This window comes from Mycobacterium asiaticum (assembly GCF_001673635.1).
Classification (GTDB): Bacteria; Actinomycetota; Actinomycetes; order Mycobacteriales; family Mycobacteriaceae; genus Mycobacterium; species Mycobacterium asiaticum_C.
In genome coordinates, this window is the sequence record NZ_LZMH01000082.1 from 54431 (window position 1) to 110789 (window position 56359).

At 64.7% G+C, this 56359-nt stretch carries 56 protein-coding genes and 2 pseudogenes (2 of these 58 cut by a window edge); 34 read left to right on the plus strand and 24 right to left on the minus strand.

Going from position 1 to position 56359, the window contains the following annotated elements; all coding sequences use genetic code 11:
• Nucleotides 1-158 carry the 5' end (the start) of a class I adenylate-forming enzyme family protein gene (locus A5645_RS24180; protein ID WP_065131324.1) on the minus strand. 1414 nt of this gene lie to the left of the window's left edge, so only the first 158 of its 1572 coding nucleotides appear in the window; the start codon lies at nucleotides 156-158; its stop codon lies off the left edge, out of view.
• 55 nt (nucleotides 159-213) lie between these two features.
• Between A5645_RS24180 and A5645_RS24185 the strand changes: the two genes are divergently transcribed.
• Complete coding sequence (locus tag A5645_RS24185; protein ID WP_065131325.1) at nucleotides 214-1080, plus strand: SDR family NAD(P)-dependent oxidoreductase; 867 nt, start codon at nucleotides 214-216, stop codon at nucleotides 1078-1080.
• Nucleotides 1081-1089: 9 nt separating this feature from the next.
• Here the strand turns inward: A5645_RS24185 and A5645_RS24190 are convergent, their stop codons facing one another.
• Nucleotides 1090-1896: an enoyl-CoA hydratase/isomerase family protein gene (locus A5645_RS24190; protein WP_065131326.1), complete on the minus strand. Its 807-nt coding sequence runs from the start codon at nucleotides 1894-1896 to the stop codon at nucleotides 1090-1092.
• Between the two features lie 111 nt (nucleotides 1897-2007).
• On the opposite strand from A5645_RS24190, the gene A5645_RS24195 reads away from it, so the two are divergent.
• Genes A5645_RS24195 through A5645_RS24220 form a run of 6 tightly spaced genes read left to right on the plus strand, consistent with a single transcriptional unit; the run spans nucleotide 2008 to nucleotide 8376 of the window.
• Nucleotides 2008-3258, plus strand: coding sequence for a hotdog family protein (locus A5645_RS24195; protein ID WP_065131327.1), 1251 nt, complete (start codon nucleotides 2008-2010; stop codon nucleotides 3256-3258).
• Between the two features lie 4 nt (nucleotides 3259-3262).
• Nucleotides 3263-4069, plus strand: a complete 807-nt coding sequence (locus A5645_RS24200; protein ID WP_065131328.1) for an enoyl-CoA hydratase/isomerase family protein — start codon at nucleotides 3263-3265, stop codon at nucleotides 4067-4069.
• Nucleotides 4066-5319, plus strand: a complete 1254-nt coding sequence (locus A5645_RS24205; RefSeq protein WP_065131329.1) for an acyl-CoA dehydrogenase family protein — start codon at nucleotides 4066-4068, stop codon at nucleotides 5317-5319. Before A5645_RS24200 ends, A5645_RS24205 begins: the two co-directional genes overlap by 4 nt.
• Nucleotides 5316-6131, plus strand: a complete 816-nt coding sequence (locus A5645_RS24210) for an enoyl-CoA hydratase/isomerase family protein (RefSeq protein ID WP_065131330.1) — start codon at nucleotides 5316-5318, stop codon at nucleotides 6129-6131. Before A5645_RS24205 ends, A5645_RS24210 begins: the two co-directional genes overlap by 4 nt.
• Nucleotides 6128-6928 (plus strand): enoyl-CoA hydratase/isomerase family protein, encoded by an 801-nt coding sequence (locus A5645_RS24215; RefSeq protein ID WP_065131331.1) that lies wholly within the window; start codon nucleotides 6128-6130, stop codon nucleotides 6926-6928. Before A5645_RS24210 ends, A5645_RS24215 begins: the two co-directional genes overlap by 4 nt.
• On the plus strand, nucleotides 6925-8376 hold the full coding sequence (locus A5645_RS24220; protein WP_065131332.1) for a class I adenylate-forming enzyme family protein: 1452 nt from the start codon (nucleotides 6925-6927) through the stop codon (nucleotides 8374-8376). The genes A5645_RS24215 and A5645_RS24220 overlap by 4 nt, the downstream gene beginning before the upstream one ends.
• Nucleotide 8377: 1 nt before the next feature.
• On the opposite strand, the gene A5645_RS24225 is transcribed toward A5645_RS24220, so the two are convergent.
• Complete coding sequence (locus A5645_RS24225; protein ID WP_065131333.1) at nucleotides 8378-9439, minus strand: NAD-dependent epimerase/dehydratase family protein; 1062 nt, start codon at nucleotides 9437-9439, stop codon at nucleotides 8378-8380.
• Between the two features lie 65 nt (nucleotides 9440-9504).
• Here A5645_RS24225 and A5645_RS29175 point away from each other — a divergent pair, with 65 nt between their 5' ends.
• From A5645_RS29175 to A5645_RS24250, 6 genes are all read left to right on the plus strand, one after another.
• On the plus strand, nucleotides 9505-9639 hold the full coding sequence (locus tag A5645_RS29175; protein ID WP_301337002.1) for a hypothetical protein: 135 nt from the start codon (nucleotides 9505-9507) through the stop codon (nucleotides 9637-9639).
• A 171-nt stretch (nucleotides 9640-9810) separates the two neighbouring features.
• The gene (locus A5645_RS24230; RefSeq protein ID WP_172830600.1) at nucleotides 9811-10494 is read left to right on the plus strand and encodes a hypothetical protein; all 684 of its coding nucleotides are present in this window, start codon (nucleotides 9811-9813) and stop codon (nucleotides 10492-10494) included.
• Nucleotides 10495-10595: 101 nt separating this feature from the next.
• Entirely contained in the window at nucleotides 10596-10949 is a 354-nt protein-coding gene (locus A5645_RS24235) for a hypothetical protein (RefSeq protein ID WP_155768152.1), read from the plus strand.
• Nucleotide 10950: 1 nt separating this feature from the next.
• The gene (locus tag A5645_RS24240; protein WP_065131335.1) at nucleotides 10951-11547 is read left to right on the plus strand and encodes an SDR family oxidoreductase; all 597 of its coding nucleotides are present in this window, start codon (nucleotides 10951-10953) and stop codon (nucleotides 11545-11547) included.
• On the plus strand, nucleotides 11544-12302 hold the full coding sequence (locus tag A5645_RS24245) for an SDR family NAD(P)-dependent oxidoreductase (RefSeq protein WP_065131336.1): 759 nt from the start codon (nucleotides 11544-11546) through the stop codon (nucleotides 12300-12302). The genes A5645_RS24240 and A5645_RS24245 overlap by 4 nt, the downstream gene beginning before the upstream one ends.
• A 118-nt stretch (nucleotides 12303-12420) precedes the next feature.
• Nucleotides 12421-13554 (plus strand): amidohydrolase family protein, encoded by a 1134-nt coding sequence (locus A5645_RS24250; RefSeq protein ID WP_065038160.1) that lies wholly within the window; start codon nucleotides 12421-12423, stop codon nucleotides 13552-13554.
• Nucleotides 13555-13570: 16 nt separating this feature from the next.
• Here A5645_RS24250 and A5645_RS24255 read toward each other — a convergent pair whose 3' ends face one another.
• The 4 genes from A5645_RS24255 to A5645_RS24270 are packed head-to-tail and all read right to left on the minus strand — an operon-like array spanning nucleotide 13571 to nucleotide 18481.
• Nucleotides 13571-15115 (minus strand): class I adenylate-forming enzyme family protein, encoded by a 1545-nt coding sequence (locus tag A5645_RS24255; RefSeq protein ID WP_065131337.1) that lies wholly within the window; start codon nucleotides 15113-15115, stop codon nucleotides 13571-13573.
• Nucleotides 15116-15117: 2 nt separating this feature from the next.
• Nucleotides 15118-16320: an acyl-CoA dehydrogenase family protein gene (locus tag A5645_RS24260; protein ID WP_065131338.1), complete on the minus strand. Its 1203-nt coding sequence runs from the start codon at nucleotides 16318-16320 to the stop codon at nucleotides 15118-15120.
• Nucleotides 16317-17279 carry an acyl-CoA dehydrogenase family protein gene (locus A5645_RS24265; protein ID WP_065131339.1) on the minus strand — a complete coding sequence of 321 codons (963 nt, stop codon included), beginning with the start codon at nucleotides 17277-17279 and terminating at the stop codon, nucleotides 16317-16319. Before A5645_RS24265 ends, A5645_RS24260 begins: the two co-directional genes overlap by 4 nt.
• An 8-nt stretch (nucleotides 17280-17287) precedes the next feature.
• Complete coding sequence (locus A5645_RS24270; protein WP_065131340.1) at nucleotides 17288-18481, minus strand: amidohydrolase family protein; 1194 nt, start codon at nucleotides 18479-18481, stop codon at nucleotides 17288-17290.
• Nucleotides 18482-18645: 164 nt separating this feature from the next.
• On the opposite strand from A5645_RS24270, the gene A5645_RS24275 reads away from it, so the two are divergent.
• The 5 genes and pseudogenes from A5645_RS24275 (at nucleotide 18646) to A5645_RS24295 (ending at nucleotide 23012) form a co-directional block, all read left to right on the plus strand.
• Nucleotides 18646-19743 carry an acyl-CoA dehydrogenase family protein gene (locus A5645_RS24275; protein ID WP_065131341.1) on the plus strand — a complete coding sequence of 366 codons (1098 nt, stop codon included), beginning with the start codon at nucleotides 18646-18648 and terminating at the stop codon, nucleotides 19741-19743.
• A gap of 10 nt (nucleotides 19744-19753) precedes the next feature.
• Nucleotides 19754-20660: pseudogene (locus A5645_RS24280) on the plus strand (TIGR03619 family F420-dependent LLM class oxidoreductase).
• A gap of 11 nt (nucleotides 20661-20671) precedes the next feature.
• Entirely contained in the window at nucleotides 20672-21298 is a 627-nt protein-coding gene (locus A5645_RS24285) for a cysteine hydrolase family protein (RefSeq protein ID WP_065038125.1), read from the plus strand.
• A 56-nt stretch (nucleotides 21299-21354) separates the two neighbouring features.
• Complete coding sequence (locus tag A5645_RS24290; protein ID WP_065131342.1) at nucleotides 21355-22548, plus strand: amidohydrolase family protein; 1194 nt, start codon at nucleotides 21355-21357, stop codon at nucleotides 22546-22548.
• A complete protein-coding gene (locus A5645_RS24295; protein ID WP_065131343.1) occupies nucleotides 22545-23012 on the plus strand; it encodes a MaoC family dehydratase in 468 nt (155 codons plus the stop codon). Before A5645_RS24290 ends, A5645_RS24295 begins: the two co-directional genes overlap by 4 nt.
• Here the strand turns inward: A5645_RS24295 and A5645_RS24300 are convergent.
• Genes A5645_RS24300 through A5645_RS24315 form a run of 4 tightly spaced genes read right to left on the minus strand, consistent with a single transcriptional unit; the run spans nucleotide 23009 to nucleotide 28481 of the window.
• Entirely contained in the window at nucleotides 23009-25402 is a 2394-nt protein-coding gene (locus A5645_RS24300; RefSeq protein ID WP_065131344.1) for a CaiB/BaiF CoA transferase family protein, read from the minus strand. The two genes, A5645_RS24295 and A5645_RS24300, sit on opposite strands and share 4 nt — an antisense overlap.
• 5 nt (nucleotides 25403-25407) lie before the next feature.
• Nucleotides 25408-26640, minus strand: coding sequence for a cytochrome P450 (locus A5645_RS24305; RefSeq protein WP_065131345.1), 1233 nt, complete (start codon nucleotides 26638-26640; stop codon nucleotides 25408-25410).
• Nucleotides 26637-27869, minus strand: a complete 1233-nt coding sequence (locus tag A5645_RS24310; RefSeq protein WP_065131346.1) for a CaiB/BaiF CoA transferase family protein — start codon at nucleotides 27867-27869, stop codon at nucleotides 26637-26639. Before A5645_RS24310 ends, A5645_RS24305 begins: the two co-directional genes overlap by 4 nt.
• Nucleotides 27870-27911: 42 nt before the next feature.
• Entirely contained in the window at nucleotides 27912-28481 is a 570-nt protein-coding gene (locus tag A5645_RS24315) for a nuclear transport factor 2 family protein (protein WP_081288540.1), read from the minus strand.
• A gap of 76 nt (nucleotides 28482-28557) precedes the next feature.
• On the opposite strand from A5645_RS24315, the gene A5645_RS24320 reads away from it, so the two are divergent.
• Entirely contained in the window at nucleotides 28558-30171 is a 1614-nt protein-coding gene (locus A5645_RS24320; protein WP_065131347.1) for a class I adenylate-forming enzyme family protein, read from the plus strand.
• A gap of 14 nt (nucleotides 30172-30185) precedes the next feature.
• Entirely contained in the window at nucleotides 30186-31265 is a 1080-nt protein-coding gene (locus A5645_RS24325; RefSeq protein ID WP_065131348.1) for an NAD(P)H-dependent amine dehydrogenase family protein, read from the plus strand.
• Here the strand turns inward: A5645_RS24325 and A5645_RS24330 are convergent.
• A complete protein-coding gene (locus A5645_RS24330; protein ID WP_196773103.1) occupies nucleotides 31262-32110 on the minus strand; it encodes an SDR family NAD(P)-dependent oxidoreductase in 849 nt (282 codons plus the stop codon). The two genes, A5645_RS24325 and A5645_RS24330, sit on opposite strands and share 4 nt — an antisense overlap.
• A gap of 33 nt (nucleotides 32111-32143) precedes the next feature.
• Between A5645_RS24330 and A5645_RS24335 the strand changes: the two genes are divergently transcribed.
• Nucleotides 32144-32956, plus strand: coding sequence for a mycofactocin-coupled SDR family oxidoreductase (locus tag A5645_RS24335; protein WP_065038116.1), 813 nt, complete (start codon nucleotides 32144-32146; stop codon nucleotides 32954-32956).
• On the opposite strand, the gene A5645_RS29180 is transcribed toward A5645_RS24335, so the two are convergent.
• Both A5645_RS29180 and A5645_RS24340 read right to left on the minus strand, forming a co-directional pair.
• A complete protein-coding gene (locus A5645_RS29180; RefSeq protein ID WP_301337003.1) occupies nucleotides 32953-33087 on the minus strand; it encodes a hypothetical protein in 135 nt (44 codons plus the stop codon). The genes A5645_RS24335 and A5645_RS29180 overlap by 4 nt on opposite strands.
• 50 nt (nucleotides 33088-33137) lie before the next feature.
• Nucleotides 33138-34202: a spirocyclase AveC family protein gene (locus A5645_RS24340; protein WP_081288541.1), complete on the minus strand. Its 1065-nt coding sequence runs from the start codon at nucleotides 34200-34202 to the stop codon at nucleotides 33138-33140.
• 222 nt (nucleotides 34203-34424) lie between these two features.
• On the opposite strand from A5645_RS24340, the gene A5645_RS24345 reads away from it, so the two are divergent.
• Together A5645_RS24345 and A5645_RS24350 are read left to right on the plus strand one after the other, a co-directional pair.
• Nucleotides 34425-35171 (plus strand): SDR family oxidoreductase, encoded by a 747-nt coding sequence (locus A5645_RS24345; RefSeq protein WP_065038115.1) that lies wholly within the window; start codon nucleotides 34425-34427, stop codon nucleotides 35169-35171.
• 92 nt (nucleotides 35172-35263) lie between these two features.
• A complete protein-coding gene (locus A5645_RS24350; protein WP_065131349.1) occupies nucleotides 35264-36352 on the plus strand; it encodes an NAD(P)H-dependent amine dehydrogenase family protein in 1089 nt (362 codons plus the stop codon).
• Nucleotides 36353-36369: 17 nt separating this feature from the next.
• Here the strand turns inward: A5645_RS24350 and A5645_RS24355 are convergent, their stop codons facing one another.
• Nucleotides 36370-37605, minus strand: coding sequence for a cytochrome P450 (locus A5645_RS24355; protein ID WP_065038113.1), 1236 nt, complete (start codon nucleotides 37603-37605; stop codon nucleotides 36370-36372).
• A 127-nt stretch (nucleotides 37606-37732) separates the two neighbouring features.
• On the opposite strand from A5645_RS24355, the gene A5645_RS24360 reads away from it, so the two are divergent.
• Nucleotides 37733-38812 carry a dihydrodipicolinate synthase gene (locus tag A5645_RS24360; protein ID WP_065038112.1) on the plus strand — a complete coding sequence of 360 codons (1080 nt, stop codon included), beginning with the start codon at nucleotides 37733-37735 and terminating at the stop codon, nucleotides 38810-38812.
• Here A5645_RS24360 and A5645_RS24365 read toward each other — a convergent pair.
• Entirely contained in the window at nucleotides 38783-39928 is a 1146-nt protein-coding gene (locus A5645_RS24365) for an ABC transporter substrate-binding protein (RefSeq protein ID WP_065131350.1), read from the minus strand. The two genes, A5645_RS24360 and A5645_RS24365, sit on opposite strands and share 30 nt — an antisense overlap.
• A 40-nt stretch (nucleotides 39929-39968) precedes the next feature.
• On the opposite strand from A5645_RS24365, the gene A5645_RS24370 reads away from it, so the two are divergent.
• The 3 genes from A5645_RS24370 (at nucleotide 39969) to A5645_RS24380 (ending at nucleotide 42712) form a co-directional block, all read left to right on the plus strand.
• The gene (locus A5645_RS24370; protein WP_065131351.1) at nucleotides 39969-40601 is read left to right on the plus strand and encodes a TetR/AcrR family transcriptional regulator; all 633 of its coding nucleotides are present in this window, start codon (nucleotides 39969-39971) and stop codon (nucleotides 40599-40601) included.
• 130 nt (nucleotides 40602-40731) lie between these two features.
• The gene (locus A5645_RS24375) at nucleotides 40732-41523 is read left to right on the plus strand and encodes an SDR family oxidoreductase (protein ID WP_065131352.1); all 792 of its coding nucleotides are present in this window, start codon (nucleotides 40732-40734) and stop codon (nucleotides 41521-41523) included.
• Nucleotides 41524-41548: 25 nt separating this feature from the next.
• A complete protein-coding gene (locus A5645_RS24380) occupies nucleotides 41549-42712 on the plus strand; it encodes an NDMA-dependent alcohol dehydrogenase (protein WP_065038108.1) in 1164 nt (387 codons plus the stop codon).
• On the opposite strand, the gene A5645_RS24385 is transcribed toward A5645_RS24380, so the two are convergent.
• Nucleotides 42713-43546, minus strand: coding sequence for an LLM class F420-dependent oxidoreductase (locus A5645_RS24385; RefSeq protein WP_065131353.1), 834 nt, complete (start codon nucleotides 43544-43546; stop codon nucleotides 42713-42715). It abuts the gene before it with no gap.
• A gap of 16 nt (nucleotides 43547-43562) precedes the next feature.
• Nucleotides 43563-43787, minus strand: a complete 225-nt coding sequence (locus tag A5645_RS24390; protein WP_065038106.1) for a hypothetical protein — start codon at nucleotides 43785-43787, stop codon at nucleotides 43563-43565.
• Between the two features lie 64 nt (nucleotides 43788-43851).
• On the opposite strand from A5645_RS24390, the gene A5645_RS24395 reads away from it, so the two are divergent.
• From A5645_RS24395 to A5645_RS24410, 4 genes are all read left to right on the plus strand, one after another.
• The gene (locus tag A5645_RS24395; protein WP_065131354.1) at nucleotides 43852-44709 is read left to right on the plus strand and encodes a phytanoyl-CoA dioxygenase family protein; all 858 of its coding nucleotides are present in this window, start codon (nucleotides 43852-43854) and stop codon (nucleotides 44707-44709) included.
• A 1-nt stretch (nucleotide 44710) separates the two neighbouring features.
• Nucleotides 44711-45595: a VOC family protein gene (locus tag A5645_RS24400; protein ID WP_253867127.1), complete on the plus strand. Its 885-nt coding sequence runs from the start codon at nucleotides 44711-44713 to the stop codon at nucleotides 45593-45595.
• A 30-nt stretch (nucleotides 45596-45625) separates the two neighbouring features.
• A complete protein-coding gene (locus tag A5645_RS24405) occupies nucleotides 45626-46156 on the plus strand; it encodes an SRPBCC family protein (RefSeq protein ID WP_065131355.1) in 531 nt (176 codons plus the stop codon).
• A gap of 100 nt (nucleotides 46157-46256) precedes the next feature.
• On the plus strand, nucleotides 46257-46958 hold the full coding sequence (locus tag A5645_RS24410) for a M15 family metallopeptidase (RefSeq protein WP_081288542.1): 702 nt from the start codon (nucleotides 46257-46259) through the stop codon (nucleotides 46956-46958).
• A gap of 5 nt (nucleotides 46959-46963) precedes the next feature.
• Here A5645_RS24410 and A5645_RS24415 read toward each other — a convergent pair whose 3' ends face one another.
• The 4 genes and pseudogenes from A5645_RS24415 to lipY (A5645_RS24425) form a co-directional block, all read right to left on the minus strand.
• On the minus strand, nucleotides 46964-48475 hold the full coding sequence (locus tag A5645_RS24415) for a serine hydrolase domain-containing protein (protein WP_081288543.1): 1512 nt from the start codon (nucleotides 48473-48475) through the stop codon (nucleotides 46964-46966).
• Complete coding sequence (locus A5645_RS29480; RefSeq protein ID WP_436405524.1) at nucleotides 48475-49374, minus strand: N-acetylmuramic acid 6-phosphate etherase; 900 nt, start codon at nucleotides 49372-49374, stop codon at nucleotides 48475-48477. Before A5645_RS29480 ends, A5645_RS24415 begins: the two co-directional genes overlap by 1 nt.
• A gap of 144 nt (nucleotides 49375-49518) precedes the next feature.
• Nucleotides 49519-50190: pseudogene (locus A5645_RS29485) on the minus strand (BadF/BadG/BcrA/BcrD ATPase family protein); the annotation flags it as partial.
• An 82-nt stretch (nucleotides 50191-50272) separates the two neighbouring features.
• Complete coding sequence (gene lipY / locus A5645_RS24425; RefSeq protein WP_172830605.1) at nucleotides 50273-51682, minus strand: triacylglycerol lipase LipY; 1410 nt, start codon at nucleotides 51680-51682, stop codon at nucleotides 50273-50275.
• Nucleotides 51683-51859: 177 nt separating this feature from the next.
• On the opposite strand from lipY (A5645_RS24425), the gene A5645_RS24430 reads away from it, so the two are divergent.
• Together A5645_RS24430 and A5645_RS24435 are read left to right on the plus strand one after the other, a co-directional pair.
• Nucleotides 51860-53668: a serine/threonine-protein kinase gene (locus A5645_RS24430; RefSeq protein WP_065131359.1), complete on the plus strand. Its 1809-nt coding sequence runs from the start codon at nucleotides 51860-51862 to the stop codon at nucleotides 53666-53668.
• Between the two features lie 75 nt (nucleotides 53669-53743).
• Nucleotides 53744-54196, plus strand: a complete 453-nt coding sequence (locus A5645_RS24435; RefSeq protein WP_216638339.1) for a PE family protein — start codon at nucleotides 53744-53746, stop codon at nucleotides 54194-54196.
• A gap of 11 nt (nucleotides 54197-54207) precedes the next feature.
• Here the strand turns inward: A5645_RS24435 and lipY (A5645_RS24440) are convergent, their stop codons facing one another.
• Together lipY (A5645_RS24440) and A5645_RS24445 are read right to left on the minus strand one after the other, a co-directional pair.
• A complete protein-coding gene (gene lipY / locus A5645_RS24440) occupies nucleotides 54208-55374 on the minus strand; it encodes a triacylglycerol lipase LipY (RefSeq protein WP_081288545.1) in 1167 nt (388 codons plus the stop codon).
• A 108-nt stretch (nucleotides 55375-55482) separates the two neighbouring features.
• Complete coding sequence (locus A5645_RS24445) at nucleotides 55483-56064, minus strand: TetR/AcrR family transcriptional regulator (RefSeq protein ID WP_065038097.1); 582 nt, start codon at nucleotides 56062-56064, stop codon at nucleotides 55483-55485.
• Nucleotides 56065-56166: 102 nt separating this feature from the next.
• On the opposite strand from A5645_RS24445, the gene A5645_RS24450 reads away from it, so the two are divergent.
• A protein-coding gene (locus tag A5645_RS24450; protein ID WP_065131362.1) for a DUF1772 domain-containing protein crosses the window boundary here: on the plus strand, nucleotides 56167-56359 show its beginning. 281 nt of this gene lie beyond the right edge of the window; the window shows 193 of its 474 coding nt (coding positions 1-193); it begins with the start codon at nucleotides 56167-56169; the stop codon falls past the right edge of the window.

Consider the following 56359-nt stretch of genomic DNA (forward strand, 5'->3'; position numbering starts at 1 on the left):
CCCCGAACCCGCACCGCGACCCTGCTCGGATACCGCTCCGCGGCGGACCGGACGGCGTCGAAGGGCTCCGCCGACCAGTAGCCGGCCGCCCGGTAGCGGGGCCGCAACGACTCGGCGCGGCGGCGGGCCTGCCGAAGCATCTCCGCCGGGCCGCTCATGAGCCCCTCCGATGCAAATGACTGTTCTCGATTGAGCAAATGTAACCTCTCATCCATGTCATCAATGACTTTCGACGATCAGGTCGCCATTGTCACCGGTGCCGGCGGCGGGCTGGGCCGCTGCCACGCTTTGGAACTGGCGCGCCGCGGCGCTCGGGTCGTGGTCAACGACCTGGGCAGCGCGGTGGACGGTACAGGGGCTTCGACCTCGGCGGCGCAAGCGGTCGTGGACGAAATCACCGCCGCCGGTGGCACCGCGATCGCCAACGGCGATTCGGTGGCCACCGAACAGGGCGGCGCCGCGGTCGTCGACGCGGCGATGCAGGCGTTCGGCCGGGTCGACGTACTGGTGAACAATGCCGGGATCCTGCGCGACGCGGCCTTCAAGAACATGACCGCCGATCAAGTCGATGCCGTCATCGCCGTGCACCTCACCGGCGCCTTCCATGTGACCCGAGCGGTGTGGCCGATCATGCGGGAGCAGAATTACGGCCGGATCGTGCAGACAACCTCGGGTACTGGGCTCTTCGGTAATTTCGGCCAGGCGAATTACGGTGCCGCCAAGATGGGTTTGGTCGGCATGATGCACGTACTCGCCATCGAGGGCGCCCGTAACGGCATCGCGGTCAATGCCATTGCGCCCATCGCCCGAACCCGCATGACGGAGAAGATCATGGGCGAGGCAGGCAAGGTCATGGATCCCGAACTCGTGACTCCGGTGGTGATCTACCTGGCGCACCGCCGTTGCGACCGCACCGCACACATCTACTCGGTGGGTGCGGGCAAGGTGTCTCGGGTGTTCATCGGAGTCACCAAGGGAATCGAGGACACCGCGCTTTCCGCGGAGAAGGTCGCCGAGGCTATCGACGACATCGACGACGCCGCGGACTTCACCATCCGCGGCGGCCCGGCGAGAGGTTGACGTACCGGGCTAGTGGCCGCGGAAGCGGGGCTTGCGGCGCTCGGCGAATGACGACAGTCCTTCCTGCAGGTCCGCGGTGCGCGACACGGCTTCCTGGGCCCAGGCCTCCTGCTCGAACGCCCGGTCGCGGCCGGACTCCGATGAAACAGCCAGCAGTCGCTTGGTCAGACCCAACATCACGGTCGGGCCCGCCGCCAGCCGCAAGGCCAATTCCTCGGCGACCGCGTCGGTTTCGTCGAGGCCGACCACCCGGTTCACCAGGCCGAGCCGCTCGCAGGACGCGGCGTCCACGGGTTCGCCCAGCATCAACAACTCCGTTGCCTTGCGCAGACCCACAATCCTGGTCAGCAGGTGTACCGCCCCGGAATCCGGCAGGATGCCGCGATGGACGAACGCCTCGACAAGTGTCGCTTCGGTGGACATGACGACCAGGTCACAGGCCAGCAGCAGGCTCCCGCCCGCCCCGGCGGCCACACCCTTGACCGCCGCCACCACGGGCTTGTCACAGTCCAGCACGGCGGCCACCAGGCGTTGCCAACCCTGCTGCAGCATCCGCGCCACGTCGCCGGGACGTTTCTCACGCGCGGGCGACTCCGGACCCGCCAGTCCCGCCCCGGCGCAGAAATGCCGGGTACCGGCGGCGGTGAGTAACACTGCGCGCACGGCTGGATCATCGTTTGCTCGCAGGAAGGCCTCGGTGAGGGCGTCGCGCGCCAACGGAGACAACGAGTTTCCGACCTCAGCACGATCAATCTTCACCCGCGCCACGGCATCGTCACCGATCGTCAACTCGATGTCGGAGCTTTCTTCAGCCATCTGCCTCTACCCCTGCGTTAACGGCGTTTCCGTTTTTCGGGTATCTTAATTTCCACTCGGTCTGGCTGCGAGTCCGGCTACCAAGTGGGCCAACACGAGGAGGCAATCGGAATGGCCGAGACCGGCCGGATCACCGATGAGGGATTGGCCAGATTGCGGGCCACCATCGGTATTGCCGTCCCACACCCGCAGCCGCCCCACTATTTTCGTCCCAATGAGGATGCGTTTCGCCATGTCGCCGAAAGCTATGGCGACGCCAATCCGCTTTGGTGCGATCCGGAATACGCGGCCAAGTCCGTCTGGGGCGAGGCGATCGCACCGCCGGCCCTGGTCGGCGGCGACACGCTGATCGGGGAAGACGAGGTCACAACGCTGTCCGAAAAGGATCGTGCCCTGACCAAGGGGGATCCGCTGCGTGGCGTGCATGCGTTCTATGCGTCATCGGCACGGGAGTGGTGGGCGCCGTTGCGCGCCAACCACCGGGTGTTTCGGCGAAACGCGTTGGTGGCCGCGCTGGACAAGCCCAGTGAGTTCGCCGACCGCGCCATCCACGAGTGGTCGGCACAGGTCTTCCGTGACGACGAGGGCACCATCCTGGGCGGGCAATACCGCAACATGATCCGCACCGAACGGAGCAAGGCGCGCGGTCGCAAGAAGTACGACGCCGTTGAGCCCAAGACGTGGACAGACGAGGAAATCGCCGAGCTTGACGAACGGTATGCGCGCGAGACGGTGCGCGGCGCGGACCCGCGCTGGTGGGAGGACGTCGAGGAGGGCGACGAGGTCGGTCCGCTGACCAAAGGGCCGCTCACGGTTACCGACATGGTCTGCTGGCACGTTGGTATGGGCATGGGACTGTACGGTGTTCGGCCTCTGCGCCTGGCGTGGCGCAACCGTCAGCGCATCCCACGCTTCTACACCCTGGACGAGCAGGGCGTGCCGGACGTCCAGCAGCGGGTGCATTGGGAACCGGGTGCGGCCCGAAACGCAGGAAACCCCAATACTTTTGACTACGGCCGCATGCGGGAAACCTGGTTGATCCACCTCTGCACCGACTGGATGGGTGACGACGCGTGGCTGTGGAAACTGGATTGCGAATTCCGCCTCTTCAATTACGTGGGCGACGTGCACACCATCACCGGAACGGTCGTGCGCAAATATCTCGCCGAGGGCGAGCGCCCCGCGGTCGATCTCGATCTCGCCGCCACCAATCACCGTGACCAGGTCACCACGCCGGGACACGCCACGATCCTGCTGCCGAGTCGCCGGCGCGGACCCGTCCGCCTGCCCGACCCACCCGGCGGCGCCACCGACCTGGCGGACCTGTTGGCCGCGGTATCAGCGCAATTCGCCGGGCGATGACCGCATGAAGTATCAAAGCGTACCCGGACTGCAAGCCGCACAACGCGGAGTTCTCCTGCGGCTGACGCTGGATCGTGCCGATCGTCGAAACGCCGTCGACGACACCATGCTCGACGCGATGATCGAGCACATTGCGGCTGCCGGGACCGACGAGTCGGTGCGGGTCATCCGCGTTGACACCGCGGGCCCCGACTTCTGCGCCGGCTCCGACCTGATCGCCAATAACTCGAAATCCGACCGTAAGCCGAGAGTGGGCAGCACCCAACGCCGGCTGCCGAACAAAGCCAACCGGCTGATCCCGGTGATGCTGGAAACCCAGGTGCCGATCGTGGCCGTAGTGCGCGGCTGGACGGCGGGCCTCGGCTTCCACATCGCCCTGGCCGCCGACTTCTGCGTCGCCGCCGCGGATGCCCGCTTCTGGGAGCCTTTCATGGCGCGCGGGTTTACGCCGGACAGCGGTGCGGCCTGGCTGCTGCCCCGGTTGATCGGCATGGTCCGCACCCGCCAATTGCTCATGCTAGGGCAGGAGATCTCCGGCGCGACCGCGGCGGACTGGGGCATCATTCACCGGGCAGTCCCGGAAGGCCAGTTGGAATGCGCTGCGGACGAACTCGTTTCACGGCTGGGTGACGCGCCCACCGTCGCTTTGGGACTGACCAAATGGCTCCTGCAGAGCGGCAACGGGCTCGACCTGGACCGCCATCTGCAGAACGAAGCCATGGCGCTCGAATTGTCCAGTCGCAGCGAGGACTTTCGCGAGGGCATGGCCGCCTTCCGAGAGAAACGCGACGCAAAGTTTCAGGGCCGATGACGCGGCTCCCGGTGACCCACGCCCACACCGTCGCCGAGGTCGTCACGGCCGTCGAGCGGTGGGTCGCAAACGAAGTGCCCGAGGCGTGGCGCACCGCGGCCGCCGCCGGACCCAGCGCCCTGAGGTCGGTCCGCAGCGCCGCGGAATATCGGCAGTGGTACCCGACTTTCGCACGATCGGGCCTGGTCGCTCCGACCTGGGCACCGGAATACGGTGGACTAGGCATCAGCGAGGCAGCGGCTCGAGCCATCGAAGACGTACTGCGCCCACTGCGCCTCAACCGGCTCAACCCGTTGGGCCTGAACAACACCGCTGCCGCGCTCTTCAGCCACGGCACCGAAGAGCAGCGGCGTCGATTCCTGCCGCCGATAGTCCGCAACGAGGAGAAGTGGTGCCAGCTGTTCAGCGAGCCCGGCGCAGGCTCCGATCTTGCCTCGCTGGCCACCCGAGCTGTGCCCGACGGTGCCGACTGGGTGATAACCGGACAGAAGGTCTGGACCACCTGGGCCGATGAGGCCGACTTCGCGATCTTGCTTGCCCGCACCGACCCGCAGCAGCCAAAACACAAGGGCCTCACCTACTTTCTGCTCGACATGCACCAAACCGGTGTGCAGGTGCGGCCCTTGCGGCAGATCACCGGCGAGAGCGAATTCAACGAGGTCTTCCTGGACGGTGCACGCGTTCCGGATGCGCACCGCGTGGGCGACCTCAACGACGGCTGGCGGGTCAGCGCGTCGACGCTTTCCAGTGAACGGCAGATGGTGTCGGGGTCGGGGTCAGGCTCGGGCGGCATGGGACGGCTCGGCGGCTCCAGCGCCGAACGTCTCATCACCCTGGCCAAGGAGACGGGCCGATGGGAGGATCCCGTCATCCGGGCCAAGATCATCCGCCTGTGGGCCCAAGAGCAGATCCGCGGCTGGACCAATGCCCGTGTGCGTTCCGCACTTTCGGCCGGCCAGTCCCCCGGCGCCGCCTCCTCGATCGGCAAGGTGCACCAAGCCACGCTCAACCAGCAGATCCAGGACGTGATGGTCGATTTGTTGGGTACGAACGCCGTCGCGTGGCCGGCCACCGATGATCCGGATGCATTGCCGCCCGAGGTGCACGGCATGCTGCGCAGCCTCGCCAACGCGACCGAAGGAGGCACTACCGACATCAACAAGAACATCCTCGGCGAACGCGTACTCGGTCTGCCCAGGGAGCCGGACCCGTGGAAGGGCCGACCGTGGAAGGATATTCCACGCTCGTGAGCACCTACCAGCGGCTGATAGTGGAAAAATCACACGGCATCGGATGGCTGATCTTGAATCGACCCGAGGCCGGCAACGCCTTCGATGCACTGATGCTCGATGAACTCGAGGCGGCATGGGCCGACCTCGATGCCGACCCCGCGGTCCGGGTGATCGTCAATACCGCCAACGGTAAGGCGTTCTGCACGGGCATGGACGTCGTCCAGGTTGCCCGGGACAAAACAGCGATGCGCCGGCATTCGCGGCGAACGAGGGACGCCACGCTGAAGATTTCGTCCTGGCACTGCCAGGTGTGGAAGCCGGTGATCGCGGCGGTCAACGGCGTGTGCGCCGGTGGCGGACTGCACCTGGTCGCCGACGCCGATATTGTCATCGCCACCGAGTCGGCGTCTTTCGTCGACCCGCATGTCTCGGTGGGTCAGGCGGTGGCTTACGAGGCAATCACCCTGTTGCGAAGGTCGCCGATGGAGGCGATTATCCGAATGGCACTGAGCGGTACCGGTGAGCGCATCTCGGCCCAGCGCGCCTACGAGTTGGGAATCCTGTCCGAAGTTGTCCCCGCCGACCAGTTGCGGAATGCAGCCGCGCGCTTGGCCGGGGTCGTCGCTTTGAATTCCCCTACAGCGATGCGCGCCACCAAGCAAGCGCTGTGGCGGTCTCTGGAAGTCGGCCTCACCCAGGCCCGCGGTGAGGCCGCCGAGGAGATCTGGCGATTGCGCAACCATCCCGACCATGCCGAGGGTGTCCGGGCGTTTCGCGACAAAAGGATTCCGCACTGGCACCCGGCCCCGGATGCACTGGAGGTCCTATGAATTTTCAACGGCTGATCGTCGAGCGGCGCGGACCGGTCGGCTGGATCATCAACAACCGGCCGGACCGGCTCAACGCGTACGACGCCGTGATGCGCAACGAATTCCCAAGGGCGTGGCGGCAACTGGACGCCGATCCCGAGGTCCGCGTGATCGTCCATACCGGCAACGGGCGCGCCTTTCAGGTCGGCGCGGACGTCGAGGAACTCGACGGCGAAGCGGTGCTGCAGTTCCAGGAGACCATGCGCACTCTCGATTTGAAACTCACCGCCTGGCACTGCAATGTCGGGAAACCCGTGATCACGGCGGTCAACGGCGTCTGTGCGGGCGGCGGCCTGCACTGGGTCGCCGACGCCGATGTGGTGATTGCCGCCGCGGATGCCACGTTCGTCGACCCGCACGTGTCCATCGGTCAGGTCTCTGCGCTGGAAACGATCGCCCTGATGCGCAAGATGCCGGCCGAGGCCGTGCTGCGGATGGCACTTGTCGGCAGCCATGAACGGTTGACCGCTCAGCGTGCGTATGAACTCGGCATGATCAGCGAGGTTGTCGACCCGCCCGAGCGGCTGCGCGACGCGGCGCAGGCCCTCGCCGAGAAGATCGCCAGGAATTCACCCGCGGCGATGCGGGCTACCAAACGGGCGTTGTGGGGTGCGCTGGAGTACGGCCTGACGGATGCCTGCCGCGCCGGTGCCAAGCATCTGACATCGATGTGGGGCCACCCGGACCAGAACGAGGGCCCACTGGCGTTTGCGGACAAGAGGCCGCCGGAATGGCAACCGTTGGTGAGTGATTCGTGAACCTGGCAGAGTTGCTCGACGGCCTTCCCGACATAGCGGTGCACACGTTGGCCACCGACGTGTCCGGCGTCGACCTGGCCACCAGCGCCGCACGGCTCGGTGAACTGCTGGCCGACTCTGGTTTGAGGCCCGGTCAGGTGGTCGCTGCCATGCTGCCCAACGACGCGATCACCGTCGCCGCCCTGTTCGGCACTTGGCGCGCCGGCGGGGTGTACACCCCGCTCAACCCGCGGGCCGCCGATGAGGAACTCACCGCCCAGCTGCGTACCCTGCGGCCGCGCGCCGTCATCACAACCCCCGAACTCACGCAACGCTTCTCGGGATCCGGCCTGACGCTGCTCACCGGCGCCGACTTTGGGTGGTCGGTGACCTGCACCGGCCGGCACCCGACCGATCTGCGCCAATACGACTCCGACGTCGCCCTGCTGCAGTTCACCTCCGGAACCACCGGTGCGCCGAAGCCGGTGCCGCTGCGGCACGGCACCGTACTCGACCTGATCGACCGCCTACTGGAGAAACTCCGCGGTGCCAGACCGTTGCCGGACCACGAAAGGCGGCCGCCGATGCCGAACCTGGTACCGCTGTCACTGTCTCTGTGGGCTGGGATCTACCAGGTGCTGTTCGCATTCCGGGCGGGTTCGGGTGTGGTGCTGATGGAACGGTTCGCCGCAACGGATTTCGCCGCAATGGTGAAGCGCTATCGGTTGCGCTCCACCGTGCTGCCGCCCGCAGCATTGACGATGGTGTTACATGACGACGAAGTCACCGACCTGTCCCCACTGAAGATCGTCCGGTCGATCACCGCCCCGCTATCACCCGCGCACGCTCGCCGCTTCCGCGACAAATTCGGCGTGACGGTGCTCAACTCCTACGGCCAAACCGAACTGGGCGGGGAAGTGGTCGGCTGGTCGGCGGCGGATGCGCGCGAATGGGGCGAAATCAAGCTGGGTTCCGTCGGGCGCCCACTGCCCGGCATAGACGTGACGGTCGCCGACGACGAGGTGCTGGTACGCACGCCGACCACCGCGGCCCGCCAGATCGATCCTGGCTTCCTCGACCGGTTGACCGACGACGGTTGGTTCCACACCGGCGACCTTGGCTGGTTTGACGACGACGGTTTCCTGTGGCTGGACGGCCGGGTGTCGGACATGATCAATCGCGGTGGGCTCAAGGTCTTTCCCGGTGCGGTAGAAGACGTGCTCGCCGGCGCGAATGGGGTGCGCGAGGCGGCTGTGGTCGGGGTTCCCGACGAACGGCTCGGCGAGGTGCCCTGGGCATTTGTGGTGCGTAACGACCCAGGACTCACCGAATCCGAACTCGTGGCTTGGTGCCGCGAACGATTGACGCCCTACCGCGTCCCGGTGCGCATAGTGTTCGTGGATCGATTGCCGCGCAACGATGTCGGCAAGGTGGTCAAGCGCGAGTTGGCGGTGCTGGCAACTCAGTGAGTCATGGCGCAATCTTGAGCTGAGCGCCGGGCCACCGCCGGAATGCCAGCGTCCAGGGGTCGGCGTACACACCGGGCAGGCCTCGGTAAGGCATCCGCCGTTTCAGTATCGGCCGGACGATAGGCCGCAGTGCCGCCAACACGAACCGCCATTTGCCGACGCCCGCACGGATTTCCTGCAGCGCGCTCGGCCAAGAATGGTTTTGAAAGCCAAGCACCTCCTGTGCCCGCGCGGTGTCCATCCAGTCGCAGACAAACCACGCGCGGTCGTCTTCCGGATCGCCCGGCCGGCCCGCCGGATAGCAGTTGGCCAGACCGATGGCGTCCGCCATCGCCGGCCCCATTTCGCCTTGCAAGTGCCGGTGGCTTGCATCGCCACCGATCATGAATATCTCCCCGCTGATGTCCGAGGTTGCGGCAGCCGCAAAGGCGCTGGCCGCATCACGCGAATCGACGGTGTTGATGCGGCCGTCCGAGGGTGCCGACCACTCCAGGAACAGCACGTCGCCGTTGATCGGCAGGGACTGCAACCGGGTACTGACGACCGCGCCGAGACGCAGTACCACCCAGTCCACTTGCGAGGCGCGCACCGACCGCTCCGCCTCGAGCTTTTGGGCGCCGTAGGACTCGACCGGCTGAAGCGGCGAGTCGGCGCGGAGCAATTCGTTCCGGTGCGGGTTGCGCGGACCATGGACCGCGACGCTTGACGCGTAGACGAAGCGCGGTCGGTGCGCCATCTGTTCGGCGGCCGTCAGCAGGGATCGCGTGGCATCGACGTTGACGCGCTGGGCCAGTGCAGAGTTCAAATAGCTCGCGGTGGGAATGACGGCGGCAAGATGAACGATCACTTGCGGCGCTACCGCTGTGAGCAGGGCCGCGACCTGTTCGCAGTCGGTGAGATCCGCCCAGCGCACATCGACGTCCCCCGGTAGGCGGCGCGCAGCCTTCTGATTGCCGGGCGTGCACAGATCGGTGGCCACTACGGCGACGCCCCGCTCGTGCAGTCGCGCTACCGTCTCGGTACCCACCAAGCCGAACGCACCGGTCACCAGAACCTTAACCACTCACCCACCGTGCCCTCTTGGTTGAGAACTATTACTCTCATTATCGAGAGTGATGTTATTCTCACATGGCAATCGGGCTTTCCACGCAGGAGGTGTCGATCATGTGGCAGGAGCTGGCCCGTATGGCAGTGACATGGGCGGTCATGTGCGGACTGGTCGCCTTCTTCTACTGGATGCTGGGGAACATCGGCACGTTTTGAACTATCTGCGACACAATCTCTTTCACCGATAATGAGGCCAGGGACATGGACGATCAAGATCGACGGCGCAGACGCGGTCTCATCGCCTTCCAGATTTTCATCTACGGCATGCTCATCGCGATGTTCGCCATCCAAGTCCAGATGTACCTGACCAGGGATTGGTAGTCGATCATGACGCTGAGTCCGTCGCCGGCCATTGACCAACACGAGGATCAGACCCGGCAGACGCAACGCCGAGCCGACCGATGGTTGATCGCGGGCACCGCTCTGATGGGCACGCTGGTCCTCGGCGCCATTGGCCTAATCGTGTTCAGCCGCGGACTTTTCTTGTTGCGGAAGGCACAGCGCGACGGACTTTCCGTTCGCCCGACGATGGTCACCCTTATCGGATACGTCGTCATTCTGGACGCCGCCCTCAACAGCATCGGATGGGCGCTGGACCTGTTCGCCAACCACGCCCTGATCACCCGAACCGTGTTCACCGCCTGGGGCAACCTGATCGATGCCGGATACTTCTGGCACTACAACGAACTTTGGATCGGCGGTGCCAGCGCACCCGGCGAGAAGGCTTGGGTCATGGTGTGCGTCCTGATCGCATTCCCGATGCGGATTGCCGCCGCCATCGCGTTTCTGCAGATGAAGCGCTGGGGACACCAGTGGCTGATCGTCACCTGCTGGTTCGGGATCGTCCTGTGGACCGGCTACATCTTCAACATGACGATGTACGCGGACGTCAGATATGCGGGCGTTGGCCTGCCCGTATTCGGCTGGTGGGCGTTCAACATCTTCTACATCACACCCTTCCTGGCCATCCCATACCTGCATACCGTCAACCGGGAGATCTTCACCGACTAGCCTCCGACCAACGAGGAAGGGCCGCTGTGCCTGAAAACACCTTGGAATCAACGGCTCCGGCCGCAACACTGCCGATCGGCACGACATCCACCTGGGCACGGATGCACAAGTGGCTCAGGCGAGGCTTGTATATCTGTCTCTTCGGATTGGTCATCGAAGGCTCGATGACGGTTCCGGTGATGGCTGTCTGGTACGGCTGGCCCACGCTGTCCCTGACCGAGATCTGCAGTGAGCTGCTGAAGGTACGCTTCTCCGACGACTCACTCGAATGCCACCAGCCCTACCCGATGGGTGGGCCCCCGTTCGGCGGCCCACCGGAAGCCGCCGGCCAACGAACAGCCCGCGACGAGTGGGGCGTACAGCCCAAACCGCGGTATCAGCGCATCGGTTTCCGGGAGTTGGTGAGAATCCACGACGAACGTGTCGCCAAACAGTCAGCAAATCCGCGCCCCTGACATGTCCGCCACAACGGTCGTCGTAACACCGCGAGGCGAACTTCCTGCGGCACTGGCCGCCAGCCTGCAGGGGTCCGTCGCAGACTCCAACCGGGAGCATCTGCCCCAGGCCGACGGGGTTGTCATAGTCGTCGGTGCGGATCCCGAGGCCGGGCTACTCACCACCCTCGGAACGGACGGCTGGGATCACATCGTCGATGCAACGATGTGGCACACGCTCACTACGCTGCAACAGGCCCGGCTGTCGGTGCGGCACGCCCGGGGGCGCATCGTCTTGGTGTTACCGACGATCGGCATTGCCGGCGCCACCCAACTGGTGGCTTACACGACCGCCATCGAGGGTATCCGCGCGATGGCGAAATCGGCGGCGCGCCAGTGGGCGTCGCAAGGTGTTGCCGTCAACGCCGTCGCGGCACCCCTGCACCTGTTCGCGCCCGAACTGGCCGGCGCCGCAAGCCACTTGTCCGCTCCCGCCGTCGTGAACGACTCCGTTCTGCGTTCGGTGGTAGAGGCGTTGAAGTTCCTGCTCCAGCCACACCTCGACCACCTCATCGGAGAAACGATCATCGTCGATGGCGGATCGATGATGCTGCCGTGACTCTCTCCGGCCTGACGGCCCTGGTGACCGGATCGGGCGGCGGTGTCGGCCGAGGCATCGCGTTGGCCTTGGCCTCGGAAGGTGCTCATGTGATCGTCGCCACCCGGTCTGAGACGGGACTCGCCACGGTTGAGCAGATTTCGGCCCGCGGACACACTGCGACCTGGGCTCGCTGCGACGTTACCGATGGTGCGGCGGTCACCGACGCTGTAGCTGCTGCGGTCGCCACGACCGGCCGCCTCGACGCCGTGGTGCACAACGCCACCAGCAATCTGTCCAGCCAGCCGCATCAGCTGGAGGAGGTCGACCGAACTTTTTGGGAGCAACACTTCGCCGTGTCGCTGCGCGGCGCGCAGCACTGCGCTACGTCGGCTTTCAAAGCCCTGCGAAAGCAAGGCGGAACCTTCCTGGTCATGACCTCGCCGGCCGGCATCGAGGGCAGCGCGACGCTTCCCCTTTACGCCACGATGAAGGGCGCGCTGCGCGGCTTCGCCAAAAGTCTCGCGCGGGAATGGGCTCCGCACCTCATCACCGTGAACGCCGTCTCTCCCCTGGCGTATTCACCCGCGCTGACGGCGGCGATCAGAGCCGAACCCGCAATGGAAGAACGGGTTTCGCGCCGGATTCCGCTGGGGCGAATCGGAGATCCAGAACATGACATCGGACCGGCGGTCGCCTTTCTGATTGGCCCCGCGGCGCGGTACATCACCGGTCAGACGCTGGGTGTCGACGGCGGTCACTACACCAGCCTCTGACCCACCGCCTGGAAATGTCGGTTCTCGTATTCGGATATAGTTATGTCCGTTGCACTGACCGGAGGAGTCGACCGTGGCGGATGAACAAGCACTCGAGGTCTGGGATGCCGACAACCATATGTACGAGACCATCGACGCCTACACCCGCTACCTCCCGGAGCAGTACTCCGAAGCGCTGAAGTTCGTTGAGGTCAAGGGGCGCACGAAGCTACAAATCCTCGGTGTGGTCACCGAGTGCATTCCGAACCCGACCTACGAGGTCATTCCCACCCCCGGCGCGTGGGCAGACTACTACCGGGGGATCAACCCGGAAGGCAAGACGCTGCGGGAACTCGCTGACCCGATCCGTTGCCCCGACGAGTTCCGGCGCCCTGACCTCCGGCTGGCGTTGATGGACCGCCAAGGCGTCGACGGTGCGGTGATGTTCCCTACGACAGCAGGCATGCTCGAGGAACGGACGAAATCGGACACCGAACTCACGCACGCCATCACCCATGCCTTCAACCGCTGGCTGCTCGATGACTGGACATTCAACTACCAGAACCGGATATTCGCCGTTCCCGCAATCTCTCTCAACGATCCGGCCAAGGGCGTCAAGGAGCTCGAATGGTGTCTGGACAACGGCGCCAAGACCGTGTTGATCAGACCCGCGCCGGTACCGCGTGAAGACGGCACCTCGCGCTCGCCCGCACTTCCCGAATTCGACGACTTCTGGCGTCTCGTCGAGGCCTCGGGCATCGCGGTGCAGATGCACAATTCCGACGCCGGTTACGACCGCTACCTGAATGACTGGGAAGGCGGTGATGAATTTCAGGGTTTCCAATTGACGAAGTTCCGCGGCTTCATCTACGAAGAGAGCCGCCACATCTTCGATACGCTCGCCGCGTTCATCGCGCACGGTGTGTTCGAGCGCTTCCCCGGTTTGCGTATCGGCGTCGTCGAGAACGGTGGTTCCTGGGCGCAGCGGCTGATGGAGGTCTTCGATCGGGTGTACCGCAAGAAACCGCGCGATTTCAGCGAGCATCCGTGTGACGTGTTCCGTAGGCATGTTTGGGTCAATCCCTTCCACGAAGAGGACATGTCCCACCTCATCGACATACTTGGCGCGGATCGGGTGATGTTCGGGTCCGACTACCCCCACCCGGAAGGTCTCGCCGAGCCCGCGGAATTCGTGCGAGAGCTCGAGGAGCTCCCGCCCGACACCACCGCACGGGTCATGGGAGGCAACCTGAAGGAACTCATCGGCGTATGACGAGATGCCGGCTCGGCTACGAGAAGCGCGAACGCAATTCGTTCTTCAAGACCTTGCCGGTCAGGTTGCGCGGCAATGCCGGCACGACCTCGAGTCGCTCCGGGAATTTGTGGTGACTCAACCCCTGAGCCTGACAATGCTCGGCCAGCACGCCGAGCGTGACGTCGCTGCCGGGCTGCGCGACCACGACGGCGCAAACCCGTTCTCCGGTGCGAGGATCGGGCACCCCGATCACTGCGACATCGGCGACCGCGGGATGGGTGGCCAACGCACCCTCGATTTCGAGGGCCGAGATGTTCTCGGCGTTGCGGATTATCGCGTCCTTGATCCGGCCGGTGATGATGACGTTGCCGTCGGCGTCGATGCGTCCCCGGTCTCCGCTGCGGAACCACCCGTCGGCATCGAATGCCGCGGCGTCCAGCGAGGCGTCGACATATCCGAGGAAACATTGGGGTCCCTTGAGGCGGAGTTCACCCTCCGCGCCGACGGCGACCTCGCTCCCGTTGTCATCGACGACCCGTACCGAGACGCCGGCAACGGGGCGCCCGACCGTGCGGTCGAGCAGGTCGGGGGCGGCCTCGGGTGTTTGCGATGTCGCGACCGGGAACTCGGTCAGGCCCCAAGAGTTGGCGACGCCGTTCACGCAGAACGTTTCACGCACCTGCCTGCCCAGCTCCGCGGTGATCGGCGCGCCCCCGCCTACGCAGCCGCGCAGATCGGGATAGAGCGGTTCGGCCCCGTGCGCCCGTTGCGCCGCCATGTAAGCGACGAAAAAGGGGGTCGCCGTGCCCAATAGCGTGGGGCGGTGCGCCGCCACCGCCTGCGGCGTGGACGCGGGGTCGAAGAAATCGAACAGCACCAATCGCATTCCGGTACGCAGGCTGGCCGCCAACATGGCGGCACCGCCGATATGAGAAATGGGAAAGGGAATCGGGTTGACATCGCTGCTGGACATCCCCACGATGCCGACCACCCCGGCAGAACCGGCGATCACCGAACGATCGCAGTGGCGAGCGCCTTTCGGCGCGGCCGTGGTACCCGAGGAGTAGTAGATCCAGCGCGGGTCTTCCGCGGAGGCAGGAGGGTCCGGGAGCGCGGCGGGGTCGCCGTCAGGTAACCGAAGCCGGCCGGTGGCCGGCGCGTCGTGGTCGATGACCACTACCGACATCGCCCGTCCGTCCGCTACCGCATGCGCGAGCGCGGTGTGGTCGAATCCGCGCCAGCGGCCGGGAACGATCAACACTTCGGTCGCGAGTTGTTCGGTGACGAACCGGACTTCGCTCTCACGCCAGATCGGGAGGATGGGGTTCTGCACTGCACCCAATCGCGCAAGCGCCACCATCACCATCATGGTTTCCAGCGTGGTCGGTAGCTGCCAGGACACCACGGTGCCTGCCCTCACCCCGGACTGCGCCAGCGCCGCGGCGGTCCGCAGCGCCTCGTCCCGGAGTTGGACGCAGGTGAGACTGCGACCGTAGTCGTCGCAGAGCACCACTCGGTGCGGATGTGTTTCGGCTACCGCATCGACGAGACCCCAGAACGTCTCGGCGGCTTCTGGCATGCTCACCCGCTCGGTAACAGCAGCCGGCGCTTCGCCAGGATATTACGCATCATCTCTGAGCTCCCGCCCGAGATCGTATAAGCCCGTGACCACAACCAGCATTCTCGCAGACGTTCTTTGGCTTGCTGGACGTGCGCGTCGTCCGAGCCCGAATCCCCTGCCGTGGCGGCCAGTTCGGCACCATACGCCGCGACGCGGTGGTACGTCTCGGCGAAGCTCAGTTTCGCGACCGAGCCGTCACCGGGCTGATCCGCACCCACGATCAGCCGTTCCACATGGTCGTCGATGAACGCCTTGGCCACTTCGACCTCGACAACCAGCCCGGCGACGGCTTGCCGGATGTCGGTGTGCTGCAGCGCCGGTACGCCGTCGAGCTCCGCATTGCTCGCCACCGTCACCAGGTCGTCGATCAACAGCTCGAGCAGGATGACGTTGCCGCCGATGCCGAATCGCTCGAAATCCAGGCCGGCCATGATGATCGACCAGCCCTGCCCGATTTCACCGATGAGGCTGTTCGCTTCAAGCACCACGCCGGTCAGGAAGACCTCGTTGACCTCGATCGCGCCGCCGACGGTGCGTATCGGCCGGACCTCTACTCCCGGCGTGGACAGCGGCACGGCGAAGATTGACAGGCCGTGGTGGCGCGACGAGGCCGGATCTGTACGAATCAGCGCCAGGCCCATGTCCGCCCAGTGTCCATCGGTGATCCACGTCTTCTGCCCGTCCAGGACCCAACTGCCGTCAGCCTGGCGGACGCCGCGACTGCGGACTCCGGCGATGTCGCTGCCGGCGTCGGGCTCGCTCAACAGCTGGCACCACACGTGCTCGCCCCGTCTGATCTTCGGCAGCAGCATGCGCTGCTGTTCCTGGGAGCCGAAGTGCAGCAATACATGAGCGGCGAGATTCACCTGCTCGACTGGGCGCGGTGCCCGGGCGCGCAGGATCTCCTCGCTGACGATGCGGTCATGCAGGGGATGATGATCCGGGCGGCCGCCATGCTCGACGGGCCAGTCCGCGCCGATGAAGCCGGCGTCGAACAACCCAGCGAACCAGGCGCGCAGGTGAGCCTCCTGCTCGGCATTCCCCGGTGCCCGATGCCCTTCGCGCGCTTCGAAGGGTGGCGCGTGCTCGGCGATGTGCGTCCTGACCCGATTCCTGAAGGCCGCCAACTCTTCTGTGCTCGGCCGGCCGGCGAAATCACTCACCAGCCCGACACCTCGGCGAGCCGCGCCCGGCTTGTGCGGGCCGTGCCGATCAGGCGGCCATTCGTGAAGACCCGTCGCAGTTCGTGATGCAGGGGGTACTCCCATGTGAAACCGATCCCGCCGGACAGCTGCATGCACTCGTCCACGGCCGCGGTCGCCTCGGCGGCAACGAAGGCGTGGGCCACGGTCGCCAACACGACGCCCTGGACGTCGCCGGCTGCCAAGGCGCGCGCGGCCTTCATGACCACAGCGCGAGCCTTGACTTCAAACACGAACAGCTCCACCAGCCGGTGTTGTATTGCCTGAAAGCTCGCAATCGGCGCGCCGAAGGCCTTGCGTTCCCTCAGATAGCAGATCAGCCGCGCGAGCGTCATGGAAACAGCGCCGACCGAGTCGGCTGTCACCAGTAGCCGCGCCACGGCCAATAGCTGGTCGGCTCGCTCGGGTGATCCGATCGGCACCCTGGCCGCCCCGGTGATGTCGACTCGCCCGACCGGGCGGCAGACGTCGAGGAGATCAGGGGCGGGATGACTGCGCACCGCCCTCGCGTCGAGCAGCTCAATTCCCTTGTAGCTCAACGCGACTATTACGTCCAGCGCGTCCGGTCGCACGGCTAGTGCGGACTCATCGGTCACGAGTCCCGCTGCGGCAGCACCGCTGAGCAGGGCGGGCAGCCACCGCCGTCTGGTCTCTTCTGGCGCCGAGGCGACTGCTGCGGCGGCCACGACGGTCCCCAACCATGCCGACCGGTCCTGGGCTCGGCCGAGTTCCTCGGCGACGACGCACGATTCGACCGGGCGCCAACCCGCCCCACCCATCGCGTCATCGACGAGCAGCCCGGTCCAGTCCAGGGCGGCCAGGTCCTTGACGGAATCCTTTTCGCCTCGCTCGGAAAGGAACTCCCGCGCCGACGCCCGCAGTAGGTCGAGGTCGATGTCGGCCGAGTCCTCCCGCTCCATTCCGCGGCTCAGCCCCGGCCGAGCAGCTGATCGGCGTTGTCGCGCATGATCCGCTTCTTGGCGGCGTCGTCGAGCGGGTCGAGCAGTTTGACGAAGTCGGCCGGTTCGGCCAGCCCCTCGGCGTGCGGGTAGTCCGACCCCATCAGCAGGCATTCGTCGTAGCCCAACCGATCGACGATGGCCGGAATGTCGTCCTCGGGGTAAGGAACCACGCCCACGTGGCGGCGGAAGATCTGCGATGGGCGCTCGGTGAGCTTGCCGCCGATCCAGGGCCCGTTGCGTCCCATCCCCCGACTCTTGTCCATGTGGACGACGAACTGGGGCACCCATTCCGCGCCGTGCTCGGCGACGAGAACGTTCAGGCCGGGGAAGCGCCCGAAGAGGTTGTCGAAGATGAGCGCGGACAGGGTGTCCTCGATCGGACGTTGTCCGTATATGTTCATCCACTGCCAGGCGGACATGTGCCACGCGGCGGGATCGGGATTGTGCCCCCAGTCGGGCGAGATAGCGTCGAAGTACCAGTACGGCTGGATGTGGAAGGTCAAGGTGCACCCGGCTTCCTGCAGCCGGGCGTAGATCGGGTCGAAATAGGGGTCACCCGGGGAACGCCCGTAGGCGGGCCCGGTCGGCAGCAGCACCAGTCGCGCGCCCTGCTCGATGATCGCTTCGGTCTCTTTGATGGCCGACTCGAGGTCACGCAGCGACAGCAGTGCGGTGGCGTAGAGGCGGTCCTGGTAGTTGAACCCCCATGTCTCGTCGAACCATCGATTGAACGAGCGCAGGTTGGCGTACAGGGCTTCCGTGTCGTCGACGTAGTGCTCGGCAGCCAGCGCCATCCCCGCCGGGAAGATCACCGCGCGTTCGACATTCTGCTGGGCCATTACCTCGAGCCTCGGCTCGCGCTGCAGGTACTCGGGCTGCATCGGCTGCGGCTCGTAGGTCTCGTCCGGGTTTCCCGATCCCATCTGCTTGAGCATTTCCTTGAGCGAGCCCGGTCGATACGCGAGGTCGAAGCCCAGCCCGGCCTCGCTGTTGAACGTCGCAATCCGGTGGCCGGCAAGGATGACTTCTTTTCCGTCGGCGGCGACGACGGGTGCGATGGCGCGGTCGTGAAGTTTCTTGGGCAGGTAGCGGGTGAACGCGTCGCGCGTCTCGTAGCAGTGAGTGTCGCAGTCAAAGATCCCGTAGTCGAGTTTCGTCACTCCGCCACCCCTTCTACCGAGAATGATTATTCTCTATTTTCAGAAAACATACTATCCTGGTCCGGCAACGCTTATCCCGGGCCTGTTCTGAACGAGATGCCCCGGAGCACGTGCTTCTGCAACGCCACTGGAAGGCAACGTGATCGGTGGGCAGGAGGTCATCTGTGCCGGCAACCGAGGTCGACGACCTCCGCCGCGTCGTGCGGGACTACTTGTCCGCGACGTCGACCACCGAGACCGTGCGCCGGCTGATGGAGACAGACAGCGGGTTCGACGAGACAGCATGGCGACAGATCGCCGGCGAGCTAGGGTTGACGGGCATCGCCGTTCCCGAGAAATGGGGCGGGGCCGGCGCCGGGATGGCGGAACTCGCCGTGGTTCTGGAGGAAATGGGGGCGGCGTTGCTGTGCTCACCCTTCTTCGCCACCGTCGCGCTGGCAACCCAGGCGGTCCTGGCCAGTGGCGATCAGCATGCGATTGAGCGGTTCGTCCCGCGGTTCCTAGACGGTTCAAGCACTGCCACGCTGATTCTCAACGGCGGGCTCGATGCGTGGGATCCGGCCGCCGTCACGCTGCGGGCCCACCGTGACGGCGCCGTTCACCGCATTCACGGCCAGGCACCGCTGGCGCTCGACGGTCACACGGCCCAGGTCATCCTGGTGGCCGCGCAAACCGCGGCCGGTATCTCACTGTTCGCCGTGCAGGGCCGGTCGGATGGTCTGCGCCGCACCCGACTTGACACACTCGACCGAACCCGCAAGGTCGCCCGGCTGGAATTCGACGGCGTTTCAGCCGAGTTGATCGGAGCCGACGGCGACGCCGCGGGGTTTCTGGGGCGCACCGCGAATCAAGCCGTCGTCGCATTGGCCGCCGAACAAGTCGGCGCGGCGCGACGCTGCCTGGACATGGCCGTCGACTACGCCAAACATCGCATCCAGTTCGGCAGGGCGATCGGCAGTTTTCAAGCCGTCAAGCACCGGTGCGCGGACATGCTGGTGCTGGTCGAAGGCGCTCGTTCGGCAGCAGTGCACGCCGCGGAGGTGGTCGGCACCGACGAGCTGGCGACCGCGGCGTCGGTCGCGAAGATGGTGTGTTCCGAGGCGTTCCTACAGGTCAGCCTGGACAACATGCGAATCCACGGCGGGATCGGCTTCACCTGGGAACACGATGCCCATCTGTACATCCGCCGCGCCAAGGCCAGTCAGCTGATCTTCGGGACACCGGATCACCACGCGCAGCGTCTGGCATCGCTCCTCTCCTGAAAGGACTCACGTGACCATCTCGTACTCCCTCGAATTGCCCACCCAGCGCGTCGAGGCAGTGGATGAGTTCGTTTGCGCGGAGGCCATAAACGACATCGCCAAAGCAGCCGAGGCAAGCGGATTCGCCGCGGTCCATGTCACCGACCATCCGGCGCCGGACGCGAAGTGGCTGGATCACGGTGGGCATCACGCCCTGGACCCGTTCGTCGCGCTGGCTTTCGCCGCCGCCGCCACCACCGATGTCAAGCTGCTGACGAACGTCTACATCGCGGCGTACCGCAACCCCTTCCTGGGCGCGAAGTCGATTCAAAGCCTTGCCGTGCTGTCCGGTGGGCGCCTCATCCTGGGCACCGCTGCGGGTTACCTGAAACCTGAATTCCGGGCATTGGGTGTCGATTTCGACAATCGTGGCGCTCTGCTCGACGAGGCGCTGGATGTGCTGAGCAAGGTTCTCACCGGTGACGACATCGCTTACGAGGGCACGTCATTCTCAGCTCGCGGTGTCCGGTTGCGCCCGCTACCGCAGACCCCTGCACCGGTATGGGTGGGCGGTAACAGCAAGGCCGCCATCCGGCGCGCCGTTGCACGCGCGCAAGGGTGGGCTCCGTTCAACACGTTCGGCTACGCCACGGCGTCCCGGACCGCGGAGATCTCGACCATTGAGGAGTTAAACGCTGCGATCAGCTGGGCCCGGGCAGTATGCGGCCGAGATCGGCCGCACCGCCCCGCTGGACATCTGCTTCTCGGCAGGAAACCTGTTGGACGACAGCAAATCGAGCGACGAACGCCACGACACCATCGATAAACTGGCCCGGGCCGGGGTCACCTGGCTGACCATCGCGCCACCGGGAGCGGACCGCGCCGAAGTCATCGAACGGGCGCAGGGCTTCGCCAAAGAGTTCATCGCGACACGATAACGTCAATTCTCATGCCTCAACCGAGCCTGCAAGAACTTCTCGATCCTGTCACCACCGCGCTGGTGACCCAGGAATGTCAGGGCGGCGTGATCGGCCCTCAAGCCGGTCTGCCGTTACTCGCGGAAGAAGCTCGACGCGAGGCCATTCCGAATATCGCCAGACTGCTTGCTGCCGCGAGGTCGGCCGAGGTGACCGTTGTGCACTGCCTCGTCCAGCGGCGCGCCGACGGCCGAGGTTCCAACACCAATGCCCGGCTGTTCGCGGCCGGCAAATCCTTCACGGTCGACCTCACCCCGGGCAGCCCGGGTGCGTCACTGTTGCCAGAGCTGGGTCCGGAGCCCAGCGACCTGGTCCTCACCCGCACGCACGGTGTCGGACCCATGTGCGGCACCGACCTAGACTCGGTACTGCGTAACTTGAATATCAAGACCATTGTAGGCGTTGGTGTTTCCGTCAACATTGCGATTCCGAACCTGGTGATGGACGCGGTCAATCGCGGGTATCAATTCGTGCTGCCACGGGACGCGGTCAGCGGGTATCCGCGGGAATACGCGGAGTCGATCATCGACAACAGCCTGGCACTGCTGGCCACCATCACGACCACCGCTGCCGTGGTCGACGCCTGGAACGGGAGATGATAACGTCATTTCCACTGAGCGTAAATGATCATATTCGCTGCTCCGGAGGAAGTGACATGCCTGCCCGTTCCCTGCCGTACCCGGTTTTCGACATCGACAACCACATGTACGAGACCACGGACGCGCTCACCAAATATCTGCCGAGGGCACACCGCGGCAAGGTCGGTTATGTCGAGGTCAACGGGCGCCCCAAGCTCGTCGTAAAGGATCACATCAGCCACATGATCCCCAACCCGACCTTCGCGCGGGTTGCCAAGCCCGGCAGCGCCGAGGATTACTTCCTGGGCAACAACCCGGAAGGCCTCACCTTCCGCGAATTCATCGGCGAGGCAATGGATGTCATTCCTGCCTACCAGTTTCCGGCGCCCCGCCTCGAACTGATGGATGAGCTGGGCATCGACCAGTGCGTCATGTATCCCACGCTCGCCAGTCTCATCGAGGAGCGCACCACCGACGATGTCATCCTGACCCACGCCATCATCCACGCCCTCAACGAGTGGATGCACGAGCACTGGACGTTCAATTACCACGACCGAATCTTCGCCACCCCGGTCATCTGCCTGCCGCTGGTGGACGAGGCGATCCGGGAATTTCATTGGGGCCTGGAACGCGGCATGAAGACCTTCCTGGTCCGCCCCGCGCCGGTACCGAGTCGCTTCGGCGGTTCCCGCTCGATGGGCCTGCCCGAGTTCGATCCGTTCTGGGAGGAGGTTGTCAAGGCCGGGATGCCCGTGACCATGCATGCCTCCGACAGCGGCTACCAAAAGCACCTCATGGAGTGGGAGGGCGGCGACGAATACCTGTCCTTCAAGCCCAGCGCGCTGCGTGAGGTGGTGATGGGGCATCGGGCGATCGAGGACACGCTGGCCGCGATGATCTGCCATGGTGCGCTCACGCGCTTCCCGGATTTGAAGATCCTGTGCGTCGAGAACGGCAGCGGCTGGGTGCGCAATCTGCTCGAACAGCTCAACACCGCCTACCGGATCATGCCCAAAGAGTTCGACGAACACCCCGTCGAGGTGTTCAAGCGCAACATCTACATCCACCCATTCCTGGAAGACGACCTCAAGGGGATCATCGACATCATGGGCGAGGACCACGTGATGTTCGGTTCGGACTTCCCGCATCCGGAGGGCATCGGTGACCCGCTGAGCTTTGTGGACAGGCTCGACGGCCTCTCCGAGTCGGTCAAGGCGAAGATCATGGGGGGCAACGCGATTGAGCAGCTCGGGCTGAAGGTCTCGGTATGAGCCCAGGCGTTGCGAAGGTTTACGACGGGATCGACGCCTTCGAAGCGCACGTCGGCCAACACCTGGGCCACAGCGACTGGCGTCGAGTCACCCAACAGGAGATCGACCTGTTCGCCGAAGCGACCGGTGACCGCCAATGGATCCATGTCGATCCGCAGAAGGCGGCAACCGGGCCCTACGGCAAGACGATCGCGCACGGCTACCTGACCCTGTCGTTGGTTCCGGTTCTGGTGCAACAGATCTATCGTGTGTCGGGACTGTCGATGCAGGTGAACTACGGATCCGACAAGCTACGGTTTCCCGCTCCCGTGCCGGTCGACTCGCGGATCAGAGCGGGGGCAGAGCTACTCAAGGTGGAGCGCAACGACAAGGGTAGCCGCGCCACCGTGCGGGTCACGGTCGAGGTGGAAGGCTCCGATCGCCCGGCCTGTGTCGTCGACACCATCGCCGCCATGGTGAGTTAGGCGTTCAGTACGCGCTCACCGATTACCTGTTGCTGGCGCAACGTCTCAATCTGATCAGCGGAAAGGCCCAGCGCCGCCAGGACCTGCGTGTTGTGCTGGCCGAGGGTTGGCGCCGCTGAGCGGTGATGTCTACCGGTACCCGGCGAGATTCGAAAAGGCCAGCCCGGGAAGCGATGTTGCCCCGTTATCGGATGCTCCAGGTCCTGGTAATAACCGCGCGCTTGGAGCTGATCGACGTCGTACATCCGGTCGGACGTGAGCAGTCGCGCCGCCGGCACGCCTCGCCGCACAAGCGCCGCTTCCAACTCATCAGGGCGTTGCGTGCGGGTCCAATGGGCGAGCGTCTCATCAAACGCGTCGTGGTTACTCAGCCGCGCTGTCGGTGTGGCGAAGCGCGGGTCTTTCTGCAGCGCACCTTGTCCCATGGCATCCAGGACCGCGTGCCAGTCGGCGTCGTCGCGCACCGACACGGCGACCCACTCGTCCTCGATGCTGGTCGGATAGACACCCTGGGCGTAGCTGCGGTGTCGGTTGCCCTCGCGCGGGCGGACCTTCCCGGTCAGCGAGTACTCGATAACAGGCTCGGCTGTCACCGCCGCGCCCGTCTCCACCTGTGCGACCTCGATAAGCTGGCCTTCGCCGGTGCGCCTTCGGTGCTCGAGCGCGGCGAGCAGCGCGACGGCAGCATGCACACCCGCAATGGGGTCCGCAGGGCCCTGCAAATTGCACGGCGGGCCGTCCGGATACCCGGTCGCGGCCGACATGCCGGACACCTGTTCGATGTTCAGCGCCCAGCCCACGTAATCGCGCCACGGCCCGGCCAATCCGAAACCGGGCATACGCACCATGATCACGTCCGGATTGAGCTGCGTAAGGGATGCGTAGTCTAAACCGAACTGCTCGACCACTCGCGGGGAGAAGTTCTCCACCACCACATCGGCTTCGGTCGCAAGGCGCAGTGCCAATTCGCGGCCGGTGGCCGAGGCGAGATCCAAAGTGATATCTCGTTTGTTCAGGTTGGTGCCCTGCCAGAGCGGGCCCCGCTCGTACCAGTCATCCCCTTGGCGCAACAGCGCGCCCGAGAAGCGGTGCCCGTCCGGGCGCTGGATGGACTCGACCTTGACCACATCCGCCCCGAAGGCACCTAAGTAGCACGTCAAGTACGCGCCCGCCCAGAACGTGCTCAGGTCGAAGACTTTCAGACCCGCAAACGGCAGGGATTCACGGGCATCGTCGGCAGGCTCCGACCGGACATCACGCTGCCGCCATTCCTGCGGCTTGCCGGGGGTCCGGGGAGGCGCCGGAAGTGGTGGTGCGACGGGCGTTTTGGATAGTCGAAATGCCGGTCCGGGACGTTTGAACCGCCACGTTTCACCACCCGCGTCGACGAAAAACCCCCGCTCCGCGTACTGCGGACACGCCATGACCGTGTCCCCCGCGCAGACTGGCGCCGCAGGGATCCGCATCGCCTGGCTGAGCTCCACCAGATCCGCGACCGTCATCGCATCAAAAAACGGTTGAGCCTTGGCGAAGAAGTCGTCACGCTCGGGGCCGCCCAGCATGACTGCGAGCTGCAGCTCGCCGAACTCGGGCAATCCGACCATCGCGCACACATCGAGCCAATGTTGGCCGGTGAGGCAGTTGATCCCGATCCAGCCATCAGCGGCCCGCACGATGCCCAGCATCGGTGCCGCCTTGGAATTGGTCGGCAGGCCAAGGCTTTTCAATCGGGCGGCCATCAGCATCGGGTATGGCAGCGTCGACAGCAGTGACTCGAACGTCGAGACATCGACCTCGACGACCCGGTTTGCCGTGGCGGCCATTCGCAACGCCGTCAATCCGCCCAGCGCCCCGTACGCTCCGGCGACGTATTCCGGGATCCGGGCACCCGCCTGCACGGGCGGCCGGCCCGGCTCACGGACGTTGACCCAGCCGGACGCGGCCTGCAGCGTCAGGGAAGTCATCTCCCGGTCCCGTAGCGGGCCGTCCTGCCCGAAGTTGGAGATCCGCACCACCACCAGGCCCGGGTTGGTGCGCAGCAACGAGTTCCGGTCCAGGCCGAAGCCTGCCCGCTCGGGCGCATCCGGCGGCAGGTTCTCGACCAGCATGTCCGCCCCCGCGATGATCTCCCGGACCGCGGCGGCATCGCTCTGCAGTGCGGCATCCACGGTGCAACCGCGCTTGCCGGCATTGAGGTATTCGAAGAGCCCGCTGCGTTCGGGATCCGGCGTGCCGGACGGGAATGGTCCCCATTGTCGCAGCGGGTCGCCCGGCGCCGGTTCGATTTTGCACACGTCGGCACCGAGGTCGACGAGCAGTTTCGTGCAATACGGACCGGCAATCTCGGTGGCTATCTCGACGACGCGCAAACCCGTAAGCGGCTGATTCATCCGAGTCAGCCCCGCCTGCGAATCGGTACGTTCGCCCAGCCGCAGACGTTCGACATCGCCACGCGTCGCAAACCGCTGCGATCGACTTCGTATTCCGGGACGAGATCCAATAACGCATTCAGCGCGATGCGACTCTCCATCCGCGCTAGAGCGGCACCCAGACAGCTGTGCACGCCGTACCCGAAAGCAAGGTTGAAACCCATCTTCCGCTCTCGGCCGATGTCAAGCCGGTCGGGATCGGCAAACATCCGCTCGTCGCGGGTGGCTGAACCGGTCACCAGCAGGACTGCGCTTCCTTCCGGGATTGTGATGCCGTGCAACGTTACGTCGCGTGTGGCGGTGCGAATCTGGTACTGGGACGGGGCCTCGTAGCGCAGCAACTCTTCGATCGCTGCGGGGATCTTGCTACGGTCGCCGCGCAGCTTTCGCCACTGATCGGGAAAATCGGCGAACGCGACCATGGCGTTGCCGATCAGTTTGGTGACCGTTTCGGCCCCAGCTCCTCCCAGCATGGTGGCAAATCCGGTGATGTCCACATCCGTGAGCTTCTCAATCTGACCATCGCGTTCTATCTCTGTCTCGATGAGCCGACTGATCATGTCGTCCTGTGGATCGGCGCGCCTTTTCTGAACAAGCTTGAAATAGTAGATCCCGGTGTTTACCGAGGCCTCGTAACCCGCTGCAGTCGTGGCGATTTCACCCGGATGGCGCTCCAGAAGAAGATCGAGCCACACCCGGATTTGGTCACGGTCCGGTTTGGGAACCCCCAGCATCGTCGTGATGACCTCGTTGGGAAATAGTGCCGAGAAGTCCGCAACCACATCGAAGGACCGGCGATTGAGTGCATCAATGCGTTCGTAAATCTTCTCGCGCACCATGTTTTCCAGCGACGCGATGGCACGCGGGGTGAATACGTTACTGACCAACCGCCGCATCTTCTGATGTTCGGGCGGATCCATCGAGATGATCACCTTGGGCACCGGGATTGCGTTGTCGTGTGCCTTCACCATGTCCAGCGTGGCGCCCTTGGCCGAGGAATAGGTTTCGTAATCCTTGGTGGCCGGCGCCACGTCGTCGTACCGCGTCAGAGCCCAGAAATCCCACTTGTCGTTGTAGTACACAGGTGCTTCATTCCGAAGGCGCCGATAGGTTTCGAATGCTCCGTTGAAGAAGTCATCAGAAAAAGGATCGAACTGCAGGCGTTCGTCGGGTACGGTGCCTGGCACTGTCGCGCTCACAGGATGGCCCCGGTGTCCTTGTACGCAAGGATCGTGTCCCAATCGAGGCCTGCGTCCATCAGCACCTCCTCGGTGTGCTGGCCATGTTCGGGCGCGCCAGGGGGTACCACGGGCTGTTCGTCGAACTGGACCGGATTGGTGGGAAGCGCGAATGGTGCGCCGTTCATCGTGGTGGTCTGTGCGACATAGCCGTTGGCAGTCACCGCCGGGTCCTGACACAACTCCCCCGGCGTCTGGACGACACCCCACGCGCCGGAGAGGTCAGCCAGTCGCGTACGCCACTCGGCAAGAGTATGACGCGCAAAAGCCTCGTCCATCAGCGAAATGAGCTCGCTGCGGTTGGCGAATCGCGAAGCGGGATCGGCGAATCTGGGGTCGTCGATCAACTCGGGCAGGCCGATGGCACGCATTGCCTCTGGATAGAACTTATCGAGTTGCAGCATCATCAACTGCACGTATCGGCCGTCACTGGTGCGATAGGTACCAACGAGCGGGTTCGGTGCATCGGCGTGGCCGAACTTCGGGATCGAGCTGCCGCCGTGCAGTTGGCTCACCGCGACATCGGGGCTGAGGTTCCAGGCCGCCAGGCCAAGCAGGGAGACGTCGACGATCGATCCCCGACCGGTGGTCGCCTTCTTGTACAACGCGGCGGCGATCCCGCCGGCAATCGTCATTCCTCCCAGCAGATCACCGAACGCGGGACGCGAGCGCACCAATTCCTCGGCGTCTTCGGTCAGGACGGTCGCGATACCACCACGCGCCCAGTATGAGACGCCGTCATAGCCTGGCGTGTCGGCATCAGGCCCCTTCGGACCGTGCCCCGAGCCACGCACGTAGACGATGTTGGGGCTGGCAGCCCGGATGTCATCGACATCGATGCCCAGCTTCTTGCGGCGGCTGGGCAGATAACTGGTCAGGAACACGTCACAGGTTGCGGCGAGGCGCCGGATGACCTCCTGACCGCCCGGCGTTCCCAGATCCACGCCAATGGATTTCTTGCCCCGGTTGGGGATTTCGATCATGTAGTTCACCGCACGGGTGCCCGCATCCACGATGCCCATGGTCACCAGACCACGCTGTGGATCACCGCCGTTGCGTGGCTCCACCTTGATGACCTCGGCGCCCCACTCGGCCAGCACCGCACCGGCCGAGGGCACGAATGTCCAAGCGGCAATTTCTAAGACCCGGACCCCGCTGAGTACCTTGTCGCCGGAAATGTCGACCTCCACTAATGAGAATGACAATTCTACGTGATCGTAGCGGGTGACCCCTCAGGGCCGCCGTGATAGCCGCTGTGGCTGGGCGGGGTCTCCGGCGGCCCAGAACGCGCGCCAAGTCGGCATCCGGTCGGGCATAGCCGCGCGCAGCTGAACATCGGCCGGCCAGCGGATGAACTCTGGCCCAGGGCGCTCGGTGACGTCGACCGAATACCAGGGATGCTCCCGCCGCCTGACGAAACACCACTGCTCGTCACGCCGTTCGTACACATCGTCGTAGCGCATGGTGATGACATACCATCCGTCGCCGTCCTCGTGTTCGGCTCGGCAGTAGACCGATCCGGTTGCGCGATCGGCACTGTCGAAAGCGAATTGGTGGCCGCAGACCAGGTGGATGCTCCGATAGAAACGCCTCAGGACGCCGTCATACCAGCGTTTGAGCGCATCCCTGCCTCGTCCTCCCGCGCCCGCGTCGACATCATCGACAAACAGCGCCACCAAGGCATCCAGATCACGCGCGTCCAAGGCCATCGCGTATCGGCTGGGCAGCTGACCGATAGCCAGGCTTGACTCGACCCGGTCGACTCGGTCGACGGCCGCGGGATTCCCTGATTGGGTCGACACCGGAATCAGTGTAGCCCGGCGTCGCAAAGCGAGAACCGGAGTTCTCGTATTGGGACAAGGCTACTATCCTGCGCCTATGCCCTTCCCGCAGATTGTGCCGACCATTCCCGAGTTGGTGAGGTCCAGCGCGGCACGCTTCGGGAACGAACCTTTCCTCATCGCGGGCGGGCAGGAGTTGACCTATACCGGTCTCGACCGGCGGTCGGCCAGATTGGCGGCCGCGCTGCTGAACGAAGGCATCGGTAAAGGTGACCACATTGGGATCCTGATGCCCAACAGCGTCGATTGGGCGCTGGCATGGTTTGCTGTCACCCGCATCGGCGCGGTCGCCGTGCCACTCAACACCTTTCACCAAGCTCCCGAGTTGGCCTGGACGGCCCGGCATGCCGACCTGCGAGCCGTCCTTACGTGGTCGAAGTTTCGCAACCACGACTTCCTGTCCAGGCTCGAAGAGGCCCTGCCGGGATTGGCCGGTCAGCACCGCCCGGGCCGTATCGCGGTGTCCCAAGCTCCCTACCTGCGCACCGTCGCCGTGTGGGGACAGTCCGACGGGGCATGGACGACGACATTGGCGACAGACGGCACATCGTCGGATAGCGAAGCGAGCTTCCTCTTGGAGGTGGAGTCATGTGTGACACCGGCGGATGAGGTGGCGATCATCTACACCTCGGGCAGTACCGGGGATCCGAAAGGTCCGGTCCACACCCACGGAGCCTTGGTCCGCCATACCTACAACCTCACTTTTACTTACGACGTCACCCGCGAAGACGTGATGTTCACCGCCATGCCGTTTTTTTGGGTGGGCGGCTTGATTACAGGCCTGCACGCGGTCATTCACCACGGTGCGACGCTCGTTACCCAACCGGCATTCGACGCAACCGAGGCACTGCAACTCATCGAGCGCTATCGCGCGACGATCACGCTGGGTTGGCCGCAGCAAGGCAAGACGCTCGCCGAACACCCTGAATTCGCCCGGCGCGACCTGACATCGGTACGCCGCACCAGCATGCCGGCAATGGTCCCGCCCGAGCGCCGCCCCCAGGGACCCAACGCGCTGGGCATGAGTGAGTTGTGCGGCAATCACATTGGGGTGGATCCGTACCCGCCGCAACCGCCCGAACGGGCAGAAACCGGCGGGTTTTCCGTTGAGGGGCTCAGCCATATTCTCGTTGATCCCACTACCGGGCGGCAGGTGCCTGACGGCACGCCGGGTGAGATCTGGGTTCGAGGTTTTTCGATGATGCAACGCCTGTATAAGCGGGAACGCGAAGATGTCTTCACTCCTGACGGTTACTACCGCACAGGCGATTGCGGCGTACGCCACGACGACGGCTGGATAACATTCACCGGCCGGCTCGGGGACCTGATCAAAACCGGGGGCGGCACCAACGTCACACCCGGCGAAGTCGAACTCGCACTGGCCGATTGCGCCGGCGTGCTGGAGGCATACGTCGTCGGCACCGAGGATGCTGCTGACGGAACGGTCGTCGCCGCGGCGGTGGTGCCACGAGGCGGGGCCTCGCTTGACGGGGAAGCGCTGCGATCGGAATTGCGCGCTCGGTTGTCCGCGTACAAGGTGCCGAAGTTCATCTGGGTCACGGCGAAGCAAGATCTTCCATTCACGGCGAGCGGGAAGGTCAAGAAGTCAGAACTGGCACAACAACTGAGTCGATTGCTGGCACGACGGTAAGGAGGAGCAACACGATGGAGGACACAGTGCTGCGAGTGGCAGTGGTTTCCACCGGCGGCGTGGGCAGCCTCGCGCTGCGTGCAATAGTCCGGCGCCGCCACCTGAAACTCGTCGGCGTGTGGGTGCACAGCGCCGAGAAGACGGGCCGGGATGTCGGGGAGATCGTCGGGCTCGGCCCCATTGGTGTGACGACCACCGCCGATTTGAACGAAATCATCGCGCTCAAGCCCGACTGTGTGGTGTACGCCGCGGCCAGCCCCGAGATGGACGCGGCCGCCGTTCGTGATTATGTTCGACTATTGGCAGCCGGCATCAACGTGGTCACCACCAATACCCCCGGAATGATGTTCCCCGACAGGTGGATCGCCCCTCTCGCCGACCAGGTTCGTGCTGCGGCACTGGCCGGCGCCGTCACCATTTACACCTCAGGCATCGAGCCGGGCTTCGCAGGCGACCAATTCGCCGTGCTGCTGTCGACTTTGTCCAACACCATTCGCTCCGTCCGCGCCCAGGAGATCTTCGACTACTCGGCCTATCCGAACGAGTACCTGATGTTCGACGCGATGGGCTTCGGCCGTCCCCTCGATTTCACACCGCTGCTTGAATTGGAAGGCGCGCAACAGTTCGCATGGGGACCGCCTATCGGCCTCGTTGCCCGGGCGCTCGGTGTCGAGCTCGAGAAGGTCACCGAAAGCTATGAACGCGTGATGACACCGCGGGACCTGCACGTTGCCTGCGGACTGATTCCGGCGGGTACCTGCGGAGCGGTGCGAGCCGAGACCACCGGAGTCGTCGACGGGCACCCAGTGATCACCATCGAACACATCAACCGCATGGCCCCAGATCTTGCGCCGGAGTGGGCGTCGGCACCGAATGGAACCTACCGCATCGTCATTGAGGGAAGTCCACACATTGCGTGCGACCTGCGCCTCGGTACCGATGACACCGCAGCGTCGGCCAATGACAATGCGATGGAGGCGACGGCGATGCGAGTCGTGAATGCCATCCCTTATGTGGTGGATGCGGCGCCAGGTATCGCCACATCGCTGGATTTGCCGATTACCGCGCCCCGCAACGCGATTGCGTTCGACTAAACGGTGAACATCGGACCGCGCGGAGCTCCCCGGACCTCGTTGCCCCCGTCGATCGCGAAGCTCTGGCCGGTGACCCAGCTTGATTCGGGGCCGGCCAAATACCGCACTCCGGGAGCGATGTCGTCCGATACGCCCAGCCGGCCCAGCGGCACCCGTTCCAAGAAGCTACTCGTCAATTCCTCTAAGTGAATGTAGCCCTGGGTGGTCGCCGCTGCGGTGAGTCCCGGGCGGACCGCGTTGACGCGGATGCCGCGCGAGCCGAGTTCAGACGCCGCCACCCGGATGAGCATCTCGAGCGCCGCTTTGCCCGCGGAGTAATGACCCAAGCCCTCCATCGGAATCTTCGCGGATGTCGATGAGATGAATACGATTGCGCCTCCGTTGTTCATCAGCGGCGCCGAGTAGCGCAGAGCAAGAAAGTTCGATCGCAGATTTCCCATGACGAAATCGGTGAATGTCGCGAGGTCCTGTTGGATTAGTGGACCGGTGCCTCCGGCGGCGACAGTGCCCACCACGATATCGAGCCGTTGGTTGACGTCATGGGCCGCCTGTGCAGCAGCTGCGACGGTCTCTTCATCCTCCGGATCGCCCTTCTGAAGCACGATTTCGGCGTTCGGAACGGCAGCCAAAATGCCGTCGCGCGTCACCTCTAGTCGCCGCATTGATCGGCCGAGCAGATAGAGCGACGCCCCGTCCGCCGCCAGTAGCCGTGCACTTGCCTGAGCAATGCCGGCGGATGCTCCGAGGATGAACGCGGTTTGCCCGTCAAGAACGCCCATGCACAAAGACGCTACCACCGGTAAAACAAACATTCTCATATAGCGGAAGGGCTCATTCTCACCCATAGTTGAATGGTGTAGCGTACGGCTGTGCCAAGTATGACCGGCAAAGTTGCACTTATCACCGGGGCCGCCCGCGGCCAGGGCCGCGCTCATGCCGCGAGATTGAGCGCCGAGGGTGCCGACATCATCCTCGTCGATATCGCCGGTCCGTTGCCGCCGAGTGTTCCATATGATTCGGCCACTCCCGCAGATCTTGCAGAGACTGCGGATCTGGTCACCGCGAACGGTCGGCGTGCCGTCACAGCGATCGTCGATACCCGCGACCACGATGGTCTTTGTGCGGCTGTCGAACAGGGGGTCGCCGAACTCGGACGGCTCGACGTGATCGTCGCCAACGCTGGCATTTGTTGCCCCGCGCCCTGGGACCAGGTGTCCCACCGCGCTTTCCAGGACACCGTCGACATAAATCTGGTCGGCACGTGGAACACCATCATGGCCGGCGCCAAGCACATCATCGCGGGTGAACGCGGCGGATCGATCATTCTCATCGGCTCGGCGGCGGGCGTGAAATGGGAGCCCTTCATGGTGGCCTACACCGCGAGCAAGCACGCGATCACCGGGCTCACCCGCTCGTTCGCCGCCGAGCTGGGCCGCTACAACATCCGCGTCAACAGCCTTCACCCGGGTTCTGTCGCGACACCGATGGGGACGGGCCGGATGATCGACGCTATGCAGCAGGCTGCGGAGTCGTATCCGCACCTGCAATTCGGTTTCGGTAAACAACTTCTCCCCAACGTGGTCACCATGCCGGAAGATGTCGCAGACGCGGTCGCATGGTTGGCGTCCGACCAATCCAAATACGTCACAGCGACGGCGATTTCGGTGGATGTGGGGGTCGCTCAGGCTTAGTAGGCGGATTCGAACACCTCAGCCAGCTCATTCGGCCGGGCGAAGAACGGTGAATGGCTGCCGTCGATTTCGACCACCTCGGCGTCGACCCTGGCGGCCTGGCGCCTCGCCCAGGATCCCCCCCACCGCACGGTCGTCCCGCATGAGGATGTAGGTCGACGGCGTATCAGCTACCTCTCACTCACCGGTAGAACGGCCCCGGCTTACCAGCCTGCTCGAGATGACCGTACGGGTCGTACACCTTGACATCGGGATAGGGATTCTGGTCGTAGGCCGGGCGCGACAGGCCCGCAGTGCGCAGCCCTGCCAGGACCGCCAACGGCGCAGCGAAAGACACCAGGCCCACCGAAACCGAGATCAGCAGTTGGCGGGTCAGCGTCACCTTGCTCCTGCCCCGGCGAGTCGGAAGCCGGTGGGCAATCCGGTTGATGAGCACCAGATCGCCCTCTTCATCACGGACACACATCACCGCGACCATCGCAAAGATCACCGAGTCATATATCGCCATGATAAGCGGGAAATGTATGTGTCCGACCCGCAACACGGGACCGACGGCTTCGGTATAGAAGAAGATTCCGAACCTCATCCAGGTGAACTGAACCAGTCCGTTGATCGGTATGGCGACAAGAAAGGCGCCCAGGAAAACTGCGACGAGCCGATGCCTCGCAAGCCAACTCGAATAGCGAAAGACCGGGGCGAGCAAGCGGTCGTGCAGTTGCAACATGCCCAAGCCGTTGAGCAGATAGTAGGCCGCGTAACCACCGAGGAATGCCAACGCCGGCTCGAGATTCGGCGAGATGTTCACATATGGCCAGGAAAACGGAAAATGCAACATGCGTGGATCGAAAATCGCGAATGTCGCCCAGTTGGCGAGCGGATCGAGCGCACCGGTGATCAGGCCGGCGAAAGCGATCACGACCGCCCAATGAACCTTGCGCTGGCGTACCGAAAGCCATACCAACGCCGCGACCAAACCGATCGCCATAGGGATAGAACTGAACGCGATAACCAGCGGCCAGTTGTCATAGCCCAGGAACGGCGGGTACGGTGCTGGGCCTGGATTCGGATTGGCGGTGCGGACATCGCCACGATTGCCGGATTCGATTGCCGCGACGGTAAAGAACGCGAATAGCAGATACGCGACGGTGAAAATTCCCCAGCCCACTCTGGCCGGCCACCGTGACCGACCCGGGCTCACGGCTGTCGCGAGTTCGGAATCCGCGCCGGGTTTGACGGTCTCCGTCATGTTTGGTCACCGGCCCGCGTCGCCCAATGGGCCGCCGGGGCGCATCCAATGAGCGCAACAGAACCGGTGACCAGAATCCGGTCGTTGAAGTGGAACACATCGCCTCCCTGCCCTCCGAGAATAGATGTTCTCACATCACAGAATGAGGGTCGCAATGCCGCGGCTGAACCCTCGGCGCGATACCGTGCAATCGACGACTGCGGCAGATAGGAAAACCAGGTTATGGCCGATCGGCATTCGAACATTGCAGGCACAAAGATGCTGATCGTCGGGGCATCCTCCGGCATTGGGCGGGCATTGGCCGAGGCAGCACATGCGAGGGGCGCCAGAGTCGCCCTCGCCGCCCGGCGAGTGGACCTGCTGTCGGCACTGGCCGAGCAACTCGACGGGTCCGCACATGAACTCGATGTATCCGACCCGCGCGCAATCGAATCCGTCGTTCGGGAGGTGGCCACAGCTTTTGGTGAACTCGATGCCGTGGTGTTCACCAGTGCCGCCGTGCCGTTCTCCTTGATCGAAGAAACCGACGTAGCGACCTGGATGCACACCTACGCCGTTAACGCCGTCGGCGCATCGCACGTGCTGCGCGCCGTGCTGCCGCACCTGGCCGAGAACGCGGTCGCGCTTGTCGCGTCAAGCCATGATGTGGGACGCCCGCGCGCCGGTGTGGCGGCTTACCACGCGAGCAAGGCTGCACTTGATGAGATCCTGCGCTCCTGGCGAGCCGAGCACCCAGATCTTGCCGTTATTCGCGTTAGCGTGGGTCCCACCGAAGACACCGAAATCCTGCGCGGCGCTGACCGTGACCTCTTAGCGGATCTGTACCGCGCCTGGCTGCAGGAAGGCCAGATTCCCTCCCGCATGTCCGCGCTCGACGATGTAGCCAACACAATGCTCTCTTTGATCGCCATCTCGCGCGCCAACCCCACGGTCGTGAGCGACATCGTCCACCTCGCGCCTCGGCACTGAACAAGACACATCGAGTCGGGTGAACAACGACGGGCGGATCAAGATCGGTCTGAGAATAGCGATTTTAGAGTTCGAGAACTAACGTTATCGCTATGGATACCGGCCCCCCGCTTCGGGTGATCCAGTGGGCAACCGGTGCGGTGGGATCCGAGATGGTCACCACGATCCTCGACCATCGTCCCGACATCGAATTGGTCGGCGCCCGCGTCTATTCCGACGACAAGCACGGTGTTGACGTCGGAACCTTGGTGGGCCGCGAGCCGATCGGCGTGACCGCGACGACAGATGTTGCACACATACTTGCCCTGGACGCCGACCTGGTGCTGTACGCGCCGTCGTTCAGCAACCTCGACGACGTCTGCGCGCTGCTGGCGAGCGGAAAGAACGTCGCCACCGTCTCGTTCCTTTTTCACCCGCAACGCCTTCCCGATGCCGACCGTGAGCGACTCCTGGCCGCCTGCCAGAAGGGCAATAGCACCATTCACGCGAGCGGGCTCAATCCCGGCAACCTTTCAGGTGTGTTGCCGCTCGCGCTCTCCGGCATGAGCCGCACCATCGACCGGTTCACGCTCCAGGAACGCGCGGATTGGTCATTGTGGGAGAGCACGGACATTACCTTCGACGGGATGTGGTTCGGCCGCCCCGTCGAAGACATCACCCCGACGGCCAATGACTTTCTGACGTTCAACACCGCTCTCTTTACCCAGCAGACCTGGTTTATCGCCGATACCCTGCACGCCGCGATTGACGACGTCGCGGTCAGCGTTGATGCGGTTCCGGCCAGCAAAGATTTTCAGATCTTCGATCATGTGGTTCAAGCCGGCACCACCGCAGGGCAGCGCTGGCAATTCGTCGGACACCGCAACGGCGAGCCAGTGATCGAGTTCGAGACGCTGTGGACGGTGGGGGGTGAGTATCCCCAACATTGGCCAAAGCCACAGGACGGTTGGACCCTCACGCTCGAAGGCGATCCATCGATGCGCGTGCACTACTTTTGTTTGGCCAGCTACTCGCGGCCGGCATCTATCGAGGAGCACGTCCGCGCCGGGCTGATTGCCGTGGCAATGCAGGTGGTCAACGCCATTGCTGCCGTTTGCGCTGCGCCACCGGGATTCGCGACGATGGCGGATCTCCCATTGATCCGCAGCTACACCGGTTTTGGCGACCCGCGCAGGATATGAGCGTTTTCCGCAGCTGCTCAGTCCCAGACCACGTCGAGGCGCGGCGGCGAACGGAACATGGTGCCGGTGACGTACGGGGGCGGCGCATCGGGATCGAGCCGCAGGCCCGGCAGTTCGTCGAATAATGCGTTGAAGATCTTGGTGCTTTCCAGCCTCGCCAGATGCATGCCAAGACAAACATGCGCACCGTGACCAAACCCGATGTGCGGCTTGCGATCCCGGAAGATGTTGAATGTTTCGGCATCGTCCCACCGGGTTTCATCGTGGTTAGCGCTGCCAAGACTCAGCATCATCGTTGCGCCCTTGGGGATACTCATTCCGAAGAACTCCAGGTCGCTGGTCACTTCACGCATGAAGTTCAGCAGTGGAGTCTCCCACCTGATGCCTTCTTCGATGGCCTGCGGGAGCAGGCTTCGGTCAGCCCGAACGGCGTCGAGTTGATCGGGGTGGGTCAACAGAGCCATCGCCAGGCTGGCGGTTGACCGCGACGTGGTTTCCGCTCCCGCGGGCAGCAGGTTGCGCATGAACCCGTAGATCTGCTCGTCCGACATCTTGACGCCGTCAATCTCGGCCTGCGACAGGATCGTCACCATGTCGTCCTTGGGCGACTTACGCCGGTCTGCAAGCACTCCGATGAAGTACTCCTTCATCTCGGCGGAGGCCTTCATCGCGGTCGCCATATCGCCGCGGAACCCCAGCAGGTCGATCGCCAACCGGTGGAATTCACCGATGTCGGCCTGCGGTAACCCGAGTAGGGCGGCGATCACCCGCACCGGAATCGGCATGAACACGGCGTCCACCAGATCGGCGTGGCTGTTGTCCCGGAACTTCGCGATGGTGCGGTCCACCAGTGGGCCAACGAGTTCAGCCTCCCAACGTTTCATTGAGGAGCGCGCGAAGGCGAACTCGTGCAGCCTGCGGTAGATGGCGTGCTCAGGCTCCTGCATTTCCAGGATCGTCGGCCCCTGTAGCGGCCGGACCACGTCTTCGTAGCACCGGGTGCTGAAGGTGATGTTGTCGGTGAATACCGCCTTGACGGCGTCGAAGGAGTACGCGGTGTAAGTCCTTTTTCCGTTTCCGAGATCCTCGGGTACGCCCATTTCCGGCCACCCTGGGTGAACGGCGCCCTTGGCGCGCAATTCACGCAGTAATGGGTAGGGCGTGGCGTCTCCGTCGGCTCCCATGCCGGCGTTGAACTTCAGCTGCGCTTCGCGGATGCGCTGATCGACGTCGGTGAGCGCCGGTTCCGCCACGTCACGCCTCCTACCGGGGTCAACCTACAGGACGTCGGTTGCAAACCTACATCATGTATGTTGGACCGACCAGAGCGAGCCGACACCCGAAACCGCAACCTGGAGCGTTCGATTGGCCATTCAAGTCGTGCAATGGGCGACCGGCGCGGTCGGCCGTGCCGCGCTGCAGGAGCTTATTGAGAATCCGGATTTCCAACTGGTCGGCGTGCTGGTGTACGACCCCGCCAAGGCGGGCATGGACGCCGGGGCATTGTGCGGTTTACCGCCCACGACCGGGGTGCGCGCGACGACCGATAAAGACCAGATCACCGCATTGGGCGCGGACGTCGTCGTCCATGCGGCAAGCAAGGCTCATGCTGTCGAGACCAACGCCGAGGACATCTGCCGACTGCTCGCGGGCGGCACCAACGTCATCACCACCACGTCCTACAACCACCTGCCCACCTACGGCGCCGATACCAAGGCGGCGTTCGTGCAGGCGTGCCAGCAGGGCGGGTCGCGATTCCACGCCGCCGGCGAGAATCCCGGCTTCATGTTCGAGCGACTCGTCGCGACCGTGACCGGATTGAGCAAGAGTATTGACCGCATCGATCTCTACGAGGCCACCGACGTCTCGGCCGTCCCCAGCCGGCCGATGCTCGTCGACTTGATGGGCATGGGACGCCCACCCGAAGACGTCAACATCGACTCACCGATCATCAAGAAGCTCGACTTGGCCTACCGTCAGGCACTCAACGCCACCGCTGACGTCCTTGGCATCACCCTCTCGCATATCGACATAGCGGTGGACGCCACCACACTGCCGCACGACATCGAGGTCACCGCCGGCCGGATAGCGGCGGGAACTGTTGTGGGACAGAGGTTTTCCTGGGTAGGCCACTGGTCGGGCCGGCCGCTGCTGGCCATCCACGAGGAATGGGTGCTGACCCGCGACCTCCCTCAGTGGGGTCTGACCCCACTGCGGCCCGGGGAGAAAGCACCGCTGATTCGCGCGGTAATCAAGGGTGTGCCGGGCTTCGAACTGCAACTGGACGTCGGCTGGGATGGGCAGTTGCCCACCGGCCAGCACGCCATGCCGGGTCATTTGATGATCGCGATGGGGGCGGTCCGCGCCATCCCCTATGTGCTGAGTGAACCGCCCGGCATCGTGACAGCGCCGGTGTTCGGCGCCATCCAATTAGCGGGCAGTCACACCGACAGCGCGTGAAATGTTCTCGCTCGGCGCCGCATGGAACACGTGGGCAGAGCCGTCCGGCAGTACCCGACGAGCGATCAGGTAATCCGAGCCCAGCCAACCCTGCCGAATGTATCGGCCGAACCTCAGAAAGGTGCCTGGCGCTCCGCTCGCCGACGGAATGAGCTTGACCTGTTCGATGCCGAGCTTGACCCCTTCGCCGGTCAGCGGGCGCGCCAGTGCCAGCCCGCGAGCGATGACGGTCGCGGCATCGTGGGACAGACCCGGCATCGAGTGGCCCGGTCGGCGTCCGTATCGCGCCTCGAATCGATCCAGAAACGCCTGTCCGACCGGGTTTCGCTCGTCATAGCTGTCCAGGCCGACCCAGCCCGAGAGGTGACCCATCCATTCGGCGTTGATGTGGGCCATCTCGAAAGCGGTTGTGGTGTACCGGGGCGGATCCCAGCCGGCTTCCCGCAGCGCGTCGGTGAAGCCCCACAACCCATGGCCGAACCCCACATGCACGAGGGCATCCGGATCGGCGACGCGTAACGCGGCCACCGCTGCGGCCTTGTCGGCTTCCACCTGCGGGATGGCAACCGTGGTGACAACATTCAATCCTGCTGTTGCGTAGGCTTTCTCGGCGAAGGCAAGATATTCCTTGCCGATCAGCGAAGCTTCGTAGGCGATTGCGATCCGGGATCGGCCGTCACCGATCATCACCGCGGCGAGCATCACCGGCTCCTCGGCCATCGAGCCGTTGTTCAGCGCGAAGCACCACTCCCCCAGCGCGCCTTCGGATCCCGACAGCGTGATGATCGGGACCTTGGCCGTCGCATCGACATGCGGACGCAGCGGCGCCACATTGTCGGAGACCCACGGACCGAAGATGGCCAGGCACCCCTCGTCCACCAGTTCATCGAAAGCGCGCTCCACCGCCTGGTAAGAGCCGTTCGGCAGTCCGACGACATTGCGTTGGATCAGCTCGACCGGCCGATCGATCAACCCTGAGGCATAAGCCTCCTCCATAACCAACTGCACTGCGGCAACGGTGTTGTTGTCGGTGTCGCCACTGGTCGGATAGTCGTTCAGCAATCCCACCTTCAGGGGCGCAACCGAGCCGTATGCGCGAACTCCGTCGTCAGCCATACCGGCAACCTACAGTACGAATGTTGCTAGTATCGTCGGCATGGCGCAGCGCGGCGGATCCAACGAAGATCTCCGCGCCCGCGGCGACCGAACCCGGCGCGACCTGATAGACGCGGGCCGCGAATTGTTCGTACAGCGCGGCTACTTCAACACCAGCATCGGCGATCTGGTCAACAAGTCGGGAGTGGGCACCCGTGGCGCCTTCTACCATCACTTCAAAGACAAAGCGGAGTTGTTCCGCGCCGTGTTCGAAGCGGTCGAGAACGACCTCACGTTGCGCTCCATCGCAGCTCCGCCCCAGGGCGCGGACCCGTGGCAGCGGCTCTCCCGCGGGCTGCACGGCTTCCTCGATGCGGCATTGGAACCGGAAGTCCAGCGCGTGATGCTGGTCGATGGTCCGGCCGTGCTCGGTTGGCGCGAACTCCGTGCCATTCAGGAGAACAACAGCATCGCGCTCATCAACGAGAAGGTCCGTGAGGCGATAGCCGACGGGATCATCGACGACCAACCGGTCGGAGAACTCACGCACATGATCGTCGCCGCTCTCGAGGAGGCGTCGAAATTGGTGGCACACGCCGCCAATCCCGCCCAGGCGCGCCGCAGAGCTGCCAAGATCCTCGACCGCCTGCTGTTGAGCTTCGCGGTCGAGCCGCGAAAAGTACTGCGCCGGTGATCTCGATGCTGAAGCCGCAACATTCCCATCGCCCAGACGGAAATGCTAATTTTCATAAATCACCTACAGATCCTCCGGCACCAGCTCCGTCTCGACTTCCGAATTAGGAGGCCCATGTCCACGAGAACCAATGCCTGACGCGCAACGGCCGCTGCGGGTCGCGGTCGTCGGTGCCTCAGCCGGTCTGGGCCGCTGCATCGGCACCGGGCTGGCCAGGCGGGGTGCACAGGTCGCGCTGCTGGCCCGCCGTTACGAACGATTGGTCGACGCCGCAGAAGAGGCCGGCAACGGCGCGGTCGCCGTCGCCTGTGACGTCACTGTTGCCCAGACCTGCCAACAGGCCATCGCTGAAGCGGCCGGCGCGCTGGGCGGATTGGACGCCCTGGTGTACACGACCGGGATGGGTGTGCTGGCGCCGCTCGCGGAGGTCACGGCCGACCAATGGGCAACGCTGTTCGCCACCAATGTCATTGGCGCTTCGCTGATAACGGCCGCTGCGGCACCACACCTGGCCGCAGCGAGCGGCTCGGCCGTCTATCTGTCGTCCTTGAGCGCCTCGTACACGACGCCGTGGCCGATGCTGGGGTCCTACGCGGTTACCAAGAGTGCGCTGGACAAGCTCGTTGAGGCGTGGCGCATCGAGCATCCGGAGATCGGCTTCACCCGGCTCGCCGTGGGAGACAGTCTCGGCGGAACCGGTGACTCGCAAACCGAGTTCAACAAAAACTGGGATCCGGATGTCTTGGAAAAGGCCATCAGATTCTGGATGGAGAACAAATACATGCTGGGCGGGCTGATCGACGCCGAACATCTGACCGACGTGGTCCATAACGTGATCCGTTGCGGGAGTAGTGGTTTCATTCCCTACCTCACGTTCGCTCCACGTGCCTCCAGTGCGGTGAAGGAACTGCGGAAATGGTGAGTCAGATCTTGCGAAGGAGCCGGCGATGAAGTCCAGGGCGGCGGTGTTGCGAGGAGTCGGTGTCGACTGGGAGGTAACCGAGGTCGAGCTCGACCCTCCGCACGCCGGCGAGGTCCTGGTGAAAATGGCCTACGCGGGGATCTGCCACTCCGACGAGCACTTCCACAGCGGCGACAGTGTGCCGACGCCGGACATGGAGGAGATGATGCGGACTGCCGGCCTTGCGGTGCCGGAGTGGTTCCCGATGCTGGGCGGTCACGAAGGTTCCGGCGTCGTCGAGGCGGTCGGACCCGAGGTGAAGACCTTGAAACCCGGTGATCACGTTGCCGTCTCGTTCTTTCCCGCCTGCGGCAACTGCCGGTGGTGCACGACGGGGCACACCTATTTGTGCGACGTCGGTGCCGACATCTACGACAAGGCGATGACCACCGACCACACCCGGCGGCGTCACCTCGACGGCGAAGACCTGATGGCGATGATGCAGGTCGGTACCTTCTCCGAATACGTGGTGGCCTCCGAACGTTCGCTCGTTCGGGTGCACGACTGGATTCCACTGGAGGCCGCTTCCCTGGTGTCCTGCGGTGTGACGACGGGGTTCGGCTCGGGTTCGGTTGCAGCCGGCACCGAGGCCGGTGACACCGTCGTGGTGATCGGCGTCGGAGGCATCGGCATGAACGCTGTCCAGGGCGCGAAAATCGCTGGCGCCAAACACATCGTCGCGGTCGATCCCAACGAGTTCAAACGTCAGATGGCACCCACCTTCGGAGCCACTCACACCGCTGTCGACACCGGCGCCGCCCTGGAACTGGTCAAGGAGATCACCTGGGGTGTCATGGCAGACCGGGTCGTCCTCACCCCGGGTGTCGTGCCGGTGGACATGGTGATGGTCGCGATGATGATGCTGCGCAAAGGGGGCACTTGCGTGTTGACCGGCATGCCCAAGATCACCGACCTGATGGTGCCCATGGTCTTGAGCGACATGGTCAGCTCGTGCAAAACCTTCAAGGGCGCACTCTACGGCGAGATGAATCCACGCGAGGCCATGCCGAAACTGCTTTCGATGTATGAAGCCGGCCTGATCAAACTTGACGAACTCGTTACGCAGAAATACAAACTCGACGACATCAACGAGGCAATGGTCGATCTTCGCGAGGGCAACAACATCCGCGGTGTCATCGCCTTCGATTGATCACCGGCCCTGGTAAGCCTCGACCTGGGCGGCCAACTCGTCGAGTAGTCGCAGCGACTCGTCGCGCGGCTCGGTGGGCAATCGCAGCGCCAATTGGCCGAATCCCAACTCGCTGGCCGTATCCCAATAGTGGGGTTTCGCCGGTGTGCCGAACATCGCCAACGGGACATCGCGTCCGCTGGCCTGACGCAGTTGGTCGACTCGGTGGCGCAGCCGCTCTCCCGGAAGGGGATTGGATATCCACCCGGCGTCGTGGCGGATCACCCGTTTCACCGTGGCATCGGAGTCACCGCCGATGAAGATGGGTGGATGTGGCCGTTGTACCGGCTTGGGGCGGCTGTAGGAGGCGTCGAAGTCGACGAACTTGCCGTGATACTCGGCCGGTTCGGTGGTCCACAGCGCCTTGATCGCCTCGATGCGCTCGTCGAGCAGCTTGCCGCGCGTCTTCGGGTCGGTGCCATGGTGACGCAACTCTTCGATGTTCCAGCCGGCGCCGACGCCGAAGACGAAACGTCCGTTGGAGATCAGGTCGATGCTGGCGGCTTCCTTCGCGGTGATGATCGGATCGCGTTGAATCAGTAGCGCGATCCCGGTGAACAACTCGATGGACGAGGTGACCGCTGCCGCCGCGGCCAGCGTGACGAACGGATCGAGGGTCCGGTAGTAGATTGCCAGTAGCTCGCCACCGGCCGGGTACGGGGTTTCCCGACTCGCCGGGATGTGCGTGTGTTCGGCGATGACAAGTGAGGCAAAGCCTCGTTCCTCGATCGCGCGGGCCAGCGATACCGTGTCGATGCTGTCGTCGTTGACGAATGTGGCGATCCCGAACTTCATCTCGATCCTTTCGTGGCTATCCGACGGCCGGCGGGGTTCCCCACGTTTCGACGACCTCACCGATGTGACGAAGCATCACGTAGCGGTAGTCCTGCTCGGTCGCCTTCGCCGTCGACTGCGCATACGCGGCGCGCGCACCACCTTCGTCACCTTCGTAAACGGTAGTGGGCACCGGAGGGATGCCTGGATTGGTGGGGTCTTCCGACTCGCCGATCTGGACGCTCCACGAATTGTCAGCCATGGATCCAGGCTACGGGCTTAGTGTGGTCGCTAAGACGAACCCGCGCTTCACGTAGGACTGACCAATGACCATCGACGACGAGTCCGTCACCACGCTGGAGGACCTTCGGGGTGACCTGGCGCAGCGCTACCGGTGGACACCCACCAGCGGCAATTCGGTCGACAGCGCCGTGGTCGACGCCGACATGGCGGCGCTCGACCGCGACGGATACGTCATCTGGGAAAACCTGCTCAGCGACGAGCAATGCCGGCGGATCCGTGACGAGGTACGGCCGTGGCTGGGGCATACCGGACGGAACTCGTTCGAGGGCCGGCGCACCCAGCGCATCTACAGCGTGCTGAGCAGAACAAGGGTGTGCGACCGGCTGGTCGACAATCCCCGCGTGCTGGCGGTGCTGGATCGCTTGCTGATGCCCAACTATCTGCTCTCGGCATTGCAGGCGATCAACATTCAGCCCGGCGAGTCCGCCCAGCTGCCGCACCACGACGACGGGTTCTACCCCGTTCCGCGGCCGCGGGCACCCCTGGCGGCGGCCACGATCTGGGCCATCGACGACTTCGCCGCCGACAACGGCGCGACGGTCCTCTATCCCGGCAGCCACCGCTGGGGCAAGCGCCGACCCGGTCCGGACGATGAGGCGATGCCTGTCGTGATGCCAGCCGGATCGTGCGTCTTCTTCGTGGGCACCCTGTGGCATGGCGGCGGCGCCAACACTTCGGCGAGTGATCGGCTGGCCGTCACCGCGCAATACTGCGAGCCGTGGTTGCGGCCGATGGAGGCCTTCAGCCTGTCGGTGTCACGTGACACCGCCCGATCGGTCTCCGACGACATTCGCCGCATGCTCGGCTACAGCATTCATCCGCCCTTTGTCGGTGCGGTCGACGGGCTGCATCCGCTGCGGTTGCTCGACACCGACCAGTAGCTTGGCTGAGTTGCTGTTCGATGCGCTCGACCACGTCATTCTCGCCGTACGTGACCTCGACGACGCCACGCGCCGCTACAGCACGCTGCTGTCCCGCCACCCGTCGTGGCGCGGTGCGCATCCGGGCTGGGGCACCGCGAATGCCCTGTTCCGGCTGTCCAACACCTACCTCGAGCTGATCAGCCCGCACGGCGACGGACCGCTCGGACACACGGTCGCGGCCCAACTGGACCGCCGAGGAGAGGGCCCGATCGGGCTTGCCTTCGCCACGTCCGACATCGAAGCCGCGCACGCGCAGCTCGAAGCCAATGGCCTTGCGCCGACACCGGTTTCGCCCGGGTTGGGCCGAGACACTGATACCGGGCGGGAGCGGCGGTGGCGCAGTGTGCTGTTGCCGGAAACGCACACCCGCCGCGTGCTGATCATCGCGATCCAACACGAGGACCCGGAGGCTCTCCCCGATGCCGAACCCATCGGATCCGCGGATGCGATTGTCACCGGCATCGACCACGCGGTGGTGCAGACCGCCGATGCGGATGCCGCGATCGCCCTGTACCGCGACGGACTCGGCCTGCGTCTCGCTCTCGACCGCAGCTTCCCGGACTGGGGCATGCGACTGGTGTTCCTGCGGGTTGGCCGGGTGACCGTGGAACTTGCCCAACCCCTGCGCAACACCGGCGGTGCGACCGACACCGATCTGCTTTGGGGGCTGTCATGGCGGGTGCCCGACGCCGAGGCCGCCCGGACCCGGCTCGCCGCCGCCGCCGGACTCGACGTCTCCGAGGTGCGCCCGGGCCGCAAGCCCGGCACGCGCGTACTCAGTGTCAAGGACGGGACCTGCGGCGTACCCACCCTGCTGATCGAGCCCGCGCCTCAGCAGCGATGACTTCTGTCCGCGCGGACGGTCAGTACAGCTATGACTCAAGAACGAATGTTCGCCACGACCTTTATCAACGCCCCGGCCGACGTGATCTTCGGTGTGCTCGCGGACCCCGGCACGCACGCGGCGATCGACGGCACCGGTTGGGTGCGCGAACCCCTCGATGCGGCACTCCTGACGGCGCCCGGGCAGATCTTCCGGATGGCGATGTACCACGATGACCACCCGGACAAGCACTACGAGATGGTCAACAGGATTGTCGTATTCGATCCGCCCAGCGCCATCGCCTGGGAGCCGGGACAAGACGCGGCCACGCCCGGCACAGTGCTGAAGTCGGCAAGCGGCGAGCGGCTCGTGTTCGGGGGCTGGATCTGGCGCTACGACCTGCGGCCGGTGGACCCGTCGACGACTGAGGTCGTGTTGAGCTACGACTGGTCGGCCGTGCCCCCGGAACACCGCGACATCGAGTTCCCGCCCTTCGAGCACGAGCATCTGGATAACTCGCTGCGCAACCTGGCCCGGCTGGCCGTACGGGTCGCGTCGGGTAGCGCCGTGCCCGCCTCGTAGCGACACCGTCGTTGCCGCAGGTCAGGGCGCACGGGTTCGCCGAGCCGAGCCACCCGCCGGCTTGCCGGTACGTTTGACGCTTGTGAGGCTGCGGGGTGCCATGATGACGGTCGGCCTGGCGGCGGCCGTCACGCTGGTGCAGTGCTCCCCCGCGACGCCACCTCACGCGGTGACGTCGCCGCCGCCGTCGTCGAGTGCGACCCCGTCGCCGAATCCGTCCCCATCGAGTTCCGTTGCAGCTCCGGCGCCGGCGGCGGCCGTGCAGCCGGTCACCGCCGCCGAACTCGGCACGACCTGGCAGCCGGGTTGTCCCGTCGAGCCGGATCAGCTGCGGCGCGTGGACATCGATTACGTCGGCTTCGACGGCCAAACTCACCGCGGCCGGTTGGTGGTGAACGAAGCCTTGGTTACCGATGTCATCGCGATCTTCGAGCAATTGCGCCGAATCGGCTATCCCGTCGACAAGATGCAGACGGTCGACCACTACTCGGACGCGGACGACGAGCTGTCCATGGAGGACAACAACACTTCTGCGTTCAACTGCCGACAGATCCCCGGAACCACCGAGTGGTCACCACACGCTTACGGCCGCGCTATCGATATCAACCCCTTCATCAATCCTTGCCTGTATGTCACCGGGTATTTCGAACCGCGCAACGCCGAGGCCTACCTGGACCGCAGCCGCACGGATCCCGGGCTCATCCACAGTGGCGACCCGGCCGAGCGCGTTTTCTCCGATCGGGGCTGGCAGTGGGGTGGGGACTGGAAGACCCCGGATTACCAGCATTTCGAGCGGATGTGAGCCCGCTACAGCCCCAGTGCCCGCGCCGTCACCGTCGCCACCTCGCCCCGCAGATCCGACATGGGTGGACTGCCGCGGGTGTGAATCGAGTTGGCCAGCAGGACGATATAGGTATCCGAGGCCGGGTCGATCCAGATCGAAGTTCCGGTGAAGCCGGTGTGACCGAAACCGCCGACGGGAAAGACCGCACCCCGTACCCCCGAGAGCGGGGTGTCGATGTCCCAGCCGAAGCCGCGCAGATTCTGGCCGGGGACCGCCGGATAGCGCGGCGCGAGTAGCGGATCCCGGGTATTCGGTCTCTTCGCGACGGCTTCCCTGCTCGCGTTGTTCGCCGCCTCAACCTGGGTAGCCGTGTGTCCAGGCTGCTGCGGAGTGGTCATCAGCTCCAACGTCGTTTGCAGCAACGGGAATTGACTCGGACGCCCGGCCAGCCGGTCCAACAGGGCTTGCGCGAAGATGCCGACATCCTGCGCCGTCGAGAACACGCCCGCATGCCCGGCCACGCCGCCCATCCGTCGCGCCGTCGTGTCATGGACGGTGCCCCACAGCAGATGGTCGAGGTCGGGGTTCTTGCCGGGATCGGCCCTGCCCTCTTCGTCACGTGCTGTCGGGGCGATGCGCGGTAACAGGTCGGTGTTCCAGGTGCCGGCGGGACAAGCCGATGGTGCGCCGCCGTTGGATGCCGGCGCCCAGCCGACCGCAGCGCCTCTAACCGTATGCGGCCCGCACGCTTTCGCTACCGGGAGATAACGGGTCTCGGTCATGCCGAGCGGTGCGAAGACGTGCTCGGCAACATAGACGTCTTCGGCTACGCCGGTGAGCTTCTCGACGAGCGCGCCGAGCAGGATGAAATTGATGTCGGAGTAGCGGAACACCTCGCCCGGACCCGACTCCAACGGCGTGGTGAGCGCCCGGTGAATGCCTTCGGCTTTGTCGGGCCGCTCCAGACCCCACGGATCCTTCAGTTCGACGTCCCCCGTCTCACCGGAGGTGTGGGTGAGCAGCATGCGAACGGTGACCTTGGCCCGGCGCGGATCGTTGGCCGGATTGAAGTCGGGCAGATACTGCTGCACCGGATCGTCGAATTGAACCATGCCTCGTTCGTAGAGCTGCATGACGGCAGTCGCCGTGCCGAGAATCTTTGTCAGAGAAGCCAAGTCGAAGATGGTGTCTTCGGTCATCGGGTCTGCCGGCGCGGACGAACCGTCCAGCCCGGGTTCACTGGCAAGCCGGCGTGCGCCGTAGGCGTGGTGGAACGCGATCTCGCCATGATGTCCGACCAACACCACCGCACCCGGCAGCTTGTTCGCCGCGATCGCATCGGTGATCAGTTTGCCGACCGGAGCGAACGCGGGTGGGGTGGGTTCTTCCGGCAGCTTGGAAATCGTTCCGGTGCTGGGACTTGCGGCGGGCGGGGGCTGGGACGTCTGGCTCACCGGCTGTGGTGGTTGATCGCGGTGGCCACAGGCCGCAACCATGGTGAGCAGCACCGTTGCCACGGCAACGCTTTTTCGCATCATCGCGAGCGCTCCACGACGGCTTCGCGAACCCGGCCGTTGGTCTCCTTCAGCCGTACCGCGGCCTGCTCGGCGTCGATGCCGGCCAGCAGCGCGACGATCGCGGTCTTGGCGTGACCGCCCGCGGCGGCAAGCGCGGCGGCCGCGGTCAGCTCGTCGACGCCGGCCACATCGCGGACGATGCGCACCGTGCGGCGGCGCAGCTTGACGTTGGTTGCCCGCACGTCGACCATCCGCGGTCCGTAGGCCTTGCCGAGTGCGACCATCACGCTCGTCGAGATCGCGTTCAGCACAACCTTTTGCGTGGTTCCCGCGGTCAGCCGGGTGGAACCGGCCAGCACCTCTGGACCGGTCAGGAGCTCGATCACCACGTCGGCCGCCGCCTTGCTGCCCGGGTTGTTGACGATCGCGACGGTCAGCGCGCCCGCCGCGCGCGCGTAGTCGAGCGCTCCCAGCACGTACGGTGTGCGTCCCGACGCGGTGATCCCAACGACCGCGTCGGCCTCGGTCAGGTCAGCCAGATCGGCGGGATCGAACACGTCCTCCGCTCCGTCGATCGCCTGAGTCAACGCCGGGGCCCCGCCGGCGATGACGCCGCGCACGATGTCGGTGTTGAACGTCGGCCCGCATTCGGCAGCGTCGAGCACGCCGAGCCGGCCGGGTGTGCCCGCACCGGCATAGATCAGTCGGCCGCCCCGCTCCAGCCGCGCGACGATCGCCTCGGCGGCCGCTGTGATGCTGGGCAATGCGGCCACCACCGCGCCGTGCGCCTGCCCCTCGGCGGCGACGAGTAAGGCGACCACTTCACCGATCGGGCGGGTGTCGAGGTCGTGCAATTCGGGCCGCACGGCCTCGGTGGGGAGTGCGTCGAGGCGGTTGTCAGTGGCCGTCGCCTGCACCCGGATCAAATGCGGCTCGTGGATCGCCCCCAGCCGCAGGGTGCCCTGGAGCGCATCGCCGACGGGCGGCACAACATCGATGTGCGTGCGCAACGCGGGCACGCCGGCAAGCCCGCCGACCACCGCCACCGGTTGATTGCTGACCGCCCGGGCGGTTGCGCCGAGTGCCTCGGCGGCGGCGCTCACGATCACCGATGCAACGGGATCAGCTTGTGCGGCAATCACTTCGGGTGCGAATGAGGCGAGGGTGGCCGCGTCGGCGAACTGACCCGGCCAGGTCTGCGGTGGGCCGAACCGGGCGCAGGCGGCATCCAGTAACGCGGTGGACGGTCCGCAGCCGTCATGGGCTCGCAGCGCCGCGCGCAAACCGGCCGCCCCGATCCACGCGCCGCCGCCGTCGTCGCCCAGCCAGGGTCCCCAGCCGTCGGCGGTGCGCAGCGCGCCGTCCGCGTCGATCGCGAGGGCGACGGCACCGGTGCCCACGATGAGCACGGCGCCCGGTTTCCCGTCCAGTGCGCCGGCGTGCGCGATGACGGCGTCACTGGTCACGGTGACCCGCTGCGCCCGCAGTGAACCGAGCAGCGCCTGCCCCAGCGCGCGCGCCGCGTCCGGCGCGGCCAAAGCCCCGGCGGCCCCTACGATCACGTCCTCCACTGGATCAAAGTCTTTGGTCGAAGCCAAGATTGCTGCTTCAGCGGCGCGGACTCCACCCGGCGTCGCGAGACCTGGCGCACCGGGGCCCTGTGCCCTGCGGCCGCCGGCCGCGACCCGACACGCGCTCTTACCGAGGTCGATGGAGAGGATCACCGCACCCATGGTTTCACGAGCCGTTCGCCGAGACTGAAGTTCTGCAGGCCTCTACTCGCACTTCCGCTGCAGATGTGCAGTCTCGACGCGATCAGGCCGCGATACCTAGTTCCTGGTTGATCTGGTGCCAATATGCGGGACCGTCCAAAGTGAGAATGAGCCAATCGTGGATCTGGCCGTTGGCCAATACGAAGCTGAACGGGGTCGTCGCGCCTACGGCAAGTTCCTTGAGGCGTATCGCGTCGGGCGAAAGTATGTCCAGGTTTCCGGTGTAGACCGTTGTCGGGGGGAGTCCATCGAGCGATCCATTTATCGGGCTTACCCAGGAATTATCGATGGGTAAGCCACCCGCCCACTGCTGGCCGAATATTTTCGCCAGCCCAACGGGCAACAACGGATCCTGAACGAAGGCGATATTCGGGTTGGTCATGGACAAGTCGAGCCACGGCGACAGCAGGACCATGCTCGATGGCATTTGCGCACCGTCGATCACCATCTGCTGAACGGCGGCCAGTGCGAGGTTGCCCCCCGCAGAGTCACCGATAACGCTGACATTCGGTGTGCCGTACAGCGCAGTCTGCGAGGCGACGAAGTTAGCCATCATCGGCACCACCAACCCGGCCGTGCCCCCTTCTTGAAGCAACGGATAAATCGGCACCTGGATGGTCGCACCGGTTTGGTAGGCCATCACCGAATAGTGAATCCAATGCAGGAAGGACGGCGGGAAGATGAACGCGCCCCCATGAATGGCGACGACCTGTTCACCGGTGGCATGCATGGGCGTGATTTGCACAACGTTCATCGTCCCGCCGGTCGGACTGTTATATGTGCTGTAGGAGACCGTCTCGCCAAGAAGCAGATTCAATAACGGTGGCGGGGAATTGCCGATGAACCAGGACAACGGCGGAATGTCGCTGGCCAGTAGTTGCAGGAGCGGGTTACCCGGCGTCGCGATATACCCATCCAGTCCCGACAAGCTCAACAGCGGCTTGACCGGGTAGAGCAAAGCTTCTTCGAACCTCGTGATCAACGACGGCGTGCCGGTGAAGGTCCCTGGCTGGCCCGCCGGAATGGGCGGTGCGGCCGGAGCACCAAAGATGGTGGTGAAGATCTCGTTGGCGATCCGGTTGAAGCCGGCGACCAACTCATTGGGAACTTGCGCAAGCTCTTGTTCGAAGAGGGCGACGGTCTCCTCAAAAGTCTGCAGCGGCGCGGCGCTGGCCGCCTCGGCGGCGGCATATGCCCCGCTCGCATTGGTCAGAGCCTGGACGAAGCGCTGGTTGAACGACGTGACCTGCGCGCTGAGCGCCTGGTAGCCCTCGCCGTGCGCGGAGAACAGGGCCGCGATGGCGGCAGACACCTCGTCTTCGGCCGCGGCAAGCAAGCCGGTCGTCGGGGCCGCCGCGGCGGAGTTCGCGGCACCGATCGCCGCAGCGACGTCCGCCGCGTCAGCAGCCACCGCGGTAACCCACTCCGGTACCACCATCAACGACATAGGAATTCTCCCCTCGATCACGTTTCCCCGTATGTCGTCCCCAGCGGGTGCCGAGGTCGCAGACCCTAACGAAATCTATCGCTGGCCCCCCTCGATCGTGAGCGGAATTACAGAAACCGCGGCCGCCCTTGCCTTCACCGGCGGATTCGCTACCAGGCCGTGCCGGTTTGTAGGCTTTCGGGCATGCCGTTGAACAACGGCGAGGTCTTCGCTGGCTACGTGATTCAGCGCTTACTCGGCACTGGCGGTATGAGCGAGGTCTATCTCGCCGAGCATCCGCGCCTGCCTCGTCAGGACGCGCTGAAAATTCTGTCCCTGGCCTCGGCTGAGGATCAGGAGTTTCGCGCACGGTTCATTCGCGAAGCCGAGCTGGCTGCGACGCTGTGGCATCCCCATATCGTCGGCGTCCTCGACCGTGGCGAGTTCAACGGCCGGCTGTGGATCTCGATGGAGTACGTGGACGGCGCCGACGCGGGCCGGTTGGTGCGAGAGCGGCACCCGCGCGGCCTGGCCGAACAGGACGTCTTCGAGATCGTGACCGCGGTAGCCGATGCGCTCGACTTCGGTCATGATCGCCGGCTGTTGCACCGAGACGTCAAGCCCGAGAACATCCTGGTCACCGCGGCCGATGGCCACCGGCGCCGGGTGTTGTTGACCGATTTCGGCATCGCCCGCAAGATCGACGACGTCAGCAACCTCACCGAGGCCAACGTCGCCGTCGGGACCATCAGCTATGTGGCGCCCGAGCAACTCCTCGGCAAATCGCTGGACGGCCGAGCCGACCAGTACGCGCTTGCCGCCACGACATATTTCCTACTCACCGGCGCGCCGCCGTTCCAGGACTCCAACCGCGCCGTGGTACTCACTCACCACCTGAACTCGCCGCCACCGCGGATATCGGAGCGCCGGCCCGAGCTCGCCCATCTGGACGCCGTGCTGATCAAGGCGCTGGCGAAAGATCCCAGCCAGCGGTACCCGACCTGCGCGGATTTCGCTCAATCCCTGACGCAACAGGCCCCCAAGCCGGCGGACAGCGCAGGTCAACGTCCGGCCACGCAGCGTCTCGAGCGGCTGGTGGTCCACGGGACCGCACGCGGCGTCCAGCGCGGCGCGGTCGTCGCGGACCAGCAGGTCGGGACGCTGTCATTCCACCTGGTTCCGTATGACGAACTGGACAACCGACGGGCGCATGTCCCGGTCCAGATTCAGACCGATCTCGTCACCGGTCAGCTCGAGGACGGCGACGAGGTCGAAGTCAGCGGCTTCTGGGACGGGGACACCCTCGATGCCGACAAGGTCGTCAATCTGTCGCTCGGTGCTCGTCCGAAGCAGCGCCGGGCATCGGCTGAACCACCGCCGGCCGCAGCACCGGCACCCATACCGGCCACCGCGCCCGTACCCACACCGGCCGCTGCACCTGCACCGAAACGCAAAGCGGCGCGCATCGCCGCGGTGGCCGCCGCAGTCATAGCGGTGATCGTGCTGACCGCGGGGGCGGTTCTGTACTTCACCAGGGGCGCGGGCAACCCGGCGCGCCCCGGACCGATCGTCAAGCCGGTGAGCGCGACCGTGTTCTCCCCGGACGGCGCCCCCGACAATCCGCAGGACGCCAAGTTGGCCATCGATGGCGACCCCGACTCCGGGTGGTCCACGGTCACCTACCGCGACGCGGAGCCCTTCCCGAGATTCATCCAGGGCATGGGTCTGTTGCTGCACCTGCCCGAACCGACCGCGCTTAGCGTCGTGACGCTCAGCGTCTCCAGCACCGGCACCGAGGTGCAGATCCGCTCGTCGGCGACGGATAACCCAGCAAAGTTGTCCGATACCACCGAGTTGGCTCCCACCGCTTCGCTGGAACCGGGTAAGAATCGCATCACGATAAGTAACCGGACCAAGACGTCGAATGTGCTGGTGTGGATTTCCAAACTCGGCACCACCAATGGCGAAAGCCGCACGAAAGTCTCGGATATCATTCTGCAGGCGACTGGATAGCGGGCCGTTCACGCCGAGTTTAGGACTTTCGCAAATCGGCCGTCGCGCTGCACTTTCGTGGATATGCTCCCGAAGATGCAGGTTGCAACCGAAAGTTTGATCACCGCGGGACGGGACCTCGCAGCAATCGGGTCCGATCTGAATTTCGCCCAGCTTCAAGCGGCAGCTCCCACCACGAACATCGCCAGCGCCGGAATCGACGAGGTATCCACCGCGGTCGCGGGCCTGTTCGGTTCACACGCCCAGGAATTCCAGGCCGTAGCCGGGCGTGCAGCGGCGTTCCACGACCAGTTCATCCAGAAGTTGACCGGCGGCGCGAATGCCTACGCGACTGCGGAGGCGGAGAACCTTGCAGTGTTGTCGGCGGCCTCCGCCCCTGCGGCCGATGACAACCCTCTGCTGTTCTTGGTGCAGCTGGGCGCGCTGGTCCTGACGCCCGGCATTTTCGCCGGTCTGTTGGGCTTGGCCTCTACCCTGCTGGCCACCTACTGGGCGGTGCAGCTGTTCAGCGCTGTGTTCAGCGGTTAGCGCCGCGTCGATCAGGCAGCGATGCCGAGTTCCCGGTTGATCTGCGGCCAGTACGGTAGCCCGAACGGAGTCAGCAGCACCCAGTCGTGAATTCCGCCGGGGAACAGGACGAAGTTGAATGGAGCGTCGATGGCCAGGGCTGCCTGCTGCAGGATCGCGGCCTGGGCGGCGAGGGGATCGAACGAGCCGGAATAGACATACGTCGGCGGCAGGCCGGTCAACGGTCCATACAGCGGACTGACCTGGTAGTTGGTTATGGGAAGACCACCTGCCCAAACGCTGCCGATCCCCCGGGTCCCGACGTCCAGCCACGGGGAGATCAACACCATGGACGACGGGACGGTAGCGGCCGGATTCAGCTGCAGCATGTGCTGCACCGCGGCCAACGCGAGGTTGCCGCCCGCCGAGTCCCCGGTCACGCTGACGTTGGCCGCTCCGTATTCCATGATTCGCGACGAGATCAGCCCGGCGATCTTCGGTACCACCGTCGGCGCGGTACCGCCTTCCTGCAGCAGCGGGTAGATCGGCACCTCGAAGGTCGCGCCGGTCATGTATGACGTCACGGAGTAATTGAGCCAGTGGAAGATTGACGGCGGGAAGATGAATGCGCCGCCGTGGATTGCGACCACGTGTTCGCCGGTGGGGTTCGCGGGAATGATCCGTACGACGCTCATACCGTCGTACGTAGTGTGCTGAACCGTCTGTCCCAGAAGCAAATTCAGTAACGGCGGCGGCGAGTTGCCGGCGAGCCACGACAGCGGCGGGATATCGCTGGCAACCAGCGCCAGGAACGGAGACTGTGGCGATGACAGCAGGAATTCGAATCCGGCGCCCACTGCCCTGGGTAGCTGCTGAACACTGAGCACCAGATTTTCCAGAGTCGCCAACGGCGCGGCACTGGCCGCCTCCGCGGAGGCATACGCGCTGGTCGCGCTGGTCAATGCCTGCGCAAACCGCTCGTTGAAGGCCGTCGCTTGCGCGCTGAGAGCCTGATAACCCCGGCCGTGAGCGGAGAACAATGCGGCGATCGCCGCTGACACCTCGTCCTCGGCCGCGGCCAATACCTCGGTGGTGGCACTGGCAACACCCTGGTTCGCGGTGGCTATTGCCGAACCGATCGAGGCTACGTCGGTAGCCGCAGTGGACATCACCTCTGGTAACGCAAGGACATACGACAACGAACCGCTCCCGAACTGAGGGCAATTCGCATTGCCCGGTTAAACCGATCGTCGGTACCGGAGCATATGCCGACGAAAAGGTGTCGCGTGGCAGCTTGACCGAATTGCTCAACGCCTCTTCGGGATGAATCGATCAATGAGTATTTCGAGTCTTTCTCGATCGTGATCGGGCCGTAGGCGGCCAGAGCGGCCGAGGGTGACGAGTCCGTGCAGCGCGGCCCACAACACCTCGGTGCGCGTGTCGGCATCCTTCTCGTCGGCGACCAGGGCGACCGCGTCGCGCAATTCGTCGAAGGCCGCCGTCAGCTGGGCCGGTGTGTCCTCCGCGCCGAAGCGCAAGCCGGTCGCGCGGATGAACATCGCGTCGTAGACCGCCGGGTTTTCCGCGGCGAAGTCGAGGTAGGCACGCGCAACGCGAGCCAGGACCTCAGGCCCGGCGCCGGAATCGGGGCGGGCGGCCCGCATCGCTTCGGCGAGCTCGCCAAACCCGTCGACGGCGACGGCCTCGGCGATCTTCTCCATACCCGCGAAATGCTTGTACAGCACCGGTTGGCTGTACTCGATCTCGGTTGACAGCCGACGAGTGGTTACCGCGTCCCAGCCCTCGGCCTCGGCCAGCTTGCGGGCCGTCGTGACGATCAGCTGTCGACGGGCAGCCCGCTCCCGCTCTACACGATCGCTGATGGCCACGGCTGAATCTTAGCACCGATAGCAGGAATAGCACCGCTATTGACGTGGGCCGAGCCTAAGGGTTAGCGTTGCTAGCAGTTGTTGATGGAGAGGAATGATCAGATGAACCCAGAAATCACACGAGCCGCCGCGTTGGTCGCGGCGCTCGGCACCGCCGTGGTCTACGGCACCGACGTGTTCTGTGCGATCGTGTTGCGACCCGCTCTAGCGGCGGTCGACGACCGCGCCCTCGTCGGGGTCATGGGCGCCGTGCACCGATACGGAGACCGGCGGATGCCGGTGCCCGGGGTTCTCG

Excerpts from the sequence above, each read along its gene's own strand:
- A5645_RS24335 (WP_065038116.1), top strand. The coding sequence starts at position 32,144 with ATGACCGGCAAAGTTGCACTTATCACCGGGGCCGCCCGCGGCCAGGGC.
- A5645_RS24230 (WP_172830600.1), top strand. The coding sequence starts at position 9,811 with ATGACGCTGAGTCCGTCGCCGGCCATTGACCAACACGAGGATCAGACC.
- A5645_RS24205 (WP_065131329.1), top strand. The coding sequence starts at position 4,066 with ATGACGCGGCTCCCGGTGACCCACGCCCACACCGTCGCCGAGGTCGTC.
- A5645_RS24415 (WP_081288543.1), bottom strand. The coding sequence starts at position 48,475 with ATGCGAAAAAGCGTTGCCGTGGCAACGGTGCTGCTCACCATGGTTGCG.
- A5645_RS24215 (WP_065131331.1), top strand. The coding sequence starts at position 6,128 with ATGAATTTTCAACGGCTGATCGTCGAGCGGCGCGGACCGGTCGGCTGG.
- A5645_RS24240 (WP_065131335.1), top strand. The coding sequence starts at position 10,951 with ATGTCCGCCACAACGGTCGTCGTAACACCGCGAGGCGAACTTCCTGCG.
- A5645_RS24265 (WP_065131339.1), bottom strand. The coding sequence starts at position 17,279 with ATGGAGCGGGAGGACTCGGCCGACATCGACCTCGACCTACTGCGGGCG.
- A5645_RS24340 (WP_081288541.1), bottom strand. The coding sequence starts at position 34,202 with ATGACGGAGACCGTCAAACCCGGCGCGGATTCCGAACTCGCGACAGCC.
- A5645_RS24195 (WP_065131327.1), top strand. The coding sequence starts at position 2,008 with ATGGCCGAGACCGGCCGGATCACCGATGAGGGATTGGCCAGATTGCGG.
- A5645_RS24390 (WP_065038106.1), bottom strand. The coding sequence starts at position 43,787 with ATGGCTGACAATTCGTGGAGCGTCCAGATCGGCGAGTCGGAAGACCCC.
- A5645_RS24370 (WP_065131351.1), top strand. The coding sequence starts at position 39,969 with ATGGCGCAGCGCGGCGGATCCAACGAAGATCTCCGCGCCCGCGGCGAC.
- A5645_RS24235 (WP_155768152.1), top strand. The coding sequence starts at position 10,596 with ATGCACAAGTGGCTCAGGCGAGGCTTGTATATCTGTCTCTTCGGATTG.
- A5645_RS24320 (WP_065131347.1), top strand. The coding sequence starts at position 28,558 with ATGCCCTTCCCGCAGATTGTGCCGACCATTCCCGAGTTGGTGAGGTCC.
- A5645_RS24330 (WP_196773103.1), bottom strand. The coding sequence starts at position 32,110 with ATGGGTGAGAATGAGCCCTTCCGCTATATGAGAATGTTTGTTTTACCG.
- A5645_RS24200 (WP_065131328.1), top strand. The coding sequence starts at position 3,263 with ATGAAGTATCAAAGCGTACCCGGACTGCAAGCCGCACAACGCGGAGTT.
- A5645_RS24430 (WP_065131359.1), top strand. The coding sequence starts at position 51,860 with ATGCCGTTGAACAACGGCGAGGTCTTCGCTGGCTACGTGATTCAGCGC.
- A5645_RS24345 (WP_065038115.1), top strand. The coding sequence starts at position 34,425 with ATGGCCGATCGGCATTCGAACATTGCAGGCACAAAGATGCTGATCGTC.
- A5645_RS24325 (WP_065131348.1), top strand. The coding sequence starts at position 30,186 with ATGGAGGACACAGTGCTGCGAGTGGCAGTGGTTTCCACCGGCGGCGTG.
- A5645_RS24255 (WP_065131337.1), bottom strand. The coding sequence starts at position 15,115 with ATGCCAGAAGCCGCCGAGACGTTCTGGGGTCTCGTCGATGCGGTAGCC.
- A5645_RS24285 (WP_065038125.1), top strand. The coding sequence starts at position 20,672 with ATGCCTCAACCGAGCCTGCAAGAACTTCTCGATCCTGTCACCACCGCG.
- A5645_RS24190 (WP_065131326.1), bottom strand. The coding sequence starts at position 1,896 with ATGGCTGAAGAAAGCTCCGACATCGAGTTGACGATCGGTGACGATGCC.
- A5645_RS24385 (WP_065131353.1), bottom strand. The coding sequence starts at position 43,546 with ATGAAGTTCGGGATCGCCACATTCGTCAACGACGACAGCATCGACACG.
- A5645_RS24300 (WP_065131344.1), bottom strand. The coding sequence starts at position 25,402 with ATGAATCAGCCGCTTACGGGTTTGCGCGTCGTCGAGATAGCCACCGAG.
- A5645_RS24395 (WP_065131354.1), top strand. The coding sequence starts at position 43,852 with ATGACCATCGACGACGAGTCCGTCACCACGCTGGAGGACCTTCGGGGT.
- A5645_RS24410 (WP_081288542.1), top strand. The coding sequence starts at position 46,257 with ATGATGACGGTCGGCCTGGCGGCGGCCGTCACGCTGGTGCAGTGCTCC.
- A5645_RS24380 (WP_065038108.1), top strand. The coding sequence starts at position 41,549 with ATGAAGTCCAGGGCGGCGGTGTTGCGAGGAGTCGGTGTCGACTGGGAG.
- A5645_RS24365 (WP_065131350.1), bottom strand. The coding sequence starts at position 39,928 with ATGGCTGACGACGGAGTTCGCGCATACGGCTCGGTTGCGCCCCTGAAG.
- A5645_RS24350 (WP_065131349.1), top strand. The coding sequence starts at position 35,264 with ATGGATACCGGCCCCCCGCTTCGGGTGATCCAGTGGGCAACCGGTGCG.
- A5645_RS24405 (WP_065131355.1), top strand. The coding sequence starts at position 45,626 with ATGACTCAAGAACGAATGTTCGCCACGACCTTTATCAACGCCCCGGCC.
- A5645_RS29175 (WP_301337002.1), top strand. The coding sequence starts at position 9,505 with ATGGCAATCGGGCTTTCCACGCAGGAGGTGTCGATCATGTGGCAGGAG.
- A5645_RS24295 (WP_065131343.1), top strand. The coding sequence starts at position 22,545 with ATGAGCCCAGGCGTTGCGAAGGTTTACGACGGGATCGACGCCTTCGAA.
- A5645_RS24375 (WP_065131352.1), top strand. The coding sequence starts at position 40,732 with ATGCCTGACGCGCAACGGCCGCTGCGGGTCGCGGTCGTCGGTGCCTCA.
- A5645_RS24435 (WP_216638339.1), top strand. The coding sequence starts at position 53,744 with ATGCAGGTTGCAACCGAAAGTTTGATCACCGCGGGACGGGACCTCGCA.
- A5645_RS24250 (WP_065038160.1), top strand. The coding sequence starts at position 12,421 with ATGTACGAGACCATCGACGCCTACACCCGCTACCTCCCGGAGCAGTAC.
- A5645_RS24185 (WP_065131325.1), top strand. The coding sequence starts at position 214 with ATGTCATCAATGACTTTCGACGATCAGGTCGCCATTGTCACCGGTGCC.
- A5645_RS24290 (WP_065131342.1), top strand. The coding sequence starts at position 21,355 with ATGCCTGCCCGTTCCCTGCCGTACCCGGTTTTCGACATCGACAACCAC.